Origin of the sequence: Sphingomonas sp. CFBP 13714 (genome assembly GCF_014842205.1) — a bacterium.
Lineage (GTDB): Bacteria > Pseudomonadota > Alphaproteobacteria > Sphingomonadales > Sphingomonadaceae > Sphingomonas > Sphingomonas aerolata.
The window spans coordinates 1-48,990 of the sequence record NZ_JACYVG010000014.1; the positions used below are offsets into that span (position 1 = coordinate 1).

The 48,990-nt window shown below is 58.9% G+C and carries 41 protein-coding genes and 1 pseudogene; 21 read left to right on the top strand and 21 right to left on the bottom strand.

The genetic code is table 11. From position 1 onward, the window contains the following. Positions 1-772 precede the first annotated feature (772 nt). Positions 773-1,636, bottom strand: coding sequence for a hypothetical protein (locus IFT54_RS19140; protein ID WP_192071809.1), 864 nt, complete (start codon positions 1,634-1,636; stop codon positions 773-775). Positions 1,637-2,138: 502 nt separating this feature from the next. Here IFT54_RS19140 and IFT54_RS19145 point away from each other — a divergent pair. After that, positions 2,139-5,474: a TonB-dependent receptor domain-containing protein gene (locus IFT54_RS19145; protein ID WP_192071810.1), complete on the top strand. Its 3,336-nt coding sequence runs from the start codon at positions 2,139-2,141 to the stop codon at positions 5,472-5,474. A gap of 192 nt (positions 5,475-5,666) precedes the next feature. Then, positions 5,667-6,455, top strand: coding sequence for a response regulator transcription factor (locus tag IFT54_RS19150; RefSeq protein ID WP_192071811.1), 789 nt, complete (start codon positions 5,667-5,669; stop codon positions 6,453-6,455). Positions 6,456-7,317: 862 nt separating this feature from the next. Here the strand turns inward: IFT54_RS19150 and IFT54_RS19155 are convergent. After that, positions 7,318-8,445 (bottom strand): site-specific integrase, encoded by a 1,128-nt coding sequence (locus IFT54_RS19155; protein WP_342354874.1) that lies wholly within the window; start codon positions 8,443-8,445, stop codon positions 7,318-7,320. 227 nt (positions 8,446-8,672) lie between these two features. On the opposite strand from IFT54_RS19155, the gene IFT54_RS19160 reads away from it, so the two are divergent. The 4 genes from IFT54_RS19160 to IFT54_RS19175 all read left to right on the top strand — a co-directional run bounded on the left by IFT54_RS19160 (position 8,673) and on the right by IFT54_RS19175 (position 10,532). Continuing rightward, positions 8,673-8,915, top strand: a complete 243-nt coding sequence (locus IFT54_RS19160) for an AbrB/MazE/SpoVT family DNA-binding domain-containing protein (protein ID WP_192071812.1) — start codon at positions 8,673-8,675, stop codon at positions 8,913-8,915. Further along, entirely contained in the window at positions 8,912-9,301 is a 390-nt protein-coding gene (locus IFT54_RS19165; protein ID WP_192071813.1) for a type II toxin-antitoxin system VapC family toxin, read from the top strand. Before IFT54_RS19160 ends, IFT54_RS19165 begins: the two co-directional genes overlap by 4 nt. A gap of 119 nt (positions 9,302-9,420) precedes the next feature. Then, positions 9,421-9,780, top strand: a complete 360-nt coding sequence (locus IFT54_RS19170; RefSeq protein WP_192071814.1) for a hypothetical protein — start codon at positions 9,421-9,423, stop codon at positions 9,778-9,780. A 395-nt stretch (positions 9,781-10,175) separates the two neighbouring features. Next, positions 10,176-10,532, top strand: coding sequence for a hypothetical protein (locus tag IFT54_RS19175; protein WP_192071815.1), 357 nt, complete (start codon positions 10,176-10,178; stop codon positions 10,530-10,532). Positions 10,533-10,823: 291 nt separating this feature from the next. Here the strand turns inward: IFT54_RS19175 and IFT54_RS19180 are convergent, their stop codons facing one another. Next, complete coding sequence (locus IFT54_RS19180) at positions 10,824-11,600, bottom strand: Crp/Fnr family transcriptional regulator (protein WP_192071816.1); 777 nt, start codon at positions 11,598-11,600, stop codon at positions 10,824-10,826. A 331-nt stretch (positions 11,601-11,931) separates the two neighbouring features. Here IFT54_RS19180 and IFT54_RS19185 point away from each other — a divergent pair, with 331 nt between their 5' ends. The 8 genes from IFT54_RS19185 to IFT54_RS19220 all read left to right on the top strand — a co-directional run bounded on the left by IFT54_RS19185 (position 11,932) and on the right by IFT54_RS19220 (position 20,520). After that, the gene (locus IFT54_RS19185; RefSeq protein WP_192071817.1) at positions 11,932-12,801 is read left to right on the top strand and encodes a sensor histidine kinase; all 870 of its coding nucleotides are present in this window, start codon (positions 11,932-11,934) and stop codon (positions 12,799-12,801) included. Between the two features lie 190 nt (positions 12,802-12,991). Further along, positions 12,992-14,125, top strand: a complete 1,134-nt coding sequence (locus IFT54_RS19190; RefSeq protein ID WP_192071818.1) for a GGDEF domain-containing protein — start codon at positions 12,992-12,994, stop codon at positions 14,123-14,125. A 187-nt stretch (positions 14,126-14,312) separates the two neighbouring features. Next, the gene (locus IFT54_RS19195; RefSeq protein ID WP_192071819.1) at positions 14,313-16,094 is read left to right on the top strand and encodes an EAL domain-containing protein; all 1,782 of its coding nucleotides are present in this window, start codon (positions 14,313-14,315) and stop codon (positions 16,092-16,094) included. Positions 16,095-16,220: 126 nt separating this feature from the next. After that, on the top strand, positions 16,221-16,589 hold the full coding sequence (locus IFT54_RS19200) for a phosphonate transporter (RefSeq protein ID WP_342354875.1): 369 nt from the start codon (positions 16,221-16,223) through the stop codon (positions 16,587-16,589). 11 nt (positions 16,590-16,600) lie between these two features. After that, a complete protein-coding gene (locus IFT54_RS19205) occupies positions 16,601-17,887 on the top strand; it encodes a sensor domain-containing diguanylate cyclase (RefSeq protein ID WP_192071820.1) in 1,287 nt (428 codons plus the stop codon). A gap of 158 nt (positions 17,888-18,045) precedes the next feature. After that, a complete protein-coding gene (locus IFT54_RS19210) occupies positions 18,046-19,053 on the top strand; it encodes an AMP-binding protein (RefSeq protein ID WP_192071821.1) in 1,008 nt (335 codons plus the stop codon). Between the two features lie 95 nt (positions 19,054-19,148). After that, the gene (locus tag IFT54_RS19215; protein WP_192071822.1) at positions 19,149-19,853 is read left to right on the top strand and encodes an EAL domain-containing protein; all 705 of its coding nucleotides are present in this window, start codon (positions 19,149-19,151) and stop codon (positions 19,851-19,853) included. Between the two features lie 295 nt (positions 19,854-20,148). Continuing rightward, positions 20,149-20,520: a hypothetical protein gene (locus IFT54_RS19220; protein ID WP_192071823.1), complete on the top strand. Its 372-nt coding sequence runs from the start codon at positions 20,149-20,151 to the stop codon at positions 20,518-20,520. 201 nt (positions 20,521-20,721) lie between these two features. On the opposite strand, the gene IFT54_RS19225 is transcribed toward IFT54_RS19220, so the two are convergent. The 6 genes from IFT54_RS19225 to IFT54_RS19250 all read right to left on the bottom strand — a co-directional run bounded on the left by IFT54_RS19225 (position 20,722) and on the right by IFT54_RS19250 (position 26,618). Beyond that, positions 20,722-21,081: a DUF3325 domain-containing protein gene (locus tag IFT54_RS19225; RefSeq protein WP_051916716.1), complete on the bottom strand. Its 360-nt coding sequence runs from the start codon at positions 21,079-21,081 to the stop codon at positions 20,722-20,724. Next, on the bottom strand, positions 21,078-22,673 hold the full coding sequence (locus IFT54_RS19230) for a PepSY-associated TM helix domain-containing protein (protein WP_192071824.1): 1,596 nt from the start codon (positions 22,671-22,673) through the stop codon (positions 21,078-21,080). Before IFT54_RS19230 ends, IFT54_RS19225 begins: the two co-directional genes overlap by 4 nt. Next, the gene (locus IFT54_RS19235) at positions 22,670-22,984 is read right to left on the bottom strand and encodes a hypothetical protein (RefSeq protein WP_056677997.1); all 315 of its coding nucleotides are present in this window, start codon (positions 22,982-22,984) and stop codon (positions 22,670-22,672) included. Before IFT54_RS19235 ends, IFT54_RS19230 begins: the two co-directional genes overlap by 4 nt. Next, positions 22,981-25,137, bottom strand: coding sequence for a TonB-dependent siderophore receptor (locus tag IFT54_RS19240; protein WP_244649283.1), 2,157 nt, complete (start codon positions 25,135-25,137; stop codon positions 22,981-22,983). Before IFT54_RS19240 ends, IFT54_RS19235 begins: the two co-directional genes overlap by 4 nt. A 493-nt stretch (positions 25,138-25,630) precedes the next feature. Continuing rightward, positions 25,631-26,410 (bottom strand): type I methionyl aminopeptidase, encoded by a 780-nt coding sequence (gene map, locus IFT54_RS19245; RefSeq protein ID WP_192071826.1) that lies wholly within the window; start codon positions 26,408-26,410, stop codon positions 25,631-25,633. 1 nt (position 26,411) lies between these two features. Then, positions 26,412-26,618, bottom strand: a complete 207-nt coding sequence (locus tag IFT54_RS19250; protein WP_183935792.1) for a ParD-like family protein — start codon at positions 26,616-26,618, stop codon at positions 26,412-26,414. A gap of 398 nt (positions 26,619-27,016) precedes the next feature. Here IFT54_RS19250 and IFT54_RS19255 point away from each other — a divergent pair, with 398 nt between their 5' ends. After that, complete coding sequence (locus IFT54_RS19255) at positions 27,017-28,468, top strand: serine hydrolase domain-containing protein (protein ID WP_192071827.1); 1,452 nt, start codon at positions 27,017-27,019, stop codon at positions 28,466-28,468. A gap of 241 nt (positions 28,469-28,709) precedes the next feature. On the opposite strand, the gene IFT54_RS19260 is transcribed toward IFT54_RS19255, so the two are convergent. The 3 genes from IFT54_RS19260 to IFT54_RS19270 form a co-directional block, all read right to left on the bottom strand. Next, complete coding sequence (locus tag IFT54_RS19260; protein WP_197984755.1) at positions 28,710-30,008, bottom strand: hypothetical protein; 1,299 nt, start codon at positions 30,006-30,008, stop codon at positions 28,710-28,712. 63 nt (positions 30,009-30,071) lie between these two features. Further along, positions 30,072-31,214, bottom strand: coding sequence for a 3,4-dihydroxy-2-butanone-4-phosphate synthase (gene ribB / locus IFT54_RS19265; RefSeq protein WP_192071828.1), 1,143 nt, complete (start codon positions 31,212-31,214; stop codon positions 30,072-30,074). Between the two features lie 50 nt (positions 31,215-31,264). Further along, positions 31,265-32,674: a purine-cytosine permease family protein gene (locus IFT54_RS19270; protein ID WP_192071846.1), complete on the bottom strand. Its 1,410-nt coding sequence runs from the start codon at positions 32,672-32,674 to the stop codon at positions 31,265-31,267. Positions 32,675-32,791: 117 nt separating this feature from the next. Here IFT54_RS19270 and IFT54_RS19275 point away from each other — a divergent pair, with 117 nt between their 5' ends. Genes IFT54_RS19275 through IFT54_RS19285 form a run of 3 tightly spaced genes read left to right on the top strand, consistent with a single transcriptional unit; the run spans position 32,792 to position 34,523 of the window. After that, positions 32,792-33,829 carry an LLM class flavin-dependent oxidoreductase gene (locus tag IFT54_RS19275; protein ID WP_192071829.1) on the top strand — a complete coding sequence of 346 codons (1,038 nt, stop codon included), beginning with the start codon at positions 32,792-32,794 and terminating at the stop codon, positions 33,827-33,829. Continuing rightward, complete coding sequence (locus tag IFT54_RS19280; RefSeq protein ID WP_192071830.1) at positions 33,829-34,125, top strand: DUF1330 domain-containing protein; 297 nt, start codon at positions 33,829-33,831, stop codon at positions 34,123-34,125. The genes IFT54_RS19275 and IFT54_RS19280 overlap by 1 nt, the downstream gene beginning before the upstream one ends. Continuing rightward, on the top strand, positions 34,122-34,523 hold the full coding sequence (locus IFT54_RS19285) for a carboxymuconolactone decarboxylase family protein (RefSeq protein ID WP_192071831.1): 402 nt from the start codon (positions 34,122-34,124) through the stop codon (positions 34,521-34,523). Before IFT54_RS19280 ends, IFT54_RS19285 begins: the two co-directional genes overlap by 4 nt. A gap of 52 nt (positions 34,524-34,575) precedes the next feature. Here IFT54_RS19285 and IFT54_RS19290 read toward each other — a convergent pair whose 3' ends face one another. Genes IFT54_RS19290 through IFT54_RS19310 form a run of 5 tightly spaced genes read right to left on the bottom strand, consistent with a single transcriptional unit; the run spans position 34,576 to position 39,437 of the window. Continuing rightward, complete coding sequence (locus IFT54_RS19290; protein WP_192071832.1) at positions 34,576-36,018, bottom strand: NAD-dependent succinate-semialdehyde dehydrogenase; 1,443 nt, start codon at positions 36,016-36,018, stop codon at positions 34,576-34,578. Beyond that, positions 36,015-36,518, bottom strand: coding sequence for a flavin reductase family protein (locus IFT54_RS19295; RefSeq protein WP_192071833.1), 504 nt, complete (start codon positions 36,516-36,518; stop codon positions 36,015-36,017). The genes IFT54_RS19290 and IFT54_RS19295 overlap by 4 nt, the downstream gene beginning before the upstream one ends. A gap of 11 nt (positions 36,519-36,529) precedes the next feature. Next, on the bottom strand, positions 36,530-38,008 hold the full coding sequence (locus IFT54_RS19300; RefSeq protein ID WP_192071834.1) for an aldehyde dehydrogenase: 1,479 nt from the start codon (positions 38,006-38,008) through the stop codon (positions 36,530-36,532). A 2-nt stretch (positions 38,009-38,010) separates the two neighbouring features. Then, positions 38,011-38,835, bottom strand: a complete 825-nt coding sequence (locus IFT54_RS19305; protein WP_192071835.1) for an alpha/beta fold hydrolase — start codon at positions 38,833-38,835, stop codon at positions 38,011-38,013. Beyond that, positions 38,835-39,437: an amino acid synthesis family protein gene (locus tag IFT54_RS19310; protein ID WP_192071836.1), complete on the bottom strand. Its 603-nt coding sequence runs from the start codon at positions 39,435-39,437 to the stop codon at positions 38,835-38,837. Before IFT54_RS19310 ends, IFT54_RS19305 begins: the two co-directional genes overlap by 1 nt. A gap of 99 nt (positions 39,438-39,536) precedes the next feature. Between IFT54_RS19310 and IFT54_RS19315 the strand changes: the two genes are divergently transcribed. Then, on the top strand, positions 39,537-40,232 hold the full coding sequence (locus IFT54_RS19315) for a GntR family transcriptional regulator (RefSeq protein ID WP_192071837.1): 696 nt from the start codon (positions 39,537-39,539) through the stop codon (positions 40,230-40,232). Between the two features lie 865 nt (positions 40,233-41,097). On the opposite strand, the gene IFT54_RS19320 is transcribed toward IFT54_RS19315, so the two are convergent. Continuing rightward, positions 41,098-41,634: a J domain-containing protein gene (locus IFT54_RS19320; protein WP_192071838.1), complete on the bottom strand. Its 537-nt coding sequence runs from the start codon at positions 41,632-41,634 to the stop codon at positions 41,098-41,100. A 296-nt stretch (positions 41,635-41,930) separates the two neighbouring features. On the opposite strand from IFT54_RS19320, the pseudogene IFT54_RS19325 reads away from it, so the two are divergent. Together IFT54_RS19325 and IFT54_RS19330 are read left to right on the top strand one after the other, a co-directional pair. Next, positions 41,931-42,833 (top strand): annotated as a pseudogene (locus IFT54_RS19325) (tyrosine-type recombinase/integrase); the annotation flags it as partial. 10 nt (positions 42,834-42,843) lie between these two features. Beyond that, a complete protein-coding gene (locus tag IFT54_RS19330) occupies positions 42,844-44,037 on the top strand; it encodes an IS91 family transposase (RefSeq protein WP_192071839.1) in 1,194 nt (397 codons plus the stop codon). A gap of 859 nt (positions 44,038-44,896) precedes the next feature. Here IFT54_RS19330 and IFT54_RS19335 read toward each other — a convergent pair. The 3 genes from IFT54_RS19335 to IFT54_RS19345 all read right to left on the bottom strand — a co-directional run. Next, on the bottom strand, positions 44,897-46,333 hold the full coding sequence (locus IFT54_RS19335; protein ID WP_192071840.1) for an IS1182 family transposase: 1,437 nt from the start codon (positions 46,331-46,333) through the stop codon (positions 44,897-44,899). Between the two features lie 297 nt (positions 46,334-46,630). After that, positions 46,631-47,122 carry a MucR family transcriptional regulator gene (locus tag IFT54_RS19340; protein ID WP_192071841.1) on the bottom strand — a complete coding sequence of 164 codons (492 nt, stop codon included), beginning with the start codon at positions 47,120-47,122 and terminating at the stop codon, positions 46,631-46,633. 708 nt (positions 47,123-47,830) lie between these two features. Next, positions 47,831-48,990: recombinase family protein (locus tag IFT54_RS19345; RefSeq protein ID WP_206758147.1), on the bottom strand; the 1,160-nt coding region annotated here is incomplete at its 5' end.

Below are 48,990 nucleotides of genomic sequence, written 5' to 3' on the forward strand. Positions count from 1 at the left end.
AACCAACGCGCTATCAGCATCGCTAAAGACTCCGAGAACTCGGACCAAGGCTAGACGTCAATCATATCCTCGTCCACCCGCACAGCGGAACAGGTGCACAGTAGCGTAGCTACTAAACTGGGCCGGCCCGTCTAGCTGCTGTGATACGTGCAAGTGCCTGATCATTGAGATGGATCTGGGGGTAAGCGGAACGATCGGGTTTGGTGGAAAGCTGCCGTTCGTTAACAGCGACGTTCGTGCGTCAAGATATGGAGGCTAGCAGTCGGGTGACGGGCCATCGAGGTCAAATCTCCGCTTCCATTTCGCTCCGCTTCGTTCCCAGACCTGTAGGATAGCGACCCACCCCGCCGTCATCGAGTTTCCGATGCAATTGAAGCCGTCTTCCCCAAGATGGAATGGCGAGTCGTCGTGCGCTTCTTTGATGGTAGCGCCCGTCGTTGAGTCAAGTGGATAGCCCAGCACCGGCTCTACGACATTACTTTGCAAGACTGCGCTTGTTCCGAAGGCGACATCGAATGTACGCTGACAACCTTCACAGCGCATTCGCACCAACAAGTTTGTTAGGGCGAAGGTTGCCACGTGCGGATGGTAATCACAGTATCGTGGAATGCCTCGCAGCCAACATTTGGGCGGCTCGGGGATACGATCTGTGATGTCCATCAAAGGATAGTGCATGCCGATGCCCCACTTTTCTCGATAGGCTATAGCGGATACCTGGCGAGAAGAAGAGCGCGTGAGCGTCCGCTATTGGGCGACAGCGGCCAAGGTGCGGCTACCTGCGACGGCCGAAAAGCCTGCCCGCCGCACGGACGCCATCGGGACGGGTAAGGGTAAAAACCATCCCGGCCTCAATCCCACGGGGCCCGAAAAGATTGCCGGTAAAGACGCCCGTATAGCTGCTATCGGGGCTAGTGATCGCGCCGCTAATCCCGTTCGCGGATATTATGCCACTGAAGACCAAGGTTGCCGTCTCCGGCGTTGTACCCGTGGTATAACTGCCTTGCTGGGCACTCAATCGCGCGGTGACCGATCCATTAGCGTGATCAATGGCCAAGGCGACGTCACCAAAAACACTAAAGCCACCACCGCGATTACGCCCAACACGCGTTGTATTGAGGTCCACGGCGTAATTTGTGGTTCCTGACAGAGGAATGTCGCCGTCTCGTGTACGCTCCCCGATCAGGAAATAGCGCATTGTATCACGAGATGCGGCAGCGGCATTTGGCTCACGTGCGTCCTCGTCGACTTGCTGCTCAGCGATGTAGACGTATTCCATATTCGGGAACCGCGCGAACGTCGCCGCGTCGCCCCGCGCTGTGACCGTCCGCGTTCGCTGCCACTTAACGCCATCAGCATTAGTGAAGCTTACTTCAGCCGGATTGAAAACTGCCGTTTCTCCGGCAAATCGGATCACAAGCAACTTGCTGGCGTCATATGATAATTCCAACGTACTGGGAGATGTTTGCAACGATGCTTGCTGTGATTCGACCGAGTAAAAGGGCGCGGTATCTGAAGTATAGCGCTCCACGGTAGTTACCGTCGCTACCTGTCCAGCGAACACCCGATTCTGCGACAGGTCAAAACTGCCGTAGGTAAAAGTTGGAGCCGGAGTTGGAGTTGGAGTTGCGGTTGGCATCGGTGCGGGAGTTGTGGAGGGTGCCGGCGCGGGAACAACCTGAATGGAACCCTCGCTCCCCCCGCCCCCGCCGCAGGCTACTAAGCAGAGCGCGGACGACATAGTGTACAAGTGATTGCGGCGCATAGATTGTCTCCCCCTCCTGGAGAATAGCAATTTTGCTGCGCAGACGTCCAGCCATCGACCACTATGTCCGCTATTGGGCGACTGCCGACTGTCCGCTTCTCCACCCGAAAGCTGCCGTCGCAGAAGGGACCCCTTTTGCGACAGTCGGAACCGCTCAACCTCGCTAGTCGTAGCGGCATTGAACAGTCCCATTTTCTGATCGGGCCCTGGGACCAACAAAGTACCATAAGCTACAGACTTTATTACAACCGGCATCGGTCGTGACATAAATACAACACTTTATGACAAACTTGTAACCTGGAATGGAACACCCTTGCGGTAAAAGGCAAGATGTACTGATTTCTCCAAATCGAGTTGAGAATTACAGGGGGAATCAATGACATTGCCATATCTACTCAACGGAACCGCGCTCGTTGGGTCGTTGTTTATCATGACGCCGGCTTGGGCGCTTGAGGCTCAGCCTGATGTCTTGGTTCAGACCTCCAATGTTCCGCGTACCCAATCGCCCGTTTCCACGACAGCGCCGGTTCCTGACGATGCTCTTCCTGCATCGGAGCAGGCCGCAGCGGGCGACGAAGCAAATGACATCGTTGTTACGGGATCGCGTATCCCCGTTCGCAACACCATTGATGCGGCGATCCCGATCACCAGTCTATCTGCGGCTGAGGTCATTGGTGTACGAGGCGATGTCTCGCTTGGCGATGCACTGAACCAACTGCCCCAATTGCGCGCCACTTCGAGCCAAGCCAATTCGACAGGCTTCATTGGCACTGCTGGCGTCAGTCTGCTAGATTTGCGTGGTTTGGGTGCGGCGCGAACGCTGGTTCTTGTAAACGGTCGTCGAGTCGTGTCCGCGGTTCCTGGCGCCTATACGCCAGATGTCAGCACTATTCCGTTCGATCTTGTGGAACGCGTAGATACAGTCACCGGAGGTCAGTCAGCGATCTACGGTTCCGATGCGATTGCAGGCGTCGTCAACTTAGTTCTTAAGCGGGATTTTGAGGGTACGCGACTTCGTGCTCAAGGTGGCGCTACGGGCTATGGCGATCGCGGAACCTATCTAGTCAGCGGCATCACTGGCGCAAACTTTCTCGATGACAAAGTCAATCTGACGGTGTCGGCCGAGTATAGCCATGCGGAATCGGTTCTCTTCGCTGACCGTAGCTACCTGGGGGCGTATGATGGCACACCGGCATTTGTAACCACTCAGATCACAACCGCGCCCAACCGCAACTTTGACGGTATTCCGAATACGACCTTCGTCCCTCGAGGCAGCAAATTTGCTAATCGTTCGATTGGCGGTACCGTCATCACCAGTTGCCCAATCGGCGCTACGCCAGCCAATGCTGCACAACGTGGGCTGGTCTGCACCGGGCAAAGCGATCCCCAAGGTAACCCACTGTCGTATTTCTATAATTTCCAACCAGACGGATCGCTGTTGCGGGATTCTCCGTCGACCACCGGTTTGACGGACAACCGTGCCATCGGTGGCGGTATATTGTTCGGGGGGAATGCTACGGGTGTTGAAGGCGCACAGCTACTGCCTTCGCAAAATCGCTTTATTGCTAACATGCTACTCACGGGCAACTTTTCGTCAGCTTTCAAACCATTCGCAGAGTTTCAGTTCGCACAGGTGAAGGTGGAGCAGCAGAGCGTCCAGCCCTCCTTCACCGGCGGCACATTGTCTGCTTCGTTCAGCCGTACAAATCCGTTCCTAAGCCCAGCTGCGACCGCTACGCTGAACCAGATCTTGCCAGCCAGCCAGACTAGTTTCACGCTTAACCGGTTCAATAACGACCTTGGTACCCGGGCCGAGTTTCATACACGGAAGACGTATCGGGGCGTCATCGGCGTCGGCGGTGAAATCTTCTCTGAAGGAAACATTCGCTACGAGATTGCAGGAAACTACGGACGCACAGAGAACTTCTACCGCACAGGCGGCAATGTGCTTGTGGCAGAGTTTAATCGCGCAGCTAACGCTGCCTTGGCACCTACAGGCTTCGCTGGATCAAACTTTGTGCTGAACTCGCAGGGGCAACGAGTTGTATGTGGCGTAAACGCTAACGTCGCCACGGGGAATGCCGACCCCAACTGTATTCCGCTTAACCTATTTGGGCAGGGCCAATTTGATCAGCGCGCACTCAACTACGTGCTACACGAGTCAACGCGTAATCAGTGGGCGGAACAGATAAACGCAACGGCCTTCGTAGCTGGTGATCTCCGTGGGTTATTTAGTCTTCCGGCCGGGCCGATCGGCTTTTCCGTTGGTGGGGAGTATCGGCGCGAAGACGCGCAGTCGCGTCAGGATGCGATCACTCAGTCTGGCCGCACCTTTCTAAATCCGGCAGCAACGTTCGATCCACCTGCCGTCGAGATTAAGGAGGTTTTCGGAGAACTCCGGGTACCTCTTGTCGGTGGCGACTTCACGCTACCTTTAATCAACGAGCTGACGTTCGAGGCGGCAGGCCGTATCTCGGATTATGGAGGCAATACTGGATCTGTAAACGCGTGGAACTTGGGTGGTGTTTGGGCACCTATTCGTGATTTGCGATTCCGCGCAAGTTACTCGCGATCGGTTCGTGCTCCGAATTTGAGCAATCTGTTCGCGACAGCTTCCCAAACGTTTCAGAATGGTTTGACCGACCCCTGCGACCAGCCGGGCGGAACCAATTCGTCAAATAACATCACCAGCAATCCCAATCGGGCGCAAAACTGTGCAGCAGCAGGCATCCCGACAACCATCACGTTCACAGACCCTGCTTCCGGAGTTAGCCTGACCCGACCTTGGACAAATCAGCCTGCAGGAGGCGTTGCAGGCATAAACCAAGGCAATCCAGATCTGCTTCCGGAAGTCGGCAACAGCTTTACGGTTGGAGGAACTTTCGCCCCGCTTGCTGTTCGAGGCCTGGCAATCTCGGTTGACTATTACAATATACGGGTAAAAAACGTAATCTCCGGCCTAACGGGTCAGGCAATCATCGACCGCTGCTATGACGATCCTACCGGATTGGACAACCCATTCTGCGATGCAGTTTTTCGCCGCACCAGCACTGATCAAATCCAGAACCTAACCTTCAATGGCCAGACCAACCGAACGCTGGGTGTGACGCAGTTCCCGTTCGCTGTATCGGGCAACGGAACAGGTTTTTTGAACCAGCCATTTAACTTTGCGCAGCTTCGGACGCGTGGCATCGATTTCGATGTCGCCTACACCAAGAGACTTAGCGACGATCTACGTTTGAACGCTCGTGTCCTGGTTAGTCACATTATGAATCGTCAAGAATATAGTTATATAACCCAGCCCGATCGTTTCGACCGTATCGACGGCCGTCTCGGCGATCCGCGTTGGCAGGGTCAGGTGACGCTTGGCGGCCAGTTCGGCATTTTGGATCTCAGCTATAATGCGCGTTATGTTGGCAAGCAGATCGTGTCCGGCTTGTCATATGAAACCTTCTTTCCATCGCAAGGTAGACCAGCCCTCAATCCGGACGCACGACCATTTGTAAACTATGATCCAGTCGTGTACCACAACATGAGAGTTGGTTTAAACGTCACCGAGAAGTATCGCTTCTATTTCGGCGTAGACAACATAAGCAATGAGCTTCCTCCGTACGAGCTCGCAGGAAATGAGAATTTCACTAGTGGTGCCACGTCATCTATCTATCCGAATGTCGGAAGATTCTTTTACGCCGGCGCTGAATTTAAGTTCTAACTTGCAGTCATGATAATGAAGCCGCTTGTTGAAGCGGCTTCATTATCATCTCGCGAGTTCGACCGAACGAGAACATGCTCTTCGCCAGATATACTGTAAATATATCCTTAGATGATAATATTCTTTTTTCGCATAGATACTATCGTTGATAACGGCGAGCTAGGTGTGACCTGTGACAGATGATAGTCTTCAATGCATAAGGTAGAGATGAGATCCTCCCCAATTGATATCAATGGCAAACCAAAGGTTGTTGTTGCGGGCGATCCTAGCTTGGCTGCTGATGTCTGTAAATGGATGCCAGACGCACTGTACGATCTATCCTTGGTAGACACTGGCAAGTTTTTAATCGACTCGTTGCTCGCGTCGAATACAGATCTTGTGATTATCAATTCAAGCCTTCCCGATATTGATGCTATATCTATCGTCCAGTCTGTCTCTTCACTTAAAAAACCACCTTACCTTATTATTAGGTCTGACACAGACGAGGAAATTGATCGGGTTATATTACTAGAGATTGGTGCAGATGACTGCATCGCACTATCATGTGGACCTCGCGAAATTAAGGCGCGGGTGCGCGCTCTTTTTCGCCGCCGTTTTGGCCAGGCGAATCACCTCAACGTGGTCGTGAATAAACCAGACAACCATTTACCAGAAGCGACGTTTTTAGGCTGGACCTTGGATAGGAATAGACGTCAGTTATACTCTGCATCCGGTGAGGTTACATCGCTAACTCATTCAGAGTATTTGATACTAAATGCGTTATTTTCCGAACCTGGGGTTATCAAAGATCGATCCAGCCTGATGGGGCTAATGGCTGACATAAACCAAGTCCTCGAAGAACGATCTCTTGACGTTTTCATAAGCCGCCTTCGCAAAAAGATTTTAACTCGCGGTCGCAATGACTTAATAGAAACGGTTCGAGGAAAGGGATACAGACTAAGGGTTTCAACCTCAGAACAACTACTAAATTCAACGAGGTAGGGCTATTGTATTAAAAGTACATAGATCACCAATTTAAGTATGCACTATTGCATATGTAATATATGTATACTGTCCAGCACTACAGTCCATCAGCCCATCAGCCCATCATTTATGCTCTGAAGTTGTAAGTCGTTAGTGACAAGTCAGGTGACTGTTTGACGGGCTACGAAGTCAAAAAAGGTGCAGCGCAAATGCCACGGCCATCTTATACGTTGCCATCAGCATATAGCACTCGCCTGAAGCGCCGCGCACGCTCGACTGTATTTTAAACTACGCGCGTGCTCGGAGCCGCCCCCACTTTTTCAACACAATCCGGCAAATTTGGCTTGGCCGCGTTTGAGCGCCGACTGCCCACTACGCCTCGTCGGAAAACACATAATTGCCGTCTCCCGACCGTGCGACCCAAACGAGTGCTCGCATCTCCTCATCGCGGCTGCACGACAATCCCTGTCGGATTGCCAGCATGTACGGCAATCGGCCTGCGCGGGTTTTCCGACAGGCTAAGCGTAGTCCACGTCCGTTCTGTATGATGACTTTACCCGCTATCAAGCTATCTGTCGTCTGCAGGAACGCCACTCTTCTCGCAAAGGAGGCGTTTTGGGCATAAAGGCCTCCCCTTAATTGTGGGGGATGCTGCCATCTTAGCCCCGATCCACGGACTTCGCGCGGCGACGGGACATTCTTCCGGTTGAATACAGGGGTGCCGGCGAATGCCTAGGCGTGCCCGAAAGCACGAGCACACTGGTGGCTATACCGCGACGGTAGGGCTTCGGCGCTAACTAGCCCTTTAAATGGTACAGCGTCGCCACTATGGATCAGGCCGATGCCTGCTGTGTCCAAGCTGCACCGTCTCCAACGCCGCTTAAGCGAACCCCTCGCCCGCGTGGTTCGGAAAGGCCTCCTGATCGCGCACATATTCGCTGAGCATCTCGAGCGACTTGTGGCGGCTATGCTCCTTCATTTTGAACAGATTGGCGCCCTGCCGCCCCGCCTCGGTCAGGAACCCGGCGCGCAGGCTGTGGCCGGCAAAGAGCGTTGGATCATAGCCGGCCGCAGCGGCGCGTGCCTTGACGACAAGGGCCACAGTTTGCGGGCTGATCGCATGCGCCGTCACGCGACCGTGCGGCGTCAGCCGCCGAAAGACCGGACCGCTGGTGATCTCTGCCGCCTCCAACCATGCACGATAATGCCGTACCGGCTCCATGCGCCGACCGTCGAGAATGGCAACGGATTGCCCCCTGCCCTCCTGGTCGCCTTTGGACACAGGAATATGAATGATCAGGCCGCGCGGATCCTCAGCAATATGCGCGACCTCGATCGCAACGAGCTCGGAGCGGCGAAACGCACCCATCATGCCGAGGCTGAGCAGCGCGCGGTCGCGGTAGTCCTGCAGGGTCGTGCCGGTGATCGTCCGCATCATATCGCGCAGCACATCACCGTCGGCAGGCCGCTTCTTGGCCGGCCGCTCACCACGCTTGGTATTACGGATCCCGCGCATGACCTTGTCGAGCGCCGCGGCGCCGGCCTGAGTGGTGGGCGGTTCAAGCTCGGCCGCACGGTGGGCAAAGACGATCGCCGCCAGGCGCCGGCCGATCGAGGCCTTTGACAAGGCACGTCCGCTTGAAAAGGCGCTGCCGGTCGTCGCGAGTTCGCTCAGGAACGCTGCAACAATGGCGGGTGTTGCGGGCAGCGCGCGATAGCCGCGTGTGTCGCACCACGTACAAAAAAGCCGCCAGTCGGACCGGTAGGCGCGCAAGGTAGCGGTGGCCGAGGCGCGGGTGATGAAGTCATCGACGCGCGACTGATCGTCATGGGTGAGATCAGGAAGCCAGGGCTGCAGCGCATGGTCGTCGGACTGCGGCACGATCGCCTGCCCGTCTGACAGATCGGGACCATCATCGTCGATCATGACACTGTCACCGGCGACGTCGACGCGGCGGTCAAAGCCAAGCCGGACCGTCAGGGCGTCGGGCTGATCGCCGATCGTCACGCCAATCCGTCCACGTCCCTTCGATGTGTCATCGCCGCATTTTTCTACCCGGTTTTGTCGTTTCGATCGCCCGGCTGTAACGCCCCCAATTGCTAGTGGGAATACCAGTTATCGCTAGTAACTATTATGGCATCCTGGATTGATTAGGCACTGAGAAGCCCCCTCCCCCTTGTATCTTGGTTGTGGTATCATTTCCTGGCGATGCCACTTTTGACCGATGGTTCCCCATGACCCTTCAAGTAAATATTACGTCTAACGGCCGCATGAGCCTACCCGTGGGCATTCGCAAACGGCTTGGCCTAGAAGGTGGAGGCGCGGTGTTGGTTGAAGAAACGCCAGAGGGTGTCATCCTGCGTACCGTCGATCAGGCGGTGGCCAAGGCGCAGGCGATCGCCAAGCAGTATGCGCAGCATCCCGAGGCCTCGGTTGATGCCTTCCTTGCCTCGCGACACGTTGAGAGCGGCGAATGACCCATGTCGTGCTCGATGCCTCCGCGATCCTCGCGCTCCTCAAAGGTGAGCGCGGCGCCAGCAAGGTTGCCGGCGTGATTGCGGACGCATCGGTTTGCGCGGTCAATCAGGCCGAGGTGATCAGTCACTTCGGCCATCTCGGCGCGCCGCTTGAAGACATCCAGGCCATGCTGGGTGCCCTCCCCTATATAGTCGTGCCAGCCGACGATGCGCTGGCGTGGGAGGCTGGGGGCCTGCGATCGGTGACTGCATCCGCCGGGCTGTCGTTGGGCGATCGCTTTTGCCTGGCGCTTGCCAAACGCGTCGGCGCGCCGGCCTATACCGCGGACAAGGCCTGGAAGGATATCGCCGGCGATGCCGGCGCCAAGGTCGTGGTCATTCGGTAATTACGTCATGCAAATGAATGGTCGCTATCGCGCGACAAGAGGCAAAGCGTGACAACTGCACTTGATTGCGCTGGTCCAAAATGCCCCGCCGCCATAGTTCGCATACAAGGAGTAATCATATGCGCCCCCTGATCCTGCTATCCGCGTGCTTCCTCGTCTCTGCCTGCGGCGTCGGCGCGAGCGCTCCGACCGTTATCGACGGGAGCAGCGCCGCAACCTTTGATCAGACGCTACGTGCGGCAAAGGCTGACCTTGGTCCGAAAGATCGTCTCAAATTTGAAGCCGCACTCTCAGAATTCAAGGCTCGGACATTTGCCAAGGCCAACTCTCGGCAGGAGTATCAGCGTCTACTGCGCAAGGGACTCGACGGTCTGACGGCTCCGCGTGTCGTCGATCAGTTTAACCGCGACGTGGACCGGGTTGGCGGCCAGGCCGCAGATGCCGTGTTCGAAGCCAAGCGAGCGTTGAACCGCAAATAGCTGTTGGCTGTTGGCTGATGCCGGACACTGCAATTATCAACCGGTAGATCTCAATCCGCCAGACCCATACCCAGACATTCGCGCCCCCTTTGCGGCTCTCCAACTTCAGACACCCATTCATCTTGATGCTTTCTGAGCTTTATCCAAGACCTAGGCAGTCACCGTCAGACTGCCTCTGCCGTCGATCGCCGATGCGCTTCCTCTAAGATACTGCCGTCAAGTACTAGTTTGTTCCTGTAAGGAAATGTGGGGTATCACACAGACCGCCAACGAAATGTTGCGGATGAAGACAGGAAAGCTAAGTCGTAATCGACGACGGTCGGCATCCAATACCAAGCTGTCTCGATCGCTCACGATGCTACCTCCTATTGACCCGCTACGATTGAGGACCCGGCATGAAAGGCGACAATACTCGCGCCCATGAGGCAGAGCGCCTGCTATCCGAACGAGACCGTCGATACGGTCTGTTTCCAAGTGAGATATTCGACGAGTTTGCGTGGAATATGCTCCTCCACTTGTTCGTCGCGCTCGAAAAAAACGAAACAATGTCGGAAGTGCGATTGTGCGAACTGTCTCACGCAAGCCCAGCTGCCGGTCGACGCTGGATTGCTCATCTCGTCAAAGATAAACAAATCGAGGCTAGGTCAGACGGTGATGACGTGCTGCTGACAGGCGAAGCGGTCGACCGGCTGCGACGCTATCTGTCCAAGCCCTCGAGAGCCGAAATTGATGTCGGCGACGAGACAGCCTGAACTCCGTCGACGAATGCGAGTTTAATAAGCCTGCGTGCGGTCGCCATTGTCCGGAGTCGATTATGCCCTCCAATGCCTCTGATACGTCGGACGATACACTCTGCCTTGCAATCGCGCATGCCCTGCAACTCGCCGATGCACGAGGCGATAGCTTGGTAGCTGCGCTGCTCGCACATGCCTTTGAAATTGCGAATTGTCCCAAGACAGAAGTCTAGCCGGAGATGCGTGAAAGCTTTCGCCGGCACTAGCAGTCACTTAAATTATTCATAACGCTACAATCAGATTCTTATACTATTTAGATTCCATGTCAGGATCTACGATATTCCGGGTGGTCGCATCGGCATAGGATCGGCCTAGTGGTGCGATCAGATGACGGTATTCAGCCTCTGGAACCCCATAGCTATCACCAGCCAACTCTTCCAGCGCCTCGCGGTCACGAATTATTACGCGACCTCGCTTCGAGTAAATCATGCCGGCACCTTCAAGGATATGGAGGCTGACAGTCACTCCACTTCGTTCCGCCGCAATCATCATCCCAATAAAGTCATGCGTGAGCGCGATTTCATCGCCGTCGACGCGGTCATGGCACATGAGCAACCAACGAGCCAGACGGGACTCGATACGGTGATAGGCATTTGTAGCGGTACTCTGCGCCGCTTGAACGAGCATAGACTGTACGTAGCGCAAAAGAGTTGTTCGAAGCGTTTCGCTCCGACGAACCGCCGCAAGATAAAGCTCGGCATCGATCCGTAGGGCGGTACCGCCACCTACCTGAATGAAGGTCTGATGAGGGCTTCGATCGCTACCTAATAAAAGGCATGTCGCAGAAACCCCGTCGCGACCGAATATTCCCACCTCTGTCGGGCGACTGGGGGACATCGTAGCAACGATCGAAGCGACGCCAGATTCAAGAAAATAGACGTGTTCAATCGGCGCATTTGCCTTTACGAGCACGTCTTCGCGCCGAATGTCGTGCCTCGTGAAATGTGGCTGCAATAATGCCAGATCATCCGCCGACAGCGCGCTTAGCAGAATGTTTTTGGTATAAACGGCATCTGGATGCGACATGATCGCCCCTCTTTTTGGGGCGAAAGTGCGTCGAATCTTTCAGCCGCCTGCGCCCTGAGAGTGGCAAGCGATTGTAAGCTCCTACACGTTTTCACGGCCAAGAAACTTTACCTATGAGAAGTGTGGGATAGGCCACACTTCTCCGGGTCGCTTCAGTAATTCGGTCTGAAATGTGTCGTGAACGATATTTCCAAGATTTTTGCCTATGAATGAATTCGCGAAATAATCAGCGCTTTGTTGTCTATCGCACAGTGTCGGCAGCGCAGATGTTTCAGCTTCATAAAGTCGGTATGTCTCAAGCCGTATCAGGGTCGGGGCAAGGACAAATATTATGGAGACCGAACAATCGGCTAGCGGTCCCGCCGACACGCAGCTTGGCCTACTCCTTCAAGAAACGATTCATCGCGGCAGCAATGATCTCCAGATGGTGATTGGCTTGCTGGCACTACAGAGTCGGCGTGCGTCATCACAAGAGGCCCGACAGATACTCACAGATGCTACGCAGCGCGTATCCATTCTGGCGCAAGCCCGAAGCGAGCTGTTTCGTAATAACCAGCCAACGCTGGCCCTTGCCCTGCAGCAGGTGTGCACGGCGCTGCAGTCACAGGCTGAGCCTCGATCGATCCTCGTAGCGCTCAAGGTCGAACAGGACGCCGTTGCACTGTCCCCAACGCAAATCACAACGATTGCGCTGGTCGTGAATGAGCTTGCCACGAACGCGATCAAACACGCGTTCGAGGATGGCAAGAATGGCTACATCCTCGTCACGCAAAAGGCAGACGCTGAGGGAAATGTCATTGTTCTGGTGGATGATGACGGCCTTCCTTTTCCAGACCCTAACAACCCCAAAAGGGGAGGCTTGGGAATGGAAATATCGGCTCGCTTGATGGCATCGATCGGCGGTCGGTTCGTTCGTCCACAATCGCGTGCGAAAGTTTTCGAATTGCATGTCAGCACCTCAGTCTCGACGAAGAGCGGAACATCGCCACAACCTCAGGCTGCAGAGGCCTCCGATGTCAAAGCGCCTTCAGAGAGCCAGAATCTGATCTCGTTGCATTCGGCAATACGATGGGCGCTTCATCTCGCCAGGGCACAAGGGGAAACCCTTACCGCTGCACTCCTAGAAGACATTTTGCACCTATTTGAAAGACGGCAACGTTCCGCTGCAGAGGACCAGTGTGCAGCTGCTTGTTGTATGTGACGCCGACCCAAAACCAGACGCTTTGTGCACCTCCTGCGTCGCCCAACTTCTGCCGTGCATTCATTTCGGCGTTCACGCCTAGATGCAGAGGTCTTCGTGCTATACACGTCAATCCGGATTGACTGAAATTTAACCCCGAAACGGCATTTACCTCGTGAGCTCCCGGGGGGGGGGCCCGGGAGTGAAGTAGATGCGACAGGACGATGGTGTGCTGCCGCGCTGGACCGTCACGCGTTGGCTGGTCGAGTGTGCTGGTGTGGTTCCAGCTGAGATTCGTCCATCCCTGGTTCAAGGATTGTACGGGTCACTCCCGATCTTTTTAGGCGGGGTATTCAACACGATCCTCGTCTCCTCGATCGTGGCGTTACGAATACCGACACCACCTTTCTTGATTTGGGCAGCGCTGGAAATAGGACTGGCCGCTCTGCGATTGCCGCTGCTTGTCAAAGGATCTCGCGCCGCGCAGAGCGGCAAAAGGGCTCATATCGATCTCTACATATTGGCTGCCGTGTGTTGGGCAGGATCAGTAGGTTATGGTTGCTTCATAACTCTTCTGAGCGGGGACTGGCTCGCTGCCACCCTCGTGATGCTGTCCGCCGCGGCCATGACCGGAGGGGTGGCGTTTCGCAACTTTTCAGCACCTCGGCTCGTGATGGTCATGATCACGCTGAGCCTTGGGCCTTGCGCCATCGCTGGAGTTATGTCCCGTGAACTCATCATGTTCGCGACCGCTCTGCAGATTCCGATGTATATCTATGCGATGACGCATGCCGCCTATCGGCTGAATGCGATGCTCGTTCAGACGATGCGGTCGGAGCGTGAGAACGGACGTCGCGCGCGACAGGACACGCTTACCGGCCTACTGAATCGTGCCGGTCTTGAGGACGTCATTACCCGTCGTACAGACGGCACTAATAGCGGAGCCACTCTTTTTTATATCGACCTCGACGGCTTCAAGGCGATCAATGACACTCTTGGTCATGCGGCTGGTGATCAACTGCTGGTCAAGGTAAGCCAGTTGATGAGACAGGTAACACCGGCGACGGACGTTGTCGCTAGAATCGGAGGCGACGAGTTTATCGTTTTTGCCGATCAGATGAATCCTGACGAGGCCTGTCAAACTGCGCAGCGCTTGATTGATACATTATCCTGCACACCATTCCTCTTGAACAACACCAACGTTACAGTTGCCGCGAGCGTCGGCATCTCCATTAGATCGGGTGCGCCGTGCGATCTGTCGGCCTTAATGTTAGAGGCTGACAGGGCTTTGTACGACGCAAAGCTGACGGGGCGTTCCCGCGCCGTGTTGGCCACCGTCGCGTAGCTAGGCTTATGGCATAGGCGATCGCATACTCAGGTCAGGCACAAACCATCATCTATCAACGCGGAATGACAGCGGCGGTCGATGGCCCACTATTCATACTTAACACGACATAAGTTAACCTGACGCAGTGAGGCAGGTTTAGAACCGTTAAGGTTTTGATTATAAGCGCAAATGCGAAGGAGTTCGTGTGCGCAACCACCATGAAACGTCCCGCCTGGACGCGCTGCATCAGCTAAAACTGCTGGATACCCCAGCAAGCGAAAGTTTTGATCGTATAACCCGGATGGCGAGCCAGATCTTCGGCTTGCCGGTCGCGGCCGTATCGCTGACCGATCACGATCGGCAATGGTTCAAGTCGCGAGTGGGCGTCGATCATTACAGCATTCCCAGAGCCGGAGCACCGTGTGCGGAGGTTACGGAGACGACACGATTATTGGTTATTGAGGACTTTCTTGAGGACTCGGATTATGCCGAAAGTCCACTAGGTCGTGCTGGTACCCGCTTCTACGCTGGCGCCCCACTAGTGACCAATGACGGGTATGGGCTCGGCGCATTATGCGTATTGGGTACCGAACCTCGCAAAGCGTCATCCGCTGAACTTGCCGCTCTCACTGACCTTGCCGCCATGGTCATGGCGCAAATCGAGCTGCAGCATGCTTTCGGCCGGATCGATCCCGTCAGCGGAATGCCCACGAGAAACCAGTTTCGCGAAGATCTGATAGACCTGGGGCGAGACCATGCGGGAGAGCAGTACTTCGCCGTCGTGGTGGATTTGGCCCGCGAAGATCAGATCAGCAGAATTACGCGTGCCATGGGAGCGGCTCGCGTCGATCAGATGGTTCATGAGGGCGCCCAGGCATTGCGCGCGGCACTCGGGCCGGATCGAAGCGCCTACCAGATCGGCACCGCACAATTCGCATTCATCTCGCCATCGGGAGTTGAGCAGTCAGAATATATCGAGCTCTTGCGTACTGGTCTTGAAACCATGCGAGCTTCATCATCAGTCCGTTTTGTGACAAACGTAGCTATTGGCGTCCGATCCTTTGCCGCCGGTTCGGTATCGGCCGACGACCTTATCCGAGGGGCTACGAGTGCTGCTCAGGATGCAAGGGATACGGAGGGATCAATAGCGCTGTATTCACCAGCACGCGATACCGCGCATCGCCGCCAATATGGCCTGTTACAAGACTTTGGCGCAGCACTCGAGGCAGGGGATCAACTTCGGCTCGTTTACCAGCCTCGGATCAATCTTTCCACAGGCGACTGTATCGGTGCAGAAGCGCTACTGCGATGGCACCATCCGCTTTTGGGCGACGTGTCGCCCGGCGAATTCATTCCGATCATCGAACAGACGTCGCTAGCCCGACCGACCACCCAATGGGTTCTTGATACGGCAATGGACCAGTTGGCGGCGTGGAAGCGTGGTGGGCTGGCGATCACGCTATCTGCCAATATCTCAGCCGCCAACCTAAGCGAAGCTGACCTTTGCGAGAGGATTACAACTGGACTGACCGCCCGCGAGCTGTCGTTTGGCTATTTGGAGATCGAGCTTACCGAAAGCGCGATCATGGATCATCCAGATCAGGCTCTAGACGTGTTGCAGAGTCTTAAGGACGCAGGTGTCGGCCTTGCTATCGACGACTTCGGTACCGGACAAAGCAGTTTGGCCTATCTGCAACGTCTGCCAGCACAGATCGTCAAGATCGATCAGACGTTCATACGCGACCTAACCGAGGCGACAGGTTCCGACTTCGTCCTCGTGGAAACAATGATCAGCTTGGCGCATAGGCTGGGCTATCGCGTCGTAGCAGAAGGTATCGAGACCGGCGAGGCGGCAGCCATTCTGAAAGAGCTTGCCTGCGAAGAAGCCCAGGGCTTCTGGTTCGCCCGGCCGATGGAAGCCGCCCGGTTTGTCGCCTGGCTTTCAGAACGGCGAAAGGCTGCTCGTTCGATGCCTTGTGCCGCCTAACGATCCGAACAGGTTTTTCGAGATACTGGGCAAGCATGCGTTGGCCGAGCGAACCTTAGACGTTGCGGATCTATCAAATAGTTAAGCATTTTAAGGCATTAGGCCACGCTGAGGGAGCTACCAATCGTGTCATCACCAGATGTGAGTTTTGAAATGGTCGCACTGCACGACTTTGAGACGATGAGCACAGCGGACCGTGATGCGCTGCCGTTCGGCGTTGTAGGCTTTGAAGCTAACACGATCGTGCAGGTCTATAACGCGACCGAGGCCCGTATGTCGGGGCTGGATCCGGCCACCGTGATGGGAGTGCCGTTCTTTGACGCGGTCGCACAGTGCATGAACAATTTCATGGTGGCGCAGCGGTTCGAAGATGAACCGGAACTCGATGACGTCTTCCCGTACGTCCTGACGCTTCGAATGCGGCCGACCAAGGTGCGCTTGCGGCTGCTCGCGACCGCGAAAACGCCGCGCCGCTACATACTCATTGAACGCTGAAGGCGAGCCGAATGACCGATACGTCGGGCGAGGAGGAGCTCCTCGAATTTCTATATGCCTGTCCCATCGGCCTGATCGAATGCGACGCAGCTGGCGAGATCGGCTTGATGAATCCGCACGCGATGCAGCATCTGATGCCGTTGGCGGGCTCGCGTGGGGTCAGCAATCTGTTCTCGGCGTTCGAACATCACGCCCCGGAACTGCGAACCTTGGCAGAAGCCTTTGCACTGCCTACGGGACGCGTCTGCGACGGCCACCGCATCTTCGTCGACCTCGGGCCGGGTAAGAGCGGTGCCACGCCAAAGGTCCTCGCCTGTACGCTCGTCAAGCTCGCCGCGGATCGATTTATGGCAACCCTCACCGATATTAGCCACCAAGTTGTTCAGGAAAACCGACTGCGGCAGGCTGATACCTGGTTCGCGACGCTGCTCGACGGCGTCAACGGCTATGCTGCGCTGACGATCACGCCAGACGGCCAAATCGCAGCAGCCGACACCTGCTTTGCCCGGCAGACCGGGTATGAGCCGGCCGACGTTACCGGTCACAATCTCGCCGATGTCCTCAGCACCGATCTGCCTGGCGGCGATCTGCGTCTGGACGAACAGCTGGCGATCGCAGTTCGTGAGGGCTGGCATCTTCAGGAAGGGTGGCAGCAACGCGCCGATGGCGAGCGCTACTGGTGTCAGCGTCTCGTCGTCGCTCGGTCGGCACGTGACAACGCGACCTTACCCCGGTTTTCGGTTGTGCTGCGTGACGTACCGCGTCGCGACGCTGCGAGCGAAGACGTGCGGCGTCTCCTGACATGCGACCATCTCACCGGCGCGGCAAATCGACGGCATTTCAGTCAGGCGATGGCTCGCGAACACGAAAGCTGGCGCGAACTTCGTCAGTCGCTGTCACTTGTCGTACTCGATCTCGATCACTTCAAGTCGGTCAACGACACGCACGGTCACCCGGTGGGTGATAAACTTCTTTGTCAAGTTACCGAGGCGTGCATCTCGCTTTTGCCACCACGCGGTATTTTTGCACGGTTGGGGGGCGAGGAATTTGGGGTCCTGCTTCCACGCTACGATCGTGATCAAGCCATGGAGCTTGCTGAGCGGCTTCGCGTAGCGATCGCCGATGTCGTCGTTGAGATTCCATCGGGCACTCTGCGGGTAACGGCCAGTCTGGCCTGTGCGACCCTCGACGAGACCGAGGGGTCAATCGAAGCCCTTATCGCCCTGGCTGATAAGCGTCTCTACGCTGCGAAGCACGCAGGTCGGAACCGGGTCTTTGCTGAACCCCAGCCAGCGTGACTGAGGACCGCCTTCAACGTTCAGCCGTGCATCGGATCGTGTGTGCCGTTGTCGCGGCGGAGTTACGCCGTCAGCGCGGTACGGACCATCCGACTGCGGGCGAGGTGGAGTGGCCGAGCTCGACATTGATTGGCGACGACGGACTAGGTCTGGACTCCATGGAGCAGCTTGGTGCGCTAGGCGCGTTGGCAGAGGCGTTCGATCTCGACGACAGCTTGTTGAGCGATGATCCGCCAAGAACGGTAGGTGCCTGGGTTGATTGGGTTATCTACGCTCACTCCAAAGGCGATGGGCGGATGACGGTAGCGACCTCTGGATCGACCGGTAGCCCGCGTCCGTGTGTGCACGACATCGCCGACTTGATCGATGAGGCCGCATTCCTGGCAACGCAGTTTACCGGGCGACGCCGGGTAGTTGCGATGGTACCTGCACATCATCTGTATGGGATCATCTGGACCGCCCTGTTACCCGACGCGTTGGGGGTTCCGGTCGTGGCGCGGGCGATCGGTGCCCCCCTTGGGCTCACCGCCGGCGACCTCGTCATTGCGGTACCGGAGCAATGGCAGGCACTACTCCGCATAACCCCTCGCTTTCCGAAAGATGTCATAGGGGTCAGTTCGGCCGGGCCCTTGGACGAAAGTGTTGCGACAGGACTGCTGGCGGCCGGGCTGACACGATTAGTTGACGTTTACGGCTCGTCCGAAACCAGCGGTATTGCAATGCGCAACGTGCCGGCGAGCGGATATGACCTGCTGCCTCGCTGGCAGTTGTCGACACATGATGACGAGGACTGGAGACTTGTCGACCGCCACGGCCGGTTCTGGGACTTCCCCGACCACATCGAACGCATCAGCAGTCGCACTCTGCGGCCGCTTGGTCGGCGCGATGGAGCTGTGCAAATCGGGGGACATAATGTCTGGCCCGGGCGGGTGGCGGACACGCTGCGGACGGTGGACGGCGTCGCGGATGTCGCCATTCGCCTAAACGGGCATGGGCGGTTGAAGGCATTCGTTGTTCCGAAACCCGATTACGATCTTGCGCAGCTGTCGGCGCATATCGAGCAGCTCATGGTTGCTCGCCTGGCCAACTACGAATGCCCGAAAAGCTTTCGCTTCGGACCGGCTCTACCGCGCAATGCAATGGGAAAATTGGAAGACTGGGCATGATGCATTCACCGATCACCGCGGCTTACCCGGCACGTAGGACACCACTCGCAATGACGGATGCATGCAGCGGCTGCCGGACGGGTGCACCGCTCGGGATGGCGATCACCATGGCGTTCCAGCCGATCGTCGATATCGAGACTGGATCCGTCTTTGCCTATGAGGCGCTGGTTCGTGGGGCGGACGGTCGGTCCGCAGGCGAAGTGCTTGCGGGCGTGGAAGCCGACATGATCTACAAGTTCGATCAGGCCTGCCGGGTGAAAGCCATTGAACTGGCCGGAGCGCTGTTTGCCCCGGAGGACGATACAAGACTATCCATCAATTTCATGCCTAATGCCGTTTACGAACCGAACGCCTGCATTCGCGCCTCGCTAGCCGCTGCACGTCGCGTCGGGTTTAATCCTGGCCGCCTGATGTTTGAGTTCACCGAGAACGAGCGGATGGTCGATGTCGGCCATGTTCGGCACATCATCGAGTCCTATCAGGCACGCGGGTTCACCACTGCCATCGACGACTTTGGTGCTGGTTACGCCGGGCTTGGCTTGCTTGCGGACCTACGTCCGGACATGCTCAAGCTCGACATGGCACTGATCCGCGGGATCAACCATTCCGCCGCACGACGGACGATCGTCGCGAGCGTCGTGAAAATGGCTAAAGACCTGGGCATCAGTTGCATTGCCGAAGGGATCGAGACTGCGGCAGAACTGAAAACGTTGCGCGAGATTGGTCTTCGCTTCTGCCAAGGATACCTGCTTGCACGTCCGCAGATAGAGGTACTGCCGCTGATCATCCCCCCCTTATAGGCCGCTGCGTCTAGTTAGGGCATAGTCGACCCACAAGTGGAAATTCAGCCACCCCTTCCCGCTCCCCAACTTTGGACGTTCGTTCATCGTCGCGAATAATCAGCCTGATACCCCGGCCATCCACTGACGAATGTCGTGCTCTGGACAAAGTCGACCACTATGGCATCTTTGGTTCGCCGTATTGATCCGGTACGCGCAGTGCAAAGAAAACGGTTTCCGCCTCACTTCTGGTTAGGCGATGATGGTGGTGAGATTAACGTCATCATCAAAGACATTGGTTGGGCAGGAACGGAAGATGAGGCTTATTGGTCAACGCTGGGAATTCCAGATCGGTAACACCATGGTCGAGGTGGATAACGCGTACAGCTGGACACTGTGGGGACAAGAACGCCTGCTAGTGAACGGAGAGCAAGTTCACGCCAGCAACGGCAGGATGCGGTTTTCACAGAAATACCGCGAGCCGTGGCTCACGCCATTCGGCGATGGTGAATTAAAGGTCTGGCTAAGAAGCACCGCCACCCAAATACGGTGCAGCGCGTCTCTAGACGGTGAGGAAGTACCGGTGACTGCCATGTATGCCACCAACTGGCAGGGACCGGCAGGTAGCTGGCCGACAGAAGACAAGTGGGAGAAGCCGCTGCCGGGGGTCGGTTTGGCAACGAACTAAAGCGATCGGAATGAAAAGTCGCTTTTATGGAATGGCTTCGCAGTCCTACCTCTAACGTTCGGATGTGGGCGCGATCAGACGTCAATTTGAGCTGAGCTGGTGCTTTCGACTATCACATCTCCGGCATGACTGTGGCTCCCACGATCCACAAGCCGACATTCGTAGGCTCTTGTCGGCTACCCAATATCGGCCAATCATTCATCAGATCGATGCGCCGCACCTGCAGGCCAATCCGTTACACAGGCGGCTGGAAGCGCTCACCGATGGGCTAGGGATTTCCGGATCGCGCATCGCACGAGCGGGAACGAAGTTGAGCGCGAGGAAGGCGATCCCGGCGCCGGCCATGATCGCGCCTGCCCATAGGATCGGCCCGAAGATCCATCCTCGGGCAAGAAGCGCGGGCGCGACGCTTACAACCAGCGAAAGCCAGCCGCCGGTCCGCAACATTTTACACCGCGCTGCCTGCGGACATGCCCCGAACCGACGGCGATGATGCGCCTCGGTCGCCAGGCCAAGCAGGAAGAACGCGGCGCTGGCGAGCAGGAGTGACAGGATGCTCATTCGGCGGGCTCCGGAACCTTAGAGGCGGTGGCGGTTCTAGCCCTGCGAACGCGCTTTGCAACGGGGCGATGTTGCGCGACGCGGCGGGCAAGCAGCAGAAACGCTATTCCGAAGACCAAGATCGCCGCATCAATGCCGGCGATCATCAGGTCGCCTATCGCCAGCGACGCGAACAGCCCGCGATCGGTCGCGACGACGTCGTACATTGGCAACGCGACGAGCAGCACGCCGGTCACCGCGAATAGCGAAGGCCAAACGCACGCCGGCCTGACGACGAAGGCCATCAGCGCCGCGGCAGCCCAGGCGATGAACAGCATGTGCATCTCCCAATCGGCGCGTCCGCGAAGTGCTACCGGGAGTAGGCGGTTGGCCCAGAAGAAGCACGTGATCCCGAGCGGGAGACCGCCGATCACCGCGACGTTGAGCCGCTCGACGAGGCGGAACCCGAGATGCGGCCGGGTCGGATCGGGCAGGCGCTCGCGACGTTTGACGGTCCATAGCACGAGACCGCTCGCGACCATCAGCGTGCCCGCGATCCCGCACAGGAAATAAAGCCAGCGCCCTCCGTTACCCGCAAACCGTCCGGCATGAAGCCCGATCATCGCACCGGCAGTCTCGGCCGCCACACCCGGTGGCGGCGAGCGCCACACGAGGCGCCCGGTCACGCCGTCATAGGTCAGTCGCGGTGTCCGCGACGACAGCATCGAACTGGCGCTCTGACTGACCGACACGCGCGCAGCGGCGTCGCCGGGATCACTGACTTCAATGAAGCTGGCGGGGGCAGCGAGGCGGCGCTCGGCATCGGCGGCAATCAGTCGCAGGTCGATCAGCGGTGCGGGACGACCGGTCCGCTCGACCACCGAAGCGGTCGGAAACAGCGTCGCGAACACGGAATTCTGATCGTTATAATTGGCGACGACCGCCCACGGCATCAGCAGCGTCATCAACGTGACCAGCCCGGTATAGGTGATCATCAGATGGAACGGCAGCGCCAGCACCGCGGTCGCGTTATGTCCGTCGAGCCAGGATCGCTGGCCCTTGGCACGTCGCAGCGTGAAGAAGTCTTTGAAGATCTTCTTGTGCGTGACGATCCCGCTGACGATCGCGACCAGCATCATCATAGTTGCGAATCCGACCAACCACCGTGCCCAGATCACCGGCATGTAATGGAGATCGAAGTGGAAGCGGTAAAAGAAATCCCCGCCCCGCGTCTCGCGCGCCTGCGCGACCTGTCCGTCGGCGCCGATCAGCGCCTGCGTGTCGCCGCGCCCTCGCCTGCCCCGCCTGCCATGCTCTTCGCCGGGCTTCGGCTGCGGCACCCAGACGACCTGCGCACCGGGCGATCGTTCCGTCGCTACCGGGATGATCCAGCTCTTCGCATCGGGCGCTTTGCGAGCAAGGAACGCTTGCGACCCTGCCAGCACGCGCATCGGCTGTTCGACGCGCGCGATCTCGGGCCGCATCCAGCGGTTCAGACCCTCGCGCCAAAACGCGATCGTGCCGGCGACAAAGACGAGGAACAGGATCCAGCCGAGCAGCAATCCGGACCAGGTGTGCAGGAACGCCTGCGACTGACGGAAGCCCTTGCTCATACCCGCCCCGTCGCGTCGATCGATATCCACGTGATTGCGGCCGCAACTGCCGCTGCGAGGCCGAGTGTCCAAATCGCGCGCCAGCCGCTACGGGCCGCGAACGCCCACATCGCCGCAAGCGCGCACAAGGCGAGCGCGATCAGCGCGGCGGTGACGGTCGCCTCGGCACGATCCCCCGGCAGCAGCCGCGCAAGCGCCATCGCCCACAGGCTCGCAGTTGCATAAGCAAGCGGCACGGAGGCGACGACGCGCAGCGCGATGTCGCCGCGCCGCGCCCAGCGCGCACGGGCATGCGCATCGCCCGCCGTCATTCGAAGCTGTACCGAAGTGTCGCGAACGCGGTGCGCGGGCTGCCGTAGTAGTTGCCGCGACCGGTGGCGGCGATGCGCGCGTAATAGCTCTTGTCGAGTACGTTCGCGACGTTGACCGAGACACCCACGCGCTCGTTGAACTTATAGCCTGCGCGCAGGTCGAGCACCGCATAGCTTGGCTGGCGGACGATGGTGGACCGGGTGCGCAGCGTACCGTCAGCGTTGAACACCGCCGCATTGCCGCCATAGGTCGAACTGAACCACGTCACGCTGCCGCCAAGGCTCGCGCCTGCCAGTGGCCCATCGACCGGGGCGTAGTTGGTGAACGCCTTAACCATGTGCTTCGGCACGATCGGCACCAGTGGCAGCCCCTCGAACGCAGTGGTCTGGTCTTCCAGATACTTGGTCTTGGTGTAGGTATAGCCGCCGTTGATCCGCCAGCCGGGTAGGATCTCGCCGGTCGCCTCGGCCTCGATACCGCGCGAGCGGACCTTGCCGGTCTGAAGCACGACGGTCTGAATGTCGGGATCGTTGAACAACCGGTTGGTCTGTGTGATCTCATACGCCGCCGCGGACAGCAGCAGGCGATCGTTCATCAGCGAAAGCTTGGTGCCCGCCTCATATTGCGCGCCGACCAGCGGCTCGATCTGCTGCCCGTCGGGACGTGCCCGGCCGACCGGTGCCGCCTGCGGCGTGAAGCTGTCGGCATAGCTCGCATAGAGATTGAGCTGCGACGTTACGTCCCAGACAATACCCGCATAGGGCGTGAAGCGGTTGTCGATCCCGTAGCGGGTCGACGGCGGCAAGACACCGCTTGGTGTCAGCAACGTGGTCGTCGTGGTATCCCACCATGTCACGCGCCCGCCACCGATGAGCGTCAGGCCGGCGAGCGGGCTCAGCCGCATCTGCCCGTAGATGCCGTACTGCTCGACGTCGGTCGAGGAACCGCCATAGACCTGCAGCACGCAATTGGTGGGCGCGGGTGTGATCGTGGTGCTGGAACTGGGACAGGTCGCTCCCGTCCCCTGCACCGGATAATAGGGCGAGGCGCCATACGGGTTCAGGGGCGGCTCGAACGGCGACACCGGGTTGTACACGTCGATCCGCGCATAATTGGACAACCGCGTGAAATACGACGTGCCCGAACTTGCCTGATAATCGGTGCCGAGGATCAGCGTCTGGTCGCGCCCGAACAGCGGGAAGCTGCCGATGCCGTTGAAGTCGAACGAGCGCGTCTGCTGCTTGCTGTCGCCGCGATAAGCGATGTGGCTGGTCGAACCAGTGGTCGCGGTGACCGGCTGGTTGCCGATATAGCTGTAGATGTCGACGCGATCGACGTCGGTGAACAGGCCGGTCGCGCGCAACGTCCAGCGATCGCTGATCCTGTGCGCGAGTTCGGCGAACCCGGTCCAGGTCTCGGCGTTGAACCGGTTCCAGTCGGCGCCGAGATAGGTCGACCGCTTCACGTCGAGCAGCCGCCCGTCGCTGCCGTCAACGCCGCCAATGATGCCGGGCAGGCCCGACTGCACCGCCGGGCGGAAGCGGTCGTAATAGCCGCCGACGGTAAGCGCGGTGCGATCGCCGATTTCCAGCGACCCGACCGCGAACCCGCCGATGCGGTTGCGGTGCGCGGTGGCGAAGAACTGATCCTGGTCCTGTGCCATCGCGCCGAACCGCAAGCCCGCCTTGGTGCCGATTGGCGTCGAGACGTCGAGCTCGAACCGGAGATTGTCATAGCTACCGGCGCCCGCACTCGCCTGCATCCTGAACCCGTCGAGCGGTCGCTTGCGCACCATGTTGATGCTGCCCGCCGGATTGCCCGACCCGCTGAACAGGCCAGCTGGGCCGCGCAACACTTCCAGCCGATCGTAGAAGAACAGGTCCGGCACGGCGGACGGGAAGTTGAACGCAAAACTCGGGACGCCGTCAATCAGGTAATTGGTGATCGCGAACCCGCGCGAAAAGAACGAAGGATCCTCGCTGCCGACGCCATTGACGGTGATGCCATTGGTCGCGGTCAGAGCGTCTTCCAGCGTGAACAGGTTCTGCGCCTCGATCTGATCGCGATCGATCACGGTAATGGTGTTCGGCGTGTCCTTGAGCGGCGTCAGGGTCTTGCCGACCGCACGACCATAGCTTTTGCCGATGACCATGATTTCCTCGGACTTCTGCGCATCGTCCGATCCGGTGGACGTTTCTATGGTCGTTGGCTCCTCAGCTGGAGCTGGCAAAGGCGCCCCGACAAACGCTGCGCTCGCCAGCAATACACTCGAAAAACTCATACCGACCCCCCGTTGACGGGAGGCCTCTATGCGAATTGCTGTTGCGAGTCACTATCAATCTAACGGTTTTGTCATAATTAGGAAGGGATGAGTGTCGTACGATGGGTGCGACTGGACGCCCGTGGCGTGATGTATTGTGCAGCGTGGGCATCACCGCCCAGCTATCTTGATACGCATTGGAGAGCAGCTAGACCCAGTTCCGGACGTTCGAGAGGCCATCGCAGTCTCCCAACTTCTGCCACTTGTTCATCTCGTTAGACGGCAGCTTTCCGCGACGGGATCAGCTGTCTGCACGTCCTGAAAAAGGGAGAGATGGGGTCTGGCCACACTTGGGAAGACAGCAGCAAAAGCAGACGTTCCGGGGTCAAGCCACGCCCGCTGCCATCGGCCTCTCGTCTTGCCGAAGCGTCAGAACCTCAACCCCATCCTTAGTAACCGCAACCGTATGCTCGAATTGGGCCGACAGCTTTTGATCGTTGGTCACGACCGTCCACCCGTCTTCCTGAGTAGAGACCTTCCGGGTGCCTTGGTTGACCATGGGTTCGATCGTGAAAACCATGCCTTCGCGCAGCCGCACCCCCGTTCCCGGACGCCCGAAATTCATGACTTGCGGCTCCTCGTGCATCTCGCGACCGATGCCGTGCCCGCAAAATTCGCGCACGACCGAGTAGCCATGCTTTTTGGCGTGACGCTCGATTGCAAAGCCGATGTCGCCAGTATGAGCGCCGGGTCGAACCTGGCCGATGCCCTTCCACATTGCTTCCTGCGCAACGCGTACCAGCCGCTTCGCAGCGGGCGGCGCGTCGCCAACCATATACGTCTTGCTCGAGTCCGCGATGAAGCCGTTCTTCTCCAGTGTGATGTCGAGATTGATGATGTCCCCGTCGCGAACGATCTCGTCGTCCTTCGGCACGCCGTGGCAAACGACATGATTGATCGAACAGTTCAGGACGAACTTGAAGCCGTACTGCCCTTTGCTCGCAGGGCGTGCCGCGAGCTCAACGGTGATGAAGTCCTCGACTAGATCGTTGATCTGCAGCGTCGACATTCCGTCCAGGTCCTGCCCGTCGAGCATCTCGAAGACCGAGGCTAGCAGTTTGCCGGAGACGCGCATGAGCGCAAGTTCGTCAGAGGTCTTCACCATGTCAGGCAGCTTCCGCTTCGATCAGGTGAACATGAACGGTGGCCAACTGTGCCTTGACGAGTTCGTTAAACGACAGGGTCGGGTTCGTTTCGGCAAGCATACCGATCTTCATCCAGAACTCAGCCTGCGCATTGATGGAGCGGCACATCACGGCGCTGGCCTTGCGAGCTTCTTCGTGTAGCGCGCCGTCAATCTTCACAATGCCCATAACCGCTCCTTCACACCGACCATACGAAGCATATGCGTATCGTATGCTGCATGGTCAATTGGGCGTGATGAACGAACGACTGAGTTAGGGCTGCGGTTGGCTAGAAAAGATGACAAGTTCTGGGGGACGTGCCCGTGCTCCACGGCTTCCGGCCAGACCCAAACCTGGTCATTTGCCGCCTCTTTTCGGCCCACCACCTTCTGCCATTCATTCATGTTGGCTGCGTAGGAAGTACTAAGCGTCGGCCCTGCCTGCTGCCATGCCAGCCTTCTCAAAGAGGATGGCAGAATGAATCTCGGCGCAGGAAACCATTCAAAAGAAACCAAAACACTCGGAGGACACTTGCTACGGGATAGCATCATGCGTATTGCCAATGTAATACACTTGGTGGTGAGGCTATGAGCAAGTTCGTTCGAGTGGCGTACATGATGGCCCTGCTGCCCATTCCCGCAGCAGCCAAAGAGGCTGCTCCCACGCCATCTAAAATCGCTGTGGTCGAGCAGGGGCTGACGTCGGCTGTTGTGCTGGCGGGTGCACCGGCACCGCGCCGCACGATCGAAGCGGAGATGCGACGTCTGAATGTGCCTGGGGTCAGCGTTGCCGTTCTGCATGGCGGTGCCGTAGAATGGTCTAAGGGATACGGGATCACGCGAGTAGGTGGCTCAGCCGTAACGCCATCTACGCTGTTCCAGGCTGGCTCGATCAGCAAACCGATCACGGCGCTCGCTGCGTTGCGCCTCGTCCAGCAGCACCGCTTGACGCTGGACGAAGATGTTAACGCGCACCTCAAAAGATGGAAGCTGCCGACGCGGCCCGGTGAACAGGTCACGCTGCGCGAATTGCTGTCGCATACGGCGGGAACCACGGTGCATGGCTTCCCCGGCTACGCTGCCGGGGTCGCGGTACCGAGCGTCGACGACGTGCTTGCCGGCCATGCCCCCGCAAACACCAAACCGGTTGTCGTGGATACAAAACCCGGGACGATGTGGCGCTACTCCGGCGGTGGCTACACGGTTATTCAGAAGCTGATCGGCGATGTGACGGGCAGACCATTCGCCGAGGTTCTCCAAGACGAGGTGCTTCAGCCCGCCGGCATGACGCGCAGCAGCTTTGCCCAGCCGCTCGACGCCGCTTCGCTGGCGACCGCCGCATGGCCGCATGACGGGTCGGGCAAGCCCGTACCCCGCGGCCCATACACTTATCCGGAATTGGCCGCCGCTGGTCTGTGGAGCACGCCAAGTGATTTGCTGCGTTTCACTATCGCCGTGCGAGACAGTGCGCGCGGTGAGAAGGGCAGCATTCTCGATCAATCGCTAGCAACAGCAATGCTGACGCCCGGCAAGGGGGAGTGGGGCCTCGGCCTTGAAGTCCACCCGACCCCTGCCGATCGCGCCTTCGCGCATGGCGGCAGCAACGAGGGATATGAGAACTTCGTGGTCGCCTATACGGGGTCGGGCGACGGGGTGGCGGTCATGACGAACGGTGCCCAGGGAGGCGAGATTGGATCGGAAATTACCCGCAGCGTGGCCGCCGCCTACGGCTGGCCGAGCTACCACAGCATCGAGCGCGCGAGCGTGCCGATCCCGGCCGACATCCGCGCTCGTCTGATCGGAACCTACACCGTCTCCGATCTCGGCTCCTTTTCGATCACCGCGAACGGTACGGGCTTGGCTATCTCACTCAAGGAGGGTGTCAGCGAACCTCTCTATGCCTCGGCACCGGACAGCTACTTCGTCCTTTCAACCGACTTGGTGCTGCGTATGAAGGGCGGTGAGCCTAAGGCCACTGGGCGGCTCGTTATGGGATCTTTCGACTGGCCGTTCGCGCGAGAAACGGATGCCAAACCCTGAATTTTGACCTTCCCTATTGGGAACGTTGAGCTGGACAATTCCTTCTCGACACGGATCCTGCTCCGGGCATCATCGGGTTTGGTCAAAGGGGGCCGCCCTGCCCTATTGCCCCCCACGACCCACAAGCCGACGTTCAGCGCTCAAGATCAACTTCCCATAACTGGACGCCCGTTCATCTTCTTTCGAAGCGTAGGAGATCCAACCAAATGGCAGCCATAAAGCGCGGCTAGAGTAGCCCGAGCTAGATCGAGTATCCGAAAATCACCAAGAGCGATTTCTTCAGGCGACCGTCACCACCCTGAGCCGCGCCAGATATGAACTGCCCCGCCCCAACGTAAGGGTCATTTCGGCCAATCAGAAATTCAGAATAGACCTTGATGCGCTGAGACTTCTTTGACGACCAGACCGCCCCGATATCGAGCCGCTCGCTATCCTTGAAGCCAGCTGCATCTTTAAAAAAGCGACCGTAGTTGACGTAGGGCGTAACATTGAACGGCAAGCTTCCGGTGTCGATGGATCGACCCAACTCGCCAAATACATATGTGCCTTTCGTCGCGATGTTATAGGAGGCGTCGAAGCCTCCAACGGTGATCATGTCATTACGACCCGGATTCCGCGGATCAATGTCCTGCCTCGCTACGAGTGTCTTTGCATGCCAAGGCCCTTTACTACCGGTAAGGCTTGCCGCAAAGATGCGCTTACTACCGTCAGCACGCGTATCAAAGTTATGGATTGTCGACAGCCATCCGGAAATGGTGGCACTGAGCTTCACGGTCTTCGTAGCCGCAAGTGTGTAGCTGACGTTGCCGATCAGCATGTTGCGTTCGTCGTTACGCGAACCGTCCGGCACGTAGCTGTCGGCTTTGGAAATGTTCGTGGAGTAGCGGGACGAGTCCGAACTGATGCCGCCACCGGCAGGCCCGCTGGAAGGGAAGAACCCGACCTCCACACGATACCGCGGCGTCTCGTGGCGGAACTTGACACCAAGATTATAGGTCTCCTCAAAGCCGTAAACGAACGCAAGGTCGTCGAGTATCGACGATCCCCAGTATCGATCGTCGAAAGGAACCGGTTGAATACCTGCGGTGATGCTGTCGGACTCGGTGAGCCTGGCCCCACCATAAGCGTACATCAGGAAGCGCACCTCTCCCGGATACTCCCGGTAGCCGGCCGATTTTCCGTAGATGAAGTTGCCACCATAGAATCTGTACTGCGCCGCGCCAAAGAACCGGTCGGACGTATAGTCCGCCGTCAGTGCAAGGGTATCGAACGAGAGGTGGCTCGAGGTGCGTTTCGCGCCGCTTCCGGACACGTCGTTGAAGCGTAGATCATACCGTCCCCGTAACGTGGCCCCTACCTTCAGTCCCTTCTTTGACGATTCTATCGGTGCCACGTCCGGCTTCGTAGCAGGGATATCTGGAAGGGTTACCTCTCCTTCCGCATCGGCATTGCCGGTGGGCGAAGCTGCCCCATTCGGACAGGCGGCACCCGGCACGCACTGCTGTTCGATGACGATCGGAACCGGCGTTGTCCAAGGCATGCGCTCTCCTTCGCGGAAGTAGCCTCCGCGTTGTTTCGTTTGAATATCAGTTGTGCATGGCCGCTAGTCGGTTGGCGCTGCGACCAGATTGCGTTCGCCGACTACCGACAGTCCGTAGCCGGACAGCGCGACCAGCGTGCGGTGCGTGTTCGTCAGCAGGATCATCCGCTCGACGCCGAGTTCCGTCAGGATCATCGCGCCCACCCCGTAATCACGAAGTTCCTCCATGTCCGATGGCGACAAGGTGCCTGCTCGTGCTTTCAGCGCCATCGAGAAACGATCGTCACGCTGCCGGTTGATCGCGATCACGACGCCCGCCCCCTCTTCCGCAATCATCCGCATCGAGCGCTCGAGCACATCCATCCCCTGGCCATCGCCCGCAAAGATGTCGGTAAGCGCCGATATCGCATGCATCCGAACCAGTGTCGGCTGTTCGGGATCGAGCACGCCTTTCACCAACGCGATCTGTTCGGTACCGGTCGCACGGTTGCGATAGGTGATCGCCCGCCATTCTCCGCCCCACCGGCTGTTGAACCTCACCTCGGTGCATTTCTCGACCAGATGGTCGTGACGACGGCGATAGGCGATCAGGTCGCGGATCGTGCCGACCTTGAGGTTATGAAGCTGGGAGAAACCGATCAGGTCGCTCAGTCGGGCCATCGTGCCGTCGTCGTTCATGATCTCGCAGATCACGCCTGACGGATTGAGCCCGGCCAATCTGGAGACGTCGACCGCAGCCTCGGTGTGGCCAGCGCGGACCAAAACCCCACCGTCGCGTGCGATCAGCGGAAAGACATGACCTGGCGTGACGATTTCGCTCGGACCGTTGGCAGAGTCGATCGCCACGGCGATCGTGCGTGCCCGGTCATTGGCGGATATGCCCGTAGTGACTCCCACACGGGCTTCTACCGAGGTCGTGAAGGCCGTTTTGTGACGCGTGCCGTTCTTTTGCGCCATCGGCTTGAGGCCAAGCTGATCGACCCGTTCGTTCGTCATGGCCAGGCAGATCAGGCCACGACCGTAGGTGGCCATGAAGTTGATCTTTTCCGGCGTCGCCATCTGCGCTGGAATGACGAGGTCGCCTTCGTTTTCGCGATCTTCGTCATCGACGAGAATGAACATTCGGCCGTTGCGTGCCTCCTCGATGATTTCCTCGGGCGAAGACAGGAAGTTCGGACGTGCGCGGATCATCGTGTCGGGAACCATGGTTTCCCTCCTGCTGAAATTGTCAGTGGCAATGGCGGTCGTGATCGATGTCATCGTACGGTGGCTTCAGCATGCGCTGCGATGTTGACGCGACTTTGCGTGTTGCCGGCACCAAGACCCAGATAGAGCGCGCCGGTGACGATCGGCGCGACGAGCCAGCCGATGTCCAGTCCGCCGATCGCAGAGGCGAAGGGTCCGGTATACAGGCTGGAGGTCAGGAAAGGCAGCTGTACCGCGATGCCAGCGAGATAGGCGATCGCGGCCTTCGTGTTCAGCCGTCCATAGACCCCGCCATCAGCTTCGAAGAACGAGGCGATGTCATACTTGCCCTTTCGAACGACGTAGAAGTCGATGATGTTGATTGTCGCCCAAGGCGCCAGCACGACCATCAGACCGATGACGAAGCCAATGAAGCGGGGCACGAACGTGTCCGCCGACGTCGTCGCGACGACGAGACAGGCACCCAGAACCAGTACCGACAAGACGATGCGTGCCCTCCGACCCGGCATCCACGACGCCAAGAACGTCTGCGCCATCGTGATGAGCGACAGGACGGCACCGTAGATGTTTAGCGCGTTGTGGCTGACGATGTTGAAGATGAAGAGGAGCATCAGGATCGGTGCGAGCGCGCCGACGGCACCGCTCACCTGGGTCATCGGGTCGGCACCGACAGGGGCACCCGCCACGGCCATAGCACCGAGAATGAACGACGCTGCGGCGCCGAGCGCTGCACCGGCGAAGCTGGCGAGGAACGGTCCCCGAATGCCTACGCTGGGCGGAAGATACCGCGAATAGTCCGATGTGTAGCAGGCGTAGGAGATGTGCCAAACAGCGCCGAGCGAGAACATCGCGAACCAGCCCACCATCGTGAAGCCTCCCCGCCACACGATCTCTGCCGAAAGACCATCGGCGAGCCTGAAGGCAGCATACAGAAGGCCGAGACCCATGAACCATATGCCGACCCGGTTGAGCAGGTGAATGACGTTGTAGCCAAGAATACCGATGCCGGCCGCTGCGGCGGCACACAGTATTGCTCCAACCGGCAGTCCGATCCCGGGCACGAGCGCATGTACCGATTTCGCCACCAGCACGATGTTGGAGGTGAAGAAGCCGACATACAATAGGGTCGCAAACGTCACGACCAGCAGGGCACCATAGCGTCCGAACTGACCGCGACTCTGGATCATCTGCGCCAAGCCCATCTGAGGGCCCTGTGCCGAACAGGCGGCCAGCACCAACGCGCCGACCAGATGGCCAAGGATGATTGCTGAAATGCTCCATCCCAGCGACAGGCCAAAAACCTGGATGGCCATAGCGCCGGTCACGACCGGCAGCGGCGCAATGTTCGTCGTGAACCACAGCGTGAACAGATCACGCACGCGGCCATGCCTCTCAGCCAGCGGGACGAAGCCGATGCTGTTGGCCTCGATGGCGGTTGGCGCCTCTCCTGGGGTTGCCATGGTCAGCAAGTCCTCTTATGATTCTTGGTATACCATAGGACGGTATGTCCTGCTAAGGTTGGACGCAAGACAAAAATATCGGGCTCTCGAAGAGGCCCTTGAGGAAAGGATCGACGGATGAAGTTCTCGCTCTTCCTGCATATGGAACGCTACGACGAGGCGATCTCGCATCGGCAGCTCTACGAAGAATTGCTCGCCCTGTGCGATCTCGCGGAAGAAGGCGGCCTCCACAAAGTGTGGATCGGCGAACATCATTCGATGGAATATACCATCTCCCCCAATCCGATCCCGTTGCTTGCCGCGGTAGCCGAGCGGACGAAGAACATTCGGCTGGGTGCAGGTACCTTCATCGCACCTTTCTGGCATCCGATCCGCATGGCAGGCGAAGCGGCGATGCTCGATGTGATCAGCAATGGCCGGGCGGAGATCGGGCTGGCACGCGGCGCCTACCAGTTCGAGTTCGACCGCATGCTCAACGGCGTTTCGGCGAACGACGGTGGCAAGTATCTGCGCGAGATGGTGCCGGTGGTCCGCAAGCTGTGGGAAGGCGACTACGCCCATGACGGCGAGATTTGGCAGTTCCCGGTGTCGACCAGCGTGCCAAAGCCCGTCCAGAAGCCGACGCCGCCCATCTGGATCGCCGCACGCGATCCGGAGTCGCATAAGTTCGCGGTGGCGAACGGATGCAGCGTGATGGCGACACCGCTGTTCAAGAATGACGACGAAGTGAAGGATTTGGCGCGCAAGTTCGACGAGGCCTGCGCTGCGAGCCCCGATGTACCGCGTCCCCAATTGATGATCCTTCAGCACGCCCATGTTCAGGCCAGTGACGAGGACGGTCAGCGCGCTGCAGAAGCGATCTCGCTGTTCTTCCGCAACTACGGCGCATGGGCGAGCAACAGGAAGCCCCCGGTCAACGGCTTCCATCACGACATCGCGCCGTTGGACGCCGAACGGTTCCCGGACTTCGTGCCCGAGCAGCTCCGTCGGAACATCATGATCGGTACACCAGAAGAGGTCATCGCACGGCTCAAGACCTACGAAGCCATGGGGGTCGACGAGTACAGCATCTGGCTCGACAACACGATGTCGGTCGAAGAGAAGCGCGACTCGATCCGACGGTTCATCGATCAGGTCGCGCCGGCGTTCGCCTGATGCCCAAAGCCTACTGGATCGCCCGCGTCGATGTGACCGATGCCGAAGCTTATGCCGACTACATGGCGTTGGGCCCAGCAGCACTGATCGGCAACGGCGGCAAGCTGTTGTCGCGTGGCGGACAAGCCGTTGCGCTGGAGGGGCCGGAGCCCCGCCAGCGCAACGTCGTCATCGAGTTCGAGAGCATGGACGCCGCGCTCGCCTGTCACGCATCGCCCGAATACACCGCGGCGCGAAAAGCCCGTGCGGGTGCGGCCGAAGTCGAGATACTCATCGTGGAAGGATTGCCAGAATGACGAGCGAGCGGACGACCAGCGAAGCCTTCGACCGTGGCCTAGAGACCAGGCGTGAGGTGCTTGGCGATGCGTATGTCGACAAGGCCCTTGCCGGCGCGGACGACTTCAACTGGCCGATGCAGGAACTGACGACGGAGTATTGCTGGGACCATATCTGGAACAGGCCGGGCCTCGACCGCCGCAGCCGCAGCATCCTCAACCTGGGCATGATCGCCGCGCTCAATCGCGGTCACGAGTTCAAGGCGCACATCCGCGGTGCGCTCACGAACGGCGTGACCCGCGAGGAGTTGCGCGAAGTCTTGCTCCAGATCGCGGTCTACGTCGGCGTGCCCGCCGGGGTCGACAGCTTTCGGCTCGCCAAAGAGGTGTTCGCGGAAATCGACGGTTTTCAAGGCTGACCGGTGGCCGAAGCCAGATGCGAGCGCGGCGCGTCTGGCTTCGGTTCCGGTTCTACAACCCGCCCATCATCACGTACTTCAACTCGAGATACTCGGCGATACCATGACGGGAGCCCTCCCGCCCCTGGCCCGACGCCTTGATCCCGCCGAACGGTGCGACCTCGGTGGAGATGGCCGCTTCGTTCAAACCCACCATGCCGTACTCGAGCGCACCGGCCACTCGCATCGCGCGGCCAATGTCTCGCGTATAGGCGTAGGCCGCCAGGCCGAACTCGGTATCGTTCGCTAGACGGATCGCTTCCGCCTCGTCCGTGAACCGTATGACGCCCGCGAGCGGACCGAAGGTTTCATCCCGCGCGATCGCTGCATCGGCGGGGACGTCCGCAATCAGCGTAGGCGGATAGAAAAGACCTTCCCCCCGCTTGCCCCCCGCCACCAATCGACCGCCGCGACGCACGGCGTCAGCGACATGATCCTCCACCTTGATCACGGCCTTTTCGTTGATGAGGGGGCCGATCGTAGTGTCAGGATCCGTTCCGGGTCCTACCACGAGCTTCGCGATCCGCTCCCGCAGCATCTCGACGAAACGGTCGTGTACGGAGTCCTGGACCAGGAAGCGGTTGACGCAGACACACGTCTGGCCGGCGTTCCGGAACTTGCCCAGCATCGCACCGTCGACCGCCGCATCGAGGTCGGCGTCATCGAACACGATGAACGGTGCGTTCCCACCGAGCTCGAGTGACAGCCTTTTCAGCGTAGGCGCCGCCTGTGCGAACAGCATGCGACCGACCGGCGTGGATCCCGTGAACGACACCTTGCGGACTACCGGACTGTCCATCAGTGCGCCGCCGATCGCGGGGGCATCGCCCGTCACGACATTGAAGACGCCTGCTGGGACACCTGCCTCCTCTGCGAGCGCGGCGAGTGCGAGCGCGGTCAGTGGCGTCTCGGGCGCCGGCTTCAAGATCATCGTACAGCCAGCTGCAAGCGCGGGGCCTACCTTGCGCGTGATCATCGCCGCGGGGAAGTTCCACGGCGTGATCGCGGCGGTCACCCCGACGGGCTCGTGCCAGACGAGGATGCGCTGGCTGGCCTTTGGTGCTGGGATGATCTCCCCATCGACGCGCCGCGCCTCTTCCGCATACCAGCGCAGGAAGCTTGCGGCGTAGAGAATCTCCCCCGCAGCTTCGGCGAGCGGCTTGCCCTGTTCCGCCGTGAGGATCTGGGCAAGCGCATCGCGGTGGTCCTGCATGAGCGCGTACCAGCGCATGAGGATGTCCGCGCGCTCTCCCGCCGGTCGGGCACGCCAACCTACGAGCGCACGTTCGGCAGCCGCGATTGCCAGCTGGGCTTCCTGCCGCCCGAGATCCGGCACGGAAGCAATGATCTCGCCTGTCGCCGGATCGTACACCGCACTACCCTGCCCCGTCGCAGAGACCCACCGGCCGTCGATCAACGCACGGTCGCGGAACGGATGAAGCGTATACAACGTCATGCCGCCTCCAGCACCGGCGAGGGGTGATCCGTCATGCTGCCCTTGTGGTAGATGAGGACGGGGCTATCGGTGAGACCGATACGCTGGACGGCGCCGATGACGATGGCATGGTCGCCGCCTTCGTACTCGCGCCACAGCGTGCACTCGATGACACAGGCTACGCCCGGCAATACCGGGTTGCCCAGTTCGCTGAGCGTCCAGTCCAGACTGGCGATCTTCTCAGTGCCCTTCGATGCGAATGCCATGGCAAGGTCCTGCTGCCCGGCCGCAAGGATGTGAATCGCAAAGCTCTGACGGCTGACGAGATGGGGGTATGTTGCCGACGTCAGCGCAGGACAGACCAGCACAAGCGCCGGATCGAGCGAAAGCGAACTGAACGCGCTGGCGGTGAACCCGGCGATCGCGCCTTCCGTATCCAGCGTTGTGACGACCGTCACGCCACTGGGAAAGCCGGCCATCGCGGTGCGGAACTCGGCGGGATCGATCGAACTTGCAGTCATGTCTCTTTCCTTCATCGCATCACGAACGGGTCGCCCATCGGTTGATCCGACAGGTTCACCCACACGGTCTTGAGTTCGGTGTAGTCGAGGACGGAGTGGATACCGCCCTCACGGCCGTAGCCGCTGGCGCCATAGCCGCCGATCGGCGCCATCGCCGACACGGCTCGGTAGGTGTTCACCCAGACAATCCCGGCGTGGACGTCGCGCGCCATCCGGTGACCGCGTGCGAGATCGCGTGTCCAGATCCCGGCCGCTAATGCGTACTCGGTTCCGTTGGCTAAACGGATCGCTTCGTCTTCGTCGCTGAAGCGCATGATTGCTGCGACCGGCCCGAACACCTCGTTCTGGACGATGTCGAGATCGACGGACCCACATTCGAGCAGCGTCGGTTCGTAGAACCAGCCGGGGTGACCCTCGGGGCGCTTGCCGCCGGTTAGCACGGTCACGCCTTGCTCACGGGCACGCGCGACCATTGTCTCGACGACACCGAGCTGCTGTTCCGTTGCCATCGGTCCCATGTCCGAAGACGGGTCAAGCGGATCGCCGATCGTGATCCGTGCGATGCGCTCGCGCAGCGCGGCGACGAACCTGTCATAGATGCCGTTCTGGACCAGCAACCGCGATCCTGCGACGCAACTCTGACCGGAAGCTGCATAGATACCGGCCACGACCCCATTCACCGCACTTCCAATACCTGCGTCGGCGAAAACGATGTTTGCGGACTTGCCACCGAGTTCAAGCGACAGCTTCGCGAAATTCTCCGCTGTGGCTCGTACGACATGTCGCGCTGTGGCGGCCCCCCCAGTGAAAGCGACACGACGAACCAGCGGATGACGCGTCAACGCCGCGCCTGCGCCTGCACCGAAGCCCGTCACGACGTTGACGACGCCATCGGGAAAGCCGGCGAGCGCAACTAGCTCGGCAAAGCGCAGGATGCTGGCCGATGCATGCTCGGAAGGCTTGATCACCAATGTATTGCCTGCCGCCAGCGCCGGCGCGAGCTTGATCGCGGTCAGATAGAGCGGGCTGTTCCAGGGCACGATCGCAGCGACGACGCCAAGCGGCTCGTGGACGGTGAAGGCGAACATGTCGGTCTTGTCGATCGGCAGCGTGCTGCCCTCGAGCTTGTCGGCCAGGCCCGCGGCGTAGTGGAAGAACTCCGGCAGGTAGGCGAGCTGGCCGCGCGTCTCTCGGATTAGCTTCCCGTTATCGCGGGTTTCGAGTTCTGCGAGTTCGACGGCATGTTCGGCAACTAGATCACCAAGGCGCCGAAGGAGTTTGCCGCGCGCGCTGGCAGTCAGCCGGCGCCATTCGTCTGAACGGAAAGCGGCATCGGCAACACGCACAGCATGATCGACGTCCGCCGCATCGCCGTCAGGAAGCGTAGACCATGCCTTTCCTGTCGCCGGGTTGAGGGAGGTGTAGGTCGCGCCCGAGACGGCAGGGACCGATTGCCCACCCACGAGCATCTGGAACGTGGTGGTCGTCATCTTCAATCTCCCAAGGAGGGTTGGTGACACCCGATCGTAGCCAGGAAATCCAACAGGAGGGCGTTGGTCGCATCTGCCATTTCGACCGGCATCATATGCCGCGCATTCTCCACGACCCGGCAGACCGCGCCGGGTATGCGCGCGGCCAAAGACCTTGCCATCGCCGGTGTCGAGCCAATGTCATATTCGCCGGTCGCGACGAGGGTCGGAACGTTGATGGTGGACAGCTCCGCATCGCCATAGCAATCCTCGGTTGCGAACAACCGGTAGGCCACCGCATACCCGGCCGGGTCGTTGGCTACGAAGCTCGTGCGCAGGTCCGCAATATACCTAGCATTCACGTTGCGGAACGCCGGGCTGAACCATCGCTCGATCGCGCCATCGATGTTCGCGGCTGGACCGTCTGTGGCGACATCGGCGACACGGGCCATGATAGTCGAGCGTATGTCTGGCGAGCGATCGAACACGCCGTTTAAAAGGACGAGAGCCTCGACCCGGCTGCGATGACGCAAGGCCACGGCGCGCGCGACAAGTGCCCCCATCGAGAACCCGATAAAGGTCGCCCGATCGACCCCCGCATGATCCAGCACCGCGACAATGTGATCGGCAAAGCTATCTAGACCGGCATCTTCGGGAGGGCGCGCACTATCGCCATGACCAAGCATGTCGACGGCAATGACGCGGTACTCTGTCTCGAGTAGCGGCACCTGCGCCGCCCACATTCCACGAGACAGCCCGACACCGTGAATGAGGACGACCACAGGCCCCGTGCCGCCGCTATCGTCGTAGGACAGTGGCACGTTCACCGTGTCGGGAACGCAAGCCATCACGACGCCTGCCGCGCTGCCTTTTCGGCTGCGATAGCTTCCAGGTCGAGATATCGGTTCCCGATACGGGGATGGACCCGCCCCGCATCCGCCGCACCCAGAACGACGACGATCTCGTCAGGAAGCGGGGCGTCCGAAATCGAGAACTCGCCGGTGATGTAGTGCGAGCGCTGGCCCTCATCGTCCTTGTGCATCATTGGCACCTGGATCGACGTTCCCAGCCCGCCACGCTTGTTGGTGAAGCTCAGATAGGACTTTGCCTCGACCGCCTCGCGATAGTGGTTGCCGAAGCGCAGCGTGTGGATCAACGCCGAGGCATGCTCGATCTCACCAGCGGCGCCAACGACCGCCGCCTTGCCATAGGCTTCGATCCGGTCCGCCCCGCCGATCGCCGCGATCAGCCGGTCGACGATCAGCGCACCAAGGTCGGACGCGCACGCGCGGATCTCGGGCTGAAGGTCTTCGACGAAGCCTCGTCCGGCCCATGGGTTCTGAAGAACGGCTGCAACCATGACGGTGGTAACCGGGGTGCCGGCTTCCTTGCCGCCTTCGGTACGCACTTCTTCAACGTACGAGACGATCTTTCGAATGCTTAATGCCATGTCTAGCAACCCTCCTGCCTGTATGGTGTCTGTTGGTATACCACCTGATTGGACAATGGCAATTGTTCATTTATGGTGATCTTTGAGGGAACAACGCTGATGCAGAATGACGACGTAAACATGCTGGACCGGATCGAATCCCGGCCGCAGACCCTGCGCCTGATCGCGCTCGACCGCGTTCGCGATGCTATTCTCGAAGGCCGAATCAGCCCTGGCGAACGCTTGGTGGAACGCAATTTAGCCGAGCGCTTGGGGGTAAGCCGGTCGGTGATCCGCGAGGTTATTCGCAATCTCGAGTCCGAAGGCCTTGTTGAGGGAACACCGTCGGGACCGCGCTTGGGGATCATCACGATCGACCAGGCGGAACAGATTTACGACATTCGCATCCAGCTCGAATCGTCCGCGGTCGCGGCGTGCGCTCGCGTCGCTACAGAGGTGACCGTCTCGGCACTGAAGTCGGCACTGGCGGATATTGCCGTTGCCCATGAACAGCGTAGTGCGATTGGAGCGTTAAGAGCGACGACCTGTTTCTACGAGATCATCTTCAAGACAGGCGGACACCTCATCGCCTGGGAAATCGTCCAACGATTGAACAGTCGGATCAGTCAGTTACGCGCGATGACGCTATCGGTCGTTGGACGGCAAGCTTCTGGGCTCAAACGGCTAGCAGGAATGGTCGATCTCATCGAACGCCAGGATTCATCAGGAGCGGCTGCCGCTTGCCAAAAGCATGTCCGAGAAGCAGCAAAGATCGCGTGCGATAAACTTCGTGAAATCGAAGGATCCGAGGCATAAATCTATAAGCGCCGATTTTTGACACACCTTGCATTCGAGTTCGACGACTAAACGACCCAATTGCGGTCGTTCAGAACCCCTCTCTAGTCCCCCAACTTCGTCCGCTCGTTCATGTTACAGTAGCGACGGTCGGAGCGGCAAGGTTTGGGAACTTTGCCGCTATCCGCCTACCATCCGCGGAATGGCTGAGCCCGCTAAAAGCTGCCGCCCAATTCTTAAGCCGAGATATCAGTCAGCGCCGAAAACGGGTTATTAACGCGTCCCAATTAAGATCGTGATCATGGTTACGCTGACATCGAAGGGTCGTGCTGAGAAGACCCGCCAGGCCGAAATTGACCGTCGAGGCGGCCGCTGTTCGGATTGCAACGAGCACCAAAGCAAACTTGATAAACCGCTGGAGTGCGACCACCGGCCAGGCACTGATAAACGCGCCAACATTTCGGATATGGTGTCTCAAGGCTGTTCTGACGTTGCAATACTGGACGAGATGTCAAAATGCGATTTGGTTTGCCATCCATGCCACAACGAACGCACCGGTAGGCGCGCGCGCGATAGGAACGCCGTCGGCAAGGCTACATAAAAGTATAAAAGCGAAATGGCTGGCGAGGCCGCCTCGAAGTTCCTGAAGGACGGACGAACCGGAAAAAACTTGAAGACGGCTGCTGGATCCGCGTAATCTCAGCACCCCGAAGCAGTGATTGGCGGGACCAGTCGGTACCGGCCCCACCCATCAACACGTCGACCAAGAAGCAGACGTCCCCGCCCCCTTCCCAGCTTCCCAACTTCGGCCGCTTGTTCATCTCCGCGTTACGACGACTTTTGGCGCCTGACCCTGCGAACTCGAATGTCGCGACTGGGCAATAGTTTAAGAAGCAGGCTGTCGAAGGCCGAGTTTTGTGCCCGATGAGCTGCGGACGGCTTTTGCAGGTGGCTTGGGCACGGGATGAGCGGTGACGCTACGTCGAACCGTAGGTGCCAATCCGGATTCCTCATTCCACAGAACCAGGATTGTAGCGATCGGTGCGGCGGTAAGGATCAGCAGGAAAAGGCCCATCAGCCATTCGTTGGGCTGTAGCGGCTGCGAGAAGCTATCGCTGGGCTGCATCGACGGGCTAGGTCGCATCGGGCGTCTGCCGGCTTTCCTGGGGTGAAACGGGCGGTCCGTAGTCGATCGGTGGGCAGACGGCCTGATCTGCGACCGATCATAGGCGGCGCGTGCTTCCTTCTTCCCCAAAACGGAATACGCCTCGTTGATCTCTTTTGCACGAGCAGAAACGTCCGCTCCATGATTGGCATCGGGGTGATATTGACGGAGCAGCGCTTTCCACGCGGCGTGGATAGTGTCGCGACTTGCCGTCGAGGGCACCCCTAGAACAGAATAATAGTCGGGTGAGAGAGCCATCTAGCCGTTCCTTGCGGCTAAAACGCGAAAAAGAAAAGTCCGCCTGGTCCGTGATCTAACCCAGGCCTTCTCGGTGATCCAAAGGGCGGCTTTGGGCGCCAACAGTCAGGCGGCTGCCATTCCCATCCGCAACTTCGTGCTTTCGACGACACTACGCCACCCCTAGGCGTTGACCCATTGCACGAAGCCGCTGCGCGGCAGTGGTGGTGGCGGTTGAGGTAGCGCAGCGGCGCTGAGGTTTGGTTCTGCGGCAGCGGCGGGAGACGATGGAGTTCCTTCAACGAGAGGAACTCTCCATGGCGACTCTACCCACCGAACAGTCCGTTACGCCGCTGCGCCAGCGGATGCTCGACGACATGGCGATGCGCTCAATGCGGTCGCGTACCCAGCACGACTATGTCCGCCACGTTCGCGCCTTCGCGGCGTTCCTGCGACGCTCGCCGGAGACCGCGACTGCCGAGGACGTACGGCGCTTCCAGCTTCACCAGCGCGAGCACGGTGTCGGAGAGGCCGTCATCGGCGCCACGGTATCGGCGCTGCGGTTCCTGTTTGGCGTGACGCTCGACCGGCCCGACCTGTCGCGCAGGCTGGTCCTCGCGCCTCGTCCCCGGAAGCTGCCCGACGTGCTGAGCGTCGAGGAGGTAGGGCGGCTGCTCGAGGCGGCACCGGGCATCAAGTACCGCGCCGTGCTGGGCGTCGCGTACGGCGCCGGATTGCGGGTGTCGGAGGTCGCACACCTCAGAGCCGACGACATCGACAGCAAGCGCATGCTGATCCGCATCGAGGAGGGCAAGGGCCGCAAGGACCGTAACGCGATGCTGTCGCCGCAACTGCTTGAACTGCTCCGGCTCTGGTGGCGCGAGGGCAAGCGGCGCAGTGTCCTGTTGCCGCACGGCTGGCTGTTCCCGGGGCGCAGCTACACCGATCCGATCTCAACCAGACAGCTCCACCGCGCCGTTCATGAGGCTGCCGAGGCGGCCGGGATCCGCAAGCGCGTCAGCCCGCACACGCTGCGGCACAGTTTCGCCACCCACCTGCTCGAGCAGGACGTCGACATCCGCGTCATCCAGGTGCTGCTCGGGCACAGCAAGCTCGAAACGACCGCGCTCTATACCAAGGTCGCCACGCGCACGATCCATGCCGTGACCGGTCCGCTTGACCGGTTGATGGCGCTGATGGAGGGCAAGCCACCCGCCGGGCGAGCGCGCGATGCGCACCTCGCTCGAGGTCGCCGACATCTTCCGTGCTGCCGGTCCTGCATACCGGACTGCCCACGCCGGGCATCTGAGCCTCGACCAGCTCAAGGTCATGTCGGCTGTCGAACATTGCCGCACCGCTGCGCTCGGCGGCCACACCGAGGCATGTACCGACTGCGGACACTGGCGGGTCGCCTATAACTCCTGTCGCAACCGGCATTGTCCCCGGTGCCAGGGTGCGGCCGCGCGCGCATGGCTTGCCGAGCGCGAGGCCGACCTGCTTCCGGTCGGCTATTTCCACGTCGTCTTCACCCTGCCGGCCGAGGTCGCCGACATCGCCTACCAGAACAAGGCTGCAGTCTACGGCCTGCTGTTCCAGGCGGCGTCCGAGACGATGACGACCATCGCCGCTGACCCGAAGCATCTCGGCGCCCGCATCGGCATCACCGCGGTCCTTCATACCTGGGGGTCGGCGATGACCCACCACCCGCACATCCACATGATCGTACCCGGCGGCGGGCTGTCCCCGGACGGCAACCGCTGGGTGTCGTCACGCCCCGCGTTCCTGCTGCCGGTGCGTGTGCTCGGCAAGCTGTTCCGCCGCCTGTTCCTGACCCGGCTGATGGCGCTGTACGAGGCGGGACGGCTCGGCTTCTTCGGCAGTCTTGCGGCACTCGCCGACCGCCGCGCCTTCCTGCGACACCTGTCCCCGGTCCGCAAAAAGACCTGTGTCGTCTATGCCAAACCGCCGTTCGCGGGACCGCAGGCGGTGCTCGCCTATCTGTCGCGCTACACCCACCGGGTCGCCATCTCGAAAAGCCGCCTCGTCCGCTTCGACGAGACCGGGGTGACATTACGCTACAAGAATTACCGCAACGATGTCGCCGACCGGCAGCAGCTGATGACGCTGGCCGCTGACGAGTTCATCCGGCGCCTCCTGATCCACGTTCTCCCGAAGGGCTTCCACCGCATCCGCCATTACGGCCTGCTCGCTGGCGCCACCCGCAAGGCTCACCTCGAACACGCCCGCCAACTGCTCGGTATTGTCCCGCCCGTGGCCGATGTCGCGCCGGTCGAACCCGACGATGCCCGCCCGCCGTGCCCATGCTGTGGCGGACGCATGCTCATCATCGAGACCTTCGAACGCTGGCGCCAGCCCCGCGCACCGCCGCATGCCACCGACCCGACCGGGACCACCGCGCCATGACCCGGCATGGTTCACCTGCATTCCGCCACGCAGCCTGTGCGCTTCCGGCCATAATGACGCTCGCGTCGACGATGCCGCTCCGCGTGCCGACCAACATCTCACGCCTTCGTCGAAGCCAGAATCCAAGCCAAACCCAGCGCCAGACGGCCTTCTTCCAGCCCACAGATGCCCGCCCGGGCAGCTGTTGCACGCGCCTCAAACCAGGGCGAAAACCGAAAACCCCATAGGCCAGCATCCGCGGCCCGCGGCTTCCTGCTTTGGAGGATATCGTACACCTGCCGGTGCCCGATTTCCTTCACACAAGCAGACATTAGCAGGCTCTTCCGGCCTTCCCAACTTCGGCCGTTTGTTCATGTAGGCATGTCGTCGCCGACGGGGCCGCATGGGTGGCGAGAAGTGGGACGAAGCCGTCTTTCGATGAGGCGGCCGTGACTGTTGGGCTTCTGGTGAACGGCCATTCGCAAATTTCAGAAATCGACTCAGCAAGCTTGAAAGCAAGCAACGGTGCCGGTTTGGAACGCATACCGTAAAGGCGTCGCCGCTCACCTGACGAAAAACCCTCTCGGTGAGGTTGTCGCACGCTTTCTCATTCCGACAGGGTATCTTGTAAAATTGTGGGAAGGGTGGAGTACGAGCCATACCACGTACGCATAATCTCTGCTGCCTTTACAGCTGGACCCTGTCGAAAAACATGTCAGACCGTCCGAGAACTCCGGGATGGCCATGCCGTTAGGCGCGCGCTGCCCTGGAGGGCGCTCGAGGCAGAATTTCTGGATTGGATCGCTCGTCGGCGGGCCAAATCCCTCACATTGGGCATCGTCAGCGCGATATTCTCTTGAGAAATGGATGTCCGGCCTTTTCAGGCCTGCACGGCGCGGAGCAGGGCGGGAATGACGAGGATGTTGATGGCTCGCCGCAGGTTGTAGGCGAGCGCCGTCAGGCTAAACTCGGCGTTGACGTTGGCGAGCCCGCGCATGAGGAACGCACCCTGGTTCATCCACTGTTTGATTGATCCAAACGGGTGCTCGACCGTCTCGCGTCGCTTGTCGAGAATATCGGGCCTCGCGACAAGTCGTTCGGCCATGCGTTCAAGCACAGCCTCGTTTTCCCAGCGATCAATAGTTCGCCGGGAGCCCGAAGTGCATTGCGGCTTTAGGGAGCAGGTTTGGCAGGCCCGCATATTGGTATAGCGGATGGCGATATGCTCGTCCTTGCGGGTGCGGGCATAAGGATCAAGGCGATCACCACTCGGGCAGACGTAACAGTCGGCCTCCGGGTCGTAGCGAAACTCGGTTCTGTTGAAATAGCCGCTTGCAACCGCCGAGCCGCGCTGCGGCCGCGCGACATAGGGCACGACGCCGATATCCTCGCAGGCAGCGATGTCCTCGCCCTTGTAGTAGCCCTTGTCAGCGACTGCATCGATACGTTCGACGCCCAGCACCTCACGCGCGGCACCGGCTGTCTGGGCCAGGAATCCAAGGTCGCTGCCCGAATTGGTGACGTTCTGCTCGACGATCAGCTTGTATCGGGCATCGACCGCGACCTGTGCGTTGTAGCCCACCCCGACCTTGGGGTGCATCGCCATCCCCCGGGCATCAGGGTCGGTAAGTGACAGCTGGCTCTCACCGCTGGCGACAAGTTCGGTGAGCATCGCCTGGTGCAGCTCACGCCGTGTTCGCACCCGCGCGAGCTTCGCCTCGAGCGTGGCCGCACGGCGCGCCGCGCCTTGCGCCTCGATTTCCGCGCGGTCGGCCCGATCAAGCCGTCCCAAATACTCTTCGATCCGCTCGTCGGCCAGCTTGATCCATCCGGCCAGCTTTTGCTGCGTGAAGTTGCGCTTGCGGCTGTTCACCGCCTTGAGGCGCGTGCCGTCCACGGCAACCAGTTCCCGCCCGAACAGATCGAGCTTACGGCACAGCAGCACGAAGGCGCGAAACAGCGGCTTGAATGCTGGCCGGTTCACGCGCCGAAAATCCGCGATCGTGCGAAAGTCGGGACGCAGGCCGCCCAGCAGCCAGATCACTTCGAGATTGCGCCCGGCTTCCGCCGCCAGGCATCGGCTTGAGCGGACCCTATTGAGATAGCCGTAGAGGTAAAGCTTCAGCAGATCCGCGGGATCGTAGCCGGGTCGGCCCGTCGCCTTTGGCCGAAAGCGGTCAAAGGCAAGTTCCCCCAGATCCAGATCGTCGACGAAGGCCGCGATGAAACGCACCGCGTTGTCTGCCGCCACATAGTCATCGACCGAGGCTGGCAGCAGCAGCATTTGATCGCGCGATTGACGTTCGATGTAGCCCATGCCCGATCATACCGGATACGAAACCTGACGGGAATCCATCACGCAGTTTTCGGACAGTCTGATGTGTTTTCCGACAGGGGGGCAGCTGCAGCAACCGCTCAAAGGCGCTTGGGCTGATACCGATCATACACCAACGTTCGAGTAGATACCTCGAACTCTCGAATGACTAAGATCCTACTAAATCTTGCAAGCCATGCTCCATTCTACCGATGGAGAGGCTAAACGGGAATCATACGTTGAATGCCCTGGCTGTAATGCACGGCAAAAGCTGGCCCCTATAAGGAGGCCAGCTTGCACTTACTCGGAGGGTACCGCTTTTGGCTTTTTTGATTTTGCCGCAGCCTTTGGTGACGTGCCATCGCCCTTGCGGACGGTTCCCAGGCCAATCCTGTGGGCCATCGCACGGCGAGCTTCCGAATAGGTTGGGGCAACCATAGGATAATCGTCTTTTAGGTTATACCGCACGCGATATTCCTCTGGCGTCATGCCGTGCTTTGAAAGGTGGCGACGTAGAGTTTTGTATGATTTTCCATCAACCATGCTGACGATGAAGTCGGGGTTCGCCAAAGACTTTCGCGTCGAAACTGCGGGTGAATGATCCTGCGCGCCAGTAGCAGGAGCGTCTGTCCCCTCAGCGCCGCTCATCAGAGACTGAACGCTCGAATGCATCCGGGCGAGAAACGCTGGAACCTCATCGGCGGATGTTCGGGTATTAGAATTAGACAACCACGCAATCGTCAACTCGGCGGCAAGCTCGACAGCGTTCAGCTGGATATTCTCATCAGTCATTCTATGCTCCACTAAGGTTTGCCATTTAGGAGAATTATCTACGATGACAACCTAGTTCGGTGCAGAACGCGAAATTAATCAACGCCCTCCTTAAATAACGCTGCGATGCCAAAAATATAAAATAGCTAAGTCTTTATACCAATTAGCCGCACCAAGGCTATAAAACGATACGCTCACGTAAGCTGGACCCTGTCCTATCCTGAAATTTGCTCGGCCCCGTGTAAATTTGGATGCCAGATTACCGAAGGAATAAATGCGTGATCGTTCGTTTCTGCAAGACTCCAAGCGTAGTCAGCATAATGCTCTGCACGAATTAAATATTGATCTCGCTCAGCAGGATCTATACTTTTTGTCGATGCAGCCCTCGCAATCGCCTCTTCCTCAAGTCATTGGGAAATCTGGTTTTGTTTATGTAAGGCCGACGACATAGCCACTTCCCCTAAAACTCGTATGGGCTATAATGGCATAAGAGGCCTTTAAATCGACTGACGATTTGTACAAACTATGGATCTGTATCGTCGGTCTTGAGATAGCTCATAGCCAGAAGCTATTTTATAAAACTAAGAGATGCATTGCTGACATATACTATTTACATTGACGTTGTAGTAAAAATCATAGTCTAAAATAGTTATGTCAATAATACGGATAACACATTACATCACAATATATTGCAATTCCCTTGGGTCAAAAGCGTATAGCGACATGGCTCTATGTCACTACACGATGGGCCCTTCCATCCTTATGATATAAGTCGATATGCCCTGTTTTAGAACTGACAACTACCTTGGCGAATATAACTCTCATCATTTTGTTTATGGCAATGGATGACTTTTTGTCATTGTGACCTATCGAAAGGTATTCGATGACCTCAGAGAGTTGGTTCTCTAGTCTGATGGTCGCTGAGTGTTGATACATATCCGCCTTATCTAAAAGGTCCTGCTCTAATAGATCAACGGTATAGCGCATCTCTTTCAATCGATCTGTATAAGATGGGCTGAGGCTGACCGCGTGAAGCTCGCGCCTGGCTCGATCAACATTGTTTTGAGCTACGGATAGTCTCCTGCTTCGGCCATATCCAGGCGCGCTAATGTCGCAGGCGCTGAAGATTGTCGATAGGCCTTGGCGAAGAGCGGCATCAACGGGGCCATAGGCGATGGGCGCATAATGGGCTGCAGTTCCAGCTACGGATGCCGAACATATAATGCTCGGGCCATTCGGGGCTGATGGACTAACAATCATCAAACTGCCGCAATATTCGCATACCGCAAGTTGATTCAGTATGTAGTTAACACTACCATGACCAGCCCAGTTACTGGTCAGGCGACCAATCTGTACCTTATGAAACGTATCCACTGATATGATAGCAGGATAGTATCCACGTATAGGTGGGCAAGGTACGCGGGTCTGCCTCCCGTCTTTCCATTCTATGACATGAGGAACAAAGGTCCCTACAACAGCGCTTGATCTGGCAATCCAACCCACTTTGTCGCGCGTCCATAGACTATCTGACTTCCAAGCTGGCACCTTATCGCGGTTAAACATTTCCGCGATTTTGGTATTAGATACACCCTCTTGAGCAAGTCTAAATATGTCTCTGACTACCTCTGCCCTCGCTGGTATTATTGAAAATGCTTTGTCATTTTTATTTAGCTCCAGCCATCTCGGACAGCTGGACGTAATCGGCTCGGACCCCGCGATCGCCCTTTTCGCGCTCCAACTTGCCTTTCCTCTGAATGACTTTAACTCGCTTTCTTCATTTGCGCGGATAAAGTTTATCAGCGCGTATATCAAGCCCATCGGGTCTCGACGCAACTCATCGATCGAGTAAGTTCGCCGATCGGATAGTGTGACAATCGTTATCCCAGCAA

Coding starts and splice junctions, on each gene's coding strand:
- IFT54_RS19140 (WP_192071809.1), bottom strand. CDS start 1,636: ATGCCAACCGCAACTCCAACTCCAACTCCGGCTCCAACTTTTACCTAC.
- IFT54_RS19145 (WP_192071810.1), top strand. CDS start 2,139: ATGACATTGCCATATCTACTCAACGGAACCGCGCTCGTTGGGTCGTTG.
- IFT54_RS19150 (WP_192071811.1), top strand. CDS start 5,667: ATGCATAAGGTAGAGATGAGATCCTCCCCAATTGATATCAATGGCAAA.
- IFT54_RS19160 (WP_192071812.1), top strand. CDS start 8,673: ATGACCCTTCAAGTAAATATTACGTCTAACGGCCGCATGAGCCTACCC.
- IFT54_RS19165 (WP_192071813.1), top strand. CDS start 8,912: ATGACCCATGTCGTGCTCGATGCCTCCGCGATCCTCGCGCTCCTCAAA.
- IFT54_RS19170 (WP_192071814.1), top strand. CDS start 9,421: ATGCGCCCCCTGATCCTGCTATCCGCGTGCTTCCTCGTCTCTGCCTGC.
- IFT54_RS19175 (WP_192071815.1), top strand. CDS start 10,176: ATGAAAGGCGACAATACTCGCGCCCATGAGGCAGAGCGCCTGCTATCC.
- IFT54_RS19180 (WP_192071816.1), bottom strand. CDS start 11,600: ATGTCGCATCCAGATGCCGTTTATACCAAAAACATTCTGCTAAGCGCG.
- IFT54_RS19185 (WP_192071817.1), top strand. CDS start 11,932: ATGGAGACCGAACAATCGGCTAGCGGTCCCGCCGACACGCAGCTTGGC.
- IFT54_RS19190 (WP_192071818.1), top strand. CDS start 12,992: ATGCGACAGGACGATGGTGTGCTGCCGCGCTGGACCGTCACGCGTTGG.
- IFT54_RS19205 (WP_192071820.1), top strand. CDS start 16,601: ATGACCGATACGTCGGGCGAGGAGGAGCTCCTCGAATTTCTATATGCC.
- IFT54_RS19210 (WP_192071821.1), top strand. CDS start 18,046: ATGGAGCAGCTTGGTGCGCTAGGCGCGTTGGCAGAGGCGTTCGATCTC.
- IFT54_RS19215 (WP_192071822.1), top strand. CDS start 19,149: ATGGCGATCACCATGGCGTTCCAGCCGATCGTCGATATCGAGACTGGA.
- IFT54_RS19220 (WP_192071823.1), top strand. CDS start 20,149: ATGAGGCTTATTGGTCAACGCTGGGAATTCCAGATCGGTAACACCATG.
- IFT54_RS19225 (WP_051916716.1), bottom strand. CDS start 21,081: ATGAGCATCCTGTCACTCCTGCTCGCCAGCGCCGCGTTCTTCCTGCTT.
- IFT54_RS19230 (WP_192071824.1), bottom strand. CDS start 22,673: ATGAGCAAGGGCTTCCGTCAGTCGCAGGCGTTCCTGCACACCTGGTCC.
- IFT54_RS19235 (WP_056677997.1), bottom strand. CDS start 22,984: ATGACGGCGGGCGATGCGCATGCCCGTGCGCGCTGGGCGCGGCGCGGC.
- IFT54_RS19240 (WP_244649283.1), bottom strand. CDS start 25,137: ATGGTCATCGGCAAAAGCTATGGTCGTGCGGTCGGCAAGACCCTGACG.
- map (WP_192071826.1), bottom strand. CDS start 26,410: ATGGTGAAGACCTCTGACGAACTTGCGCTCATGCGCGTCTCCGGCAAA.
- IFT54_RS19250 (WP_183935792.1), bottom strand. CDS start 26,618: ATGGGCATTGTGAAGATTGACGGCGCGCTACACGAAGAAGCTCGCAAG.
- IFT54_RS19255 (WP_192071827.1), top strand. CDS start 27,017: ATGAGCAAGTTCGTTCGAGTGGCGTACATGATGGCCCTGCTGCCCATT.
- IFT54_RS19260 (WP_197984755.1), bottom strand. CDS start 30,008: ATGCCTTGGACAACGCCGGTTCCGATCGTCATCGAACAGCAGTGCGTG.
- ribB (WP_192071828.1), bottom strand. CDS start 31,214: ATGGTTCCCGACACGATGATCCGCGCACGTCCGAACTTCCTGTCTTCG.
- IFT54_RS19270 (WP_192071846.1), bottom strand. CDS start 32,674: ATGGCAACCCCAGGAGAGGCGCCAACCGCCATCGAGGCCAACAGCATC.
- IFT54_RS19275 (WP_192071829.1), top strand. CDS start 32,792: ATGAAGTTCTCGCTCTTCCTGCATATGGAACGCTACGACGAGGCGATC.
- IFT54_RS19280 (WP_192071830.1), top strand. CDS start 33,829: ATGCCCAAAGCCTACTGGATCGCCCGCGTCGATGTGACCGATGCCGAA.
- IFT54_RS19285 (WP_192071831.1), top strand. CDS start 34,122: ATGACGAGCGAGCGGACGACCAGCGAAGCCTTCGACCGTGGCCTAGAG.
- IFT54_RS19290 (WP_192071832.1), bottom strand. CDS start 36,018: ATGACGTTGTATACGCTTCATCCGTTCCGCGACCGTGCGTTGATCGAC.
- IFT54_RS19295 (WP_192071833.1), bottom strand. CDS start 36,518: ATGACTGCAAGTTCGATCGATCCCGCCGAGTTCCGCACCGCGATGGCC.
- IFT54_RS19300 (WP_192071834.1), bottom strand. CDS start 38,008: ATGACGACCACCACGTTCCAGATGCTCGTGGGTGGGCAATCGGTCCCT.
- IFT54_RS19305 (WP_192071835.1), bottom strand. CDS start 38,835: ATGGCTTGCGTTCCCGACACGGTGAACGTGCCACTGTCCTACGACGAT.
- IFT54_RS19310 (WP_192071836.1), bottom strand. CDS start 39,437: ATGGCATTAAGCATTCGAAAGATCGTCTCGTACGTTGAAGAAGTGCGT.
- IFT54_RS19315 (WP_192071837.1), top strand. CDS start 39,537: ATGCAGAATGACGACGTAAACATGCTGGACCGGATCGAATCCCGGCCG.
- IFT54_RS19320 (WP_192071838.1), bottom strand. CDS start 41,634: ATGGCTCTCTCACCCGACTATTATTCTGTTCTAGGGGTGCCCTCGACG.
- IFT54_RS19330 (WP_192071839.1), top strand. CDS start 42,844: ATGCGCACCTCGCTCGAGGTCGCCGACATCTTCCGTGCTGCCGGTCCT.
- IFT54_RS19335 (WP_192071840.1), bottom strand. CDS start 46,333: ATGGGCTACATCGAACGTCAATCGCGCGATCAAATGCTGCTGCTGCCA.
- IFT54_RS19340 (WP_192071841.1), bottom strand. CDS start 47,122: ATGACTGATGAGAATATCCAGCTGAACGCTGTCGAGCTTGCCGCCGAG.